The organism is Ralstonia sp. ASV6 (assembly GCF_016429285.1).
GTDB lineage: Bacteria > Pseudomonadota > Gammaproteobacteria > Burkholderiales > Burkholderiaceae > Ralstonia > Ralstonia flaminis.
This window is the reverse complement of record NZ_JAELUI010000025.1, coordinates 1-48,509: the sequence shown is the minus strand read 5'-3', so window position 1 is coordinate 48,509 and position 48,509 is coordinate 1. Positions and strand designations below refer to the sequence as shown.

Here is a 48,509-nt window from a genome sequence, read left to right as displayed (position 1 = left end):
ACTCGACCTGCCCGGCTCGAAGTGGGTGGTGGGCGAAGGCCCCGCGCTGGCCGGTCTGAAGGCGAAGTACCCGAACGCCAACTACCTGGGTGTGCTCAAGCAGCCGGAACTGGCCAAGGTGTACGCCTCGGCTGACGTGTTCGTCTTCCCGAGCCGCACGGATACGTTTGGCCTGGTGTTGCTCGAAGCGCTCGCCAGCGGGTTGCCGGTGGCGGCTTATCCGGTGACGGGCCCGATCGACGTGCTGGGCGATTCGCCGGCCGGTGCGCTGCGCGAAGACCTGCGCGAAGCTTGCCTGGAAGCGCTGCGCATTGATCGCGTCACAGCGCGTGCGCATGCCGAGAAGTTCTCGTGGCGCGCAGCCTCCGAGCAGTTCCTGGCGCACCTGCGCCCGATGCCGGCCGTACAATCCGGCGATGCCAAGACCGCTCAACCCTCGACTGCCACAGGCGCTTAAGCCTTGCGTTCAATGAAGCCGACAACGCCGCCTGAGCGTCCAGCTCCGCCACCCGCGGCGGGCGCCTACTCGCCGGCCGACAACCCGCACAAGGGCAACCGGGGCATCACGCGGGCCTGGTTCGCGCTCAAGAACTCAATCAGCGGCATCCGCTTCGCCATCGACGAGGAAAGCGCATTCCGCCAGGAGTTGACGCTGTGCGCGATCCTGCTGCCGTGCGCGTTCGTCATCCCCGCCACCGTGGTGGAACGCATCCTGATGCTCGGCACGCTGGTGCTGGTGCTGATCGTCGAGTTGCTCAATTCAAGCGTGGAAGCGGCTGTCGATCGCATCTCGCTGGAGCAGCACGGGCTATCCAAACGCGCCAAGGATTTCGGCAGCGCAGCGGTCATGCTGGCCCTGCTGCTCTGCGTGGGGACGTGGGTGGCGATTGCCTGGCCGTGGGTGGCGTCGCTGGTGCACTAGGGGGATAGGGGCTTACCCGCGCACACGCCACGTCAACGTTTGGCAGCATCTAGTCCCGCTTTATGTGGGGAGTCGTTGCTGCAGCACGATCTTTTATAATCCGGGCACACACACGCCACGGAGACAGGGCCACCGGCCTTGGCAGTTCAATGGAAACCAAGCAGCATTCCACCGGCCCACGCCGCACGCGCGATCGCATCCTCGAAGTATCGCTGCGCCTGTTCAATGAGCTGGGCGAACCCAACGTCACCACCACGACGATTGCCGAAGAGCTGGAGATCAGCCCCGGCAACCTGTACTACCACTTCCGCAACAAAGACGACATCATCAACTCGATCTTCGTGCAGTTCGAGCAGGAGATCGCGCGTCGCCTGAAGCTGCCAGATGACCACAAGGCTACGCTGGACGAGACCTGGGGCTATCTGCAGTACATGTCGGAGTTTCTGTGGAACTACCGCTTCCTGTACCGCGATATCAACGATCTGCTGGCACGCAACCGCATGCTGGAGCTGAACTTCAAGCGCATCGTTGAGCAGAAGCGCCATTTTGCGATGGACATCTGCCACCAGTTCATTGAAGACGGCGAAATGGAAGCCACGGCAGAACAAGTCGACGCGATCTGCACCAACATCGTGGTGATCGCCACCTACTGGCTGTCGTTCCAGTTCGTGCAGCACCCGCGCCAGTACAACGACCAGAACGCAATCCGTGACCACCTCCACGGCGCGAGTTACCACATCCTGTCGATCCTCGCGCCTTACCTGCGCGGCAAGCCGCGGCGGGCCTTCGATCTGCTCGCGGTCAGCCGCAGCAACGACCCGCCCGTCGGTACACTAGGCGCCCCCGGCACCACCACCCCTGCAAAATGAAATCGATCTGCGTCTATTGCGGTTCCAGCCCGGGCGAGCGCCCGGAGTACAAGACCGGCGCCATTGCGCTGGGCAACGAGATGGTCAAGCGCGGCCTCACGCTCGTCTACGGCGGCGGCAACGTCGGCCTGATGGGTATCGTGGCGGATGCGGTGCTGCACGGCGGCAACCCCGTGGTGGGCATCATCCCCAAGTCGCTGGTGCGCAAGGAGGTCGGCCATAAGGAACTGACCGAGCTGCACATCGTCGACAGCATGCACCAGCGCAAGCAGATGATGGCCGACCGTGCGGATGCCTTCATCGCCATGCCCGGCGGTGTGGGCACCTACGAAGAATTGTTCGAGACCTTCACGTGGCTGCAGCTCGGCTATCACAACAAGCCGATCGGCCTGCTGAACGTAGCGGGCTTCTATGACAAGCTGCTGGCCTTCATCGACCACGCCGTGCAAGAAGGCTTCCTCAAGCGCCACCACGCTGACCTGCTGCACGTAAGCGACAATCCGGCCGAACTGATCGACATGCTCTCGCGTGCACCGCGCGAGACAGTCGACAAATGGTCGGAACGCCGCGAGCGCACCTAAGCAGCAAGCGGCCTAGAAAGACGACCCGGGCTGGGCCAGAAACTGCAACTCCTCGGGCGTGGACACGCGCCCGAGAACCGCATTGCGATGCGGAAAGCGCCCGAAGCGAACAACAATGTCCCGATGCTTCTCTGCCCAGATGAGCGACGCTGCGTCGCCCTCTTGGTCCCGCAGGCGGGTGTAGAGGCGGATCGATTCGTCCTGCGCAGCCTGCGTCTCGCTGTGTTCGAACGGCAGGTAGCAAAACACGCGGTGATAGCGTGTTGGGAGCTGGGTATCCCAACCGGCGGCCACGACGATCTGCGCGGTGTGCAGTGCCGCCGCGTCGCTGGAGAAGGCACGCGGGCTGTTGCGGAACATGTTGCGAGAGAACTGATCCAGCACCACGATGCGCGCAATCGCGTCCAGCGGCGTGTCCATCCACGTGTCGGCTTCGCCGGTTGACAGCGCTTCCCACAACGGCAGGAAACGCGCACGGATCTCGGCATCGAAGGCGTCGGACTTGGTGAACCACTCAGGCCGATCGGCGGTGAGCGGCGTGGTGCCAAACCAGAACGCGAGCACATCGTCAGCAGTAGGCAAACCGATCATGCGGCTGTCTCCTCAGGTTGTTCTTGTGTTGTGACGTGCGCTTAGCGCGACACCTTACGGTGACACCTCAGCGCGGCACATTGCGCATCCAGTCGGCGGTCTGCCAAAAGGCTTGCATGAGGCGCATCTGCAGCGCTTCGTCCAGGCCAACGTCCTGCATCGCGAGCGCCATGCAGCGCATCCATTGGTCACGCTCCTGCGTGCCGATCTCGAACGGCAAATGGCGCGCACGCAAGCGCGGGTGGCCGAAACGTTCGATGTAGTGGTTCGGGCCGCCGAGCCAGCCGCACAGGAACCAAAACAGCTTGTCGCGCGCACTATCAAGGCTGGGGGGATGTACTCCGCGCAGCACGGCAAACGCCGGCTCGAGGTCCATCAGGTCATAGAAGCGATCAACGAGTTCGCGCACACGCGCCTCGCCACCAATCAGATCGAAGGCCAGGGTTTCCTGGCCGGAAGTTGCTTCAGTCATACAGCGTCAATCACATCAAAAAAACGATCAGGCATCGCGCAGCGTTGCCATGGCTGGGCGTCGCAGCACATCGCGCAAACCCAGCCAGCCACCGACAAAGGCGCACAGCATGCCGCCCACGATGCCCACCGGCAAGATCGCCGGGTTGAATCGGTATGGGAAGTCGAACACATGCGCCGACAACACCCAGCCAATGGCGATGGCACCCACACCCGCCATCAACCCGGCCAGGCCGCCCACGATCAGCACCTCGGCATACTGCGTCTGTCGCACAATGCCGGAACTCGCACCCAGCGCGCGCAACACGCCAGCATCGCGCAAGCGCTCGTCGCGAGAACCGGATAGCGCGGCATACAGCACCAGCACACCCGCCGCCAGCGTGAAGACAAAGAGGAACTCCACCGCCACCGTCACCTGATCCAACACGCCTTGCACCTGTTGCAGGATCAGCTCGGTATCCACCACCGTCAGGTTCGGGAACTCGCGCACCAGCTTGGCCGGCAGATCAGCCTGTCCTGCCGGAATGCGGAACGCCGTCACGTAGGTCTGCGGCATGTCGTGCAGCGCCACGGGCGGCAGGATCACAAAGAAATTCACGCGCATCGAGCTCCAGTCGAGCTTGCGCAATGACGTGATGGGCGCATCCACCGTCTGCCCGGCGACATCGAAACGCAGTACGTCGCCCAGGTGCAGATTCAACGTCTTGGCGATGCCCTCCTCCACCGACGCCTCGGGCTTCTGCCCGCCAAACCACTGGCCGGCGATGATGCGGTTCTCAGGCGGTTGCTCGGTCGCGTAGGACAGATTGAACTCGCGCTCGACCAGGTTACGCGCACGGGATTCCGCATACGTCTCTCGGCCGATGGTCTGACCATTCACCTGCGTCAGGCGACCGCGCACCATCGGGTAAAGCTTGGGATCGGCCACTCCCGCACGGGCCAGCACCTGCGACACCGCCTCCATCTGGTCAGGCTGGATATTGATGATGAAGCGGTTGGGCGCATCGGCCGGCGTGGCGTTGTGCCAAGAGCGGATCAGGTCATTGCGCGTCATGGCAAGCAGCAGCAGTGCCATCAGCCCGACAGCCAGCGCCACGGTTTGCAGCACGCTCACGCCGCGGCGGCGCTCCAGCACAGCCAGCGCAAAACGCCAGCCGACGCCCAGCGCACGACCGCGCCCGAGGGACGCCGCCAACGCGCGCAGCCCGCCGGCCGCCAGCAACGCAAAGACAAGGATGGCGCCAGCAAACCCGCCCGCCGTCAGCACCCCCAGCTTCACATCACGCGCCGACACCACCAGCAACGCGAAGAATGCGGCCGCCCCCAGCGCATAGCCCACCCACGCAGCGATAGCACGCTCATCCACGTCACGTCGCAGTACGCGCAGCGGTGGCACGCGCACCAGGCTTAGCAACGGCGGCACGGCAAAGCCGACCAGCAGCACCAGACCCGCCGCCACCCCCACCGCTGCCGGCCACACAGACGGCGCCGGCAACGAGACCGTCACCAGATCGCCCAGCGAGGCCAGCAGCAGCCAGTGCGCGCCATAGCCCAGCGCCACACCCACCAGCGAACCCAACACGCCGATGCACAGGAACTCCAGCGCAAACGTCCCGAGAATCTGCCCCTGCCGCAGCCCGAGGCACTTGATGATGGCCACCGCATCGGTATGCCGTGCGGTGTAGCGGCGCGCCGCCATGGTGATCGCCACGGCCGCGATCATCGCGGCGAGCAAGGCGACGAGCGAGAGGAAGCGCTCGGCACGATCCAGTGTTTCGCGCATCTGCGGCTGGCCGTTCTGCAAAGACTCGATGCGCACGCCGCGTACTTGGCGTGTCTTCAGTTCCCTTTCGGTCCAGTTGCGGAAGGCGATGGTAGCGGCATCAGGCCCGGCCACCAGCAGACGATACGTGACGCGGCTGCCGTAAGTGACAAGGCCGGTGGAAGCCAGATCGGCCATCGGCAGCATCACGCGTGGAGCAAAGTTCATGAAGCCGGCACCGCGGTCCAGCTCCTGCGTGATGACGTGGGCGATCTGGAAGGTGCGCGTGCCCAGGCGGATGGCATCGCCCACGCGCAAGCCCAGGGCTTCAAGCAATGGCGCGTCAACCCACACCGTGCCCGCAGAAGGAATGGCGCGGATAGGCGCACCAACGGTATCGCGCCCGTCGCCGCTTACCTTGAGCGTGCCACGCAGCGGGTATCCTGCATCCACCGCCTTGATGGCCGCCAGTTGCGATGCTGGCTCGCCGGAAGCACCGTTGGTGAGCGTGCTGGCCATGCTGGGGAAGGTGGCGGTATGCGTCACCTCCAGGCCACTGGCGCGCGCATGCGCCTCGATGTCGGCTGGCAGCGGCTGATCAGACACCACAAGCACATCTGCGCCGATCAATTGACGCGCATCGCGCTCCAGACCAGCGTGCATGCGGTCAGCCAGAAAACTGACAGAGGCCAGCGCGGCCACGGCCAACACCAGCGCAACAAGCAGCAGGTTCAGCTCGCCGGCGCGCCAGTCGCGGCGCAGCATGCGCAGGGCTTGAGTCCAGACGGAAAAACGTGACATGGGCAGAACATGGATGGGGCGCATATCGTCATTGATCGCGCAAACCACGCCATGTTCGCACGACTTCAATGGGCCAGCGCGCGGGCGTCCTCAGCGTGCCAAGGGAGCGCCTGGTCGGCTGTCAGCAACGAAACGTGTTCCGTCGCACGATATCCCGCCAGATGGCTCAGGCCTTCACGGAACGTCGGCTGACCGATGCGCTCGATCAGCTCGCGCACCCACGAGGCAAGCGCGTCATTGCGGCGCACCGCCAGGTAGTACGTCTCACGCGTGAGCGGCACGAAATGCAGGCCGTGGGCCTGCGCACCGGGGCGCAGGCCAAACCCGACATCCGCCCGCCCTTCCTGCACGGCCACGGCGATCTTGTCGCTGGAGAACTCCTGCTCGTCGTAACCGTTGATCTGATCGGGGTACAACCCGGCCGCCACCAGCAGTTGATCGAACAGCAAGCGCGTGCCCGAACTGCGCTGACGGTTGATGAAACGTGCCTGGGTCCGGGCCAGATCCTGCAGCGACTGCACGCGCCCCGCCCACTCCGGCGACATCATCAACCCCTGCTCCCGATCGGCCAGGGCGATCAGGCGCACGGCGGTCGGACGCAGCCACTTGCGCAGCGTCTGATGGGCAAGTGAGCCAGCGCCCTGTTGCGGCGCCACATAGAAGCCAGCCACCTCGCACTGTTTCTCCTGCAGGCAGATCAGTCCTTCCACGGCGCTGCAGAACACGGTATCGAGCTGCGAAGCCTGGCTTTCATGCGCAAAGGTCTCGGCCAGCACTTCCACCGCCGGATCATGACTGCCCGAGAAGCGAATGCGCGTTTGCGATTGCGAGGCGTCTTCCAGCTCCGCCATGAACTGGCCCATGGCCTGGCGCACGGCCGGGTCCAGCTGCTCGCGCAGGCGCATCTCCGCACGCAGCATCCGCTCGCCAAACAGCGTGAGCGATGCCCCACGACCGCGTTCCATATCCAGCAGCGCCCGCCCGAGCATCTCTTCCCATGAGCGCATCACGCCCCATGCGTGCCGGTACGACAACCCCACCTGCTTGGCTGCCCGGTGCAGCGACCCCGTTTCACGCACCGCCCGCAGCAACTGAAAGACCTTGCCGTTGGCGCGCGGATTGTCGTCCGCGCCAACCACCGGGAACACCTCAAACTGGAACGTCATTATGTTTGTGATTTCCTATTTACTTCGCTCATGCTCCCGGAGAACAATTCCCGTCATTTCCCGGGGCGGGCGCATCGTGGCTGCCGACCGCCTCAATGTTGCCGCCATCATGCAACATCCGACATAAAGCGTCCACGCCTCTTACATCCTGCTCACCACATGCCCGGATTGCTCCAAACCCTTCGGCTGTCAGCCATTGCGTGCCTGGCCCTCACTTTTGCCAGCGCTGCATATGCAGGCGATCTCCGCATGGCTACCACCACCAGCACGGAAAACTCCGGTTTGCTCAAGGTGCTGCTGCCCAAGTTTGAGGCGGCCACCGGCATCCATGTGCAGGTGATTGCCGTTGGCACCGGCAAGGCGGTCAAACTGGGGGAATCGGGGGACGTGGACGTGGTGCTGGTTCACGCCCGCCAACTGGAAGACGCCTTCGTGGCCTCGGGCGGCGGCATCGACCGGCGTGACGTGATGTACAACGACTTCATCCTCGTCGGCCCGACGGCGGACCCGGCGGGCATCCGCGGCCAGAAGAACGTGATTCAGGGCATGGAGACCATCGCCAGCGCCGGCGAGAAGGCTGGCACCAAGTTCATCTCGCGTGGCGACAACTCCGGCACCGATGTGATGGAAAAAGCCTACTGGAAGACCGCCAACATTGAGCCGAAGGGCAAGCCCTGGTACGTGAGCGCAGGCCTGGGCATGGGTGAAGTGCTGAACATGGCCGCGCAGATGAACGCGTACACGCTATCCGACCGCGCCACCTACGGTGCCTACCGCGCCAAGACGGGCCTGGACATCGTGCTGGCCGGCGACCCGCGTATGTTCAACCCGTACGGCATCATCGCCGTGAACCCGAAGAAATACCCCAGCACGAACTATGTGGATGCGACCAAGCTGATCGAATGGATCACCTCGCCCGCCGGCCAGCAGGCCATTGCCGATTTCAAGGTGAACGGGGAGCAGGTGTTCTTCCCGAACTACGGGAAGGCGTTGGCGAGCGGGAAATAATCGCGCTGCGTGCGGAACGTCTTTCTGGGACAGGACGGCAGCTCAGGCTGCCGTTTCCAATTGCGGATGCTGCGGCAGCTCAGCAGCCACTTCGCCGATCATCCGGCGCAGCCACATCACATCGGGCGCGGCATGGCTGCGCTCGTGCCAGAGCTGGTAGAAGCGCATCTTCGGGAACGCCATGGGCGTCGGCAAAATGCGGATCGGCAGGTACTGCGCACAATGCGCGGCAAACTGGCGGCCGGTTGTGAAGACCAGATCCGTACGCATCAATACGTACGGCACCAGCCCGAAGTACGGCAGCGACACCTGGATCTGGCGCTTAAGCCCTTGCTCTGCAAGTGCCTGATCGATCATGCTGCGCTGCATGACAGCGTACGGCGCGGGTGCCAGGTGCGGCATCTCCACGTAGTGCTTGAGCGAGATCCCCTTGCGCGCCAGCGGGTGCTGCGCACCCAGCATGCAGACGACTTCATCGTCGAACAGCGGCGAAATGTGCAGATGCTCGGGCGGCGAAAGCCAGTTGCCGATCACCAGATCCATACCGCCCTGCTCCAGCGCCGCCAAATAGTCGACACCGGCATTGAGCGGGTGCACCACCAGCTTGGCCTGCGGTGCTTGCTTGCGCAGGCGCTCCACGATGTTCGGCAGGAAAAAGGCGTCGAGGTAATCCGGTGCGCCCAGGTGGAAGGTGCGTGTTGTGTTGGCCGGATCGAACTCCTGTGACGGGCGCGCAATACGCTCCATCGCCTCCAGGCTCTGCTGGGCCAGTGCAAGCAGGTCGTGGCCGCGCTCGGTCGGCACCATGCCGTTCTTGCCACGCACGAGGATGGCGTCGCCGGTAATCTCGCGCAGGCGCTTGAGCGTGTTGCTGATGGCCGGTTGCGACTGGCCAAGCTTGACGGCCGTACGCGTCACGCTCTGCTCGGTGAGCAGCGTGTACAGGACGCGCAGGAGGTAGGTATCGAGGTGATCTTTGCCGTGCATCTGGAGGCGAGAATGGGTGGCGAAGGGGGCAGCGCCGTACCGTCTATAAAACGTGCGAGGGGGACGCTGTCAGTGTATGTCACTTGTACATCGCGCCGCCAGACCACTACCGGCGGGTATACCCCGGATTTTGGCTTTCCGATGCGGGTTATCACATGGGCCAAATATTGCATTCCTGGCCCGGTGCTATGGTTCCGTTACACACACAAACAGGCGTAAAACCCCATGGAGACTCAGCCCATCCGCTTCTTTCACCGCGGCCAGGTGCGCACCGTCACGGATGCCCCGATCACCCGCACGGTGCTTCAATACCTGCGTGAAGACGCACACTGCACAGGCACCAAGGAAGGGTGTGCTGAGGGCGATTGCGGTGCATGTACCGTGGTGCTCGGTGAGCTGCAGGAAGATGGCAGCGTCGGCCTGAAGGCTGTCAACGCGTGCATCCAGTTCCTGCCCACGCTCGACGGCAAGGCACTGTTCACTGTGGAAGACGTGCGCGGCAAGGACGGCACGCTGCACCCCGTGCAAGAAGCCCTGGTGGAGTGCCACGGCTCGCAGTGCGGCTTCTGCACGCCGGGCTTTGTGATGTCGCTCTACGCGCTGTATGAGAACACCGGCAACGAGGCGCCCATCCCCTCGCGCCAGGCCATCTGCGATTCGCTGACTGGCAACCTGTGCCGCTGCACCGGCTACCGCCCCATCATCGACGCGGGCGAGCGCATGTTCGAGCTGCCCTCCCCGGCTGGCATCGACCGCACGCAACTGGCCGAGACGCTGCGCAACATCCAGCGCAAGGACACCTTCAGCTACGCCCCTGTCGGCACCGAGAATGCGCCGCGCTTCTACGCCCCGCGCACCGCCTCAGCCTTCGCCGCCATCAAGGCCGCGCACCCGAACATCCGCATCCTGGCCGGCAGCACCGACGTAGGGCTGTGGGTCACCAAGCAGTTCCGTGAGCTGGGCGACATCCTCTACATCGGTCAGGTGGCCGACCTGTACGCACTGGAAAAGCGCAACGGCTGGATCGAAATCGGCGCTGCCGTTTCGCTGGAAAAGGCCTACGACTTCCTCGCCGCGGACTACCCCGAGCTGACCGAGCTGTGGAAGCGCTTTGCTTCACTGCCGATCCGCAACGCCGGCACGCTGGGTGGCAACATCGCCAACGGCTCGCCGATTGGTGACTCGGCACCGGCCCTCATCGCTATCGGCACGCGCGTCGTGCTGCAGCGTGGCGAAGTGCGTCGCGAACTGCCGCTCGAAGACCTCTACCTCGCCTACCAGAAGAACGCGATGGAAGAAGGCGAATTCGTGGCCGGCCTGCGCATTCCGGTGCGCGAAGGTCGCGATGCCATGCGCTTCCGCACGTACAAGCTGTCCAAGCGCTTTGACGAAGACATCTCGGCCGTGTGCGCAGCACTCGCCATCGAGCTAGACGGCGACATTGTGCGCAGCGCACGCATCGCTTACGGCGGCATGGCAGCAACGTCCAAGCGCGCCACCGAAACCGAAGCCGCCATCACCGGCCAGCCGTGGAACGAAGCGACCGTGCGTGCTGCCATGGCAGCCATGTCGCGTGATTACACGCCGCTGACCGATATGCGTGCCACCGACAACTACCGCCGCATCTCGGCGGCCAACACGGTGTACCGCTTCTGGCTGGAAACCCGTACCGACGCGCCGCTCACGCCCGAACAGATCAATGTGCGTGCGGTCGAACTGAATACCCTCACCGCTGCAGGTAGCGTCAACTAAGTCCGACTGCAAAGAGACATCGTATGAACAAGCAAACCGAGGCCTTCCTGCTGGCGGAAGCCGATATTGCGGCGGCCATTCCTGATCAGCGCGGTGCTGTAGTCGGCATCTCGCGCCCGCACGAGTCCGCCCACCTGCACGTTGCCGGCACCGCCACCTACACCGACGACATCCCCGAGCTGGCCGGCACGCTGCACGCTGCACTCGGCATGAGCACGCAAGCGCATGCGCGCATCGTCAACATGGATCTGGACCGCGTGAAGGCAGCGCCGGGTGTGGTGGCCGTGTTCACGTCGGCGGACATTCCGGGCACCAATGATTGCGGCCCGATCATCCACGACGATCCGATTCTGGCGACCGACACGGTGCACTTCATCGGCCAGCCGATGTTCATCGTGGTGGCCACGTCGCACGATGCGGCGCGCCGTGCAGCACGCCTGGGTAACATCGAATACGAAGTCCTGCCCGCGCTGCTGACGCCGGAAGACGCCCGCGCCGCCGGCAAATCCGTGCTGCCGCCGATGCATCTGAAACGCGGTGAACCGGCAGAGCGCATTGCCGCTGCGCCGCATTCGGAAGCCGGCCAGATGTCGCTGGGTGGCCAGGAACAGTTCTACCTGGAAAGCCAGATCTCGTACGCGGTGCCGAAGGAAGACAACGGCATGCACGTGTGGTGCTCGACGCAGCACCCGACCGAGATGCAGCACATGGTCTCGCACATGCTGGGGTGGCACGCCAACCAGGTGCTGGTGGAATGCCGGCGCATGGGCGGCGGCTTCGGCGGCAAGGAATCGCAATCGGGCCTGTTTGCCTGCTGCGCGTCGCTGGCCGCGTGGAAGCTCGCCTGCCCGGTCAAGCTGCGTCCGGACCGCGACGACGACATGATGATCACCGGCAAGCGTCACGACTTCCGCTTCGGTTACGAAGCCGGTTATGACGACACCGGCCGCATCCTCGGCATCACGTGCGACATGACCTCGCGTGCCGGTTTCTCGGCCGACTTGTCCGGCCCGGTGATGACGCGTGCCATCTGCCACTTCGACAACGCCTACTGGCTGTCGGACGTGGAGATCGACGGCTTCTGCGCGCGCACCAACACGCAGTCGAACACCGCGTTCCGCGGCTTCGGCGGCCCGCAGGGCGCGTTTGCCATCGAGTACATCATAGACAACATCGCGCGCTCGGTCGGCAAGGATGCGCTCGACGTGCGCCGCGCCAACCTGTACGGCAAGGACAAGAACAACGTCACGCCCTATGGCCAGACCGTGGAAGACAACGTCATCCACGAACTGCTCGACGAACTGGAAGCGACGTCCGATTACCGCGCCCGCCGCGAAGAGATTCGCGCATTCAACGCAACGAGCCCGGTACTCAAGCGCGGCTTGGCGCTGACGCCCGTGAAGTTCGGCATCTCGTTCAACGTGAAGCACTTCAACCAGGCCGGCGCGCTTGTGCACGTGTACAACGACGGCTCCATCCTCGTGAACCACGGCGGCACCGAAATGGGCCAGGGCCTGAACACGAAGGTCGCGCAAGTGGTCGCACACGAACTGGGTGTGGCCTTCACCCGCATTCGCGTGACGGCAACGGACACCAGCAAGGTGGCCAACACGTCAGCCACGGCGGCATCGACCGGCAGCGACTTGAACGGCAAGGCCGCGCAGGACGCCGCACGCCAGATCCGCGCACGCCTGATCGCGTTTGCCGCAGAACACTACGAAGTGCCCGTCGAGACCGTCGCCATCGTGGGCGATCAGTTGGAGATTGGCGCACGCCGCGTACCGTTCAACGAGCTGATCAACAAAGCCTATGTTGCCCGCGTGCAATTGTGGTCTGACGGTTTCTACGCCACGCCCAAGCTGCATTGGGATCAGTCCAAGCTGAACGGTCGTCCGTTCTACTACTACGCGTACGGCGCCGCCGTGTCGGAAGTAGTGGTGGACACGCTCACCGGCGAATGGCGTCTGCTGCGCGCTGACGTGCTGCACGACGCCGGCCGCTCCATCAACCCAGCGCTGGATATCGGCCAGGTGGAAGGCGCGTTCATCCAGGGCATGGGCTGGCTGACCACGGAAGAACTGTGGTGGAACAAGAACGGCAAGCTGATGACGCACGCGCCGTCCACCTACAAGATCCCGACCGTGAACGACTGCCCGCCGGACTTCCGCGTGCGCCTGTTCAACAACGCCAACGTGGAAGACAGCATCCACCGCTCCAAGGCGCTGGGCGAGCCGCCGCTGCTGCTGCCGTTCTCGGTGTTCTTTGCTATCCGCGATGCAGTGGCCGCCGTGGGTGATGGCCGCACCAACCCGCCGCTGAACGCCCCGGCGACCAGCGAGGAAATCCTCAAGGCCGTCGACGCCATCCGCAGCGCCCCGCTGTCCGCTTGAGCCGAAGTACGGAGACCGTCATGGACCACACGCAACTGCGCCCGTTCCGTTTTGCCGACGTGCTTGCCACCGTGCAAGCGGGGCAGCCGTGCGTGCTGGTCACGGTGACGGACGTGCAAGGCTCCGCCCCACGCGAGCCGGGCACGCTCATGCTGGTGTGCACCGACGGGTTCTTCGGCACCATCGGCGGTGGCCATCTCGAATGGCGTGCCATGGAAATCGCGCAAGCGATGATGGATGCACCCCAAGCCATTGGCGACGCCCGCCGCCAGTTCGTTCGCATTCCACTCGGCCCGGCATTGGGCCAGTGCTGTGGCGGCGTAGTACGCCTGTCGCTGGAGCACCTCGACGCACGTGACGCGGAGTGGATCGCCCTGGCCGACGACGCCATGCGCCAGCGCCGCAGCCTGCGCCGTTTTGTCTCCGCAGACGCGGCTATGCATGTTGAAGCAACGATCGGTGATGCGGCAGCAGCAGGCGTTACGCTCGACGCCAGCGGCTTCACCCAAACGGTGTTGCCACCCGACATGTCGATCGTGCTGTGCGGTGCCGGCCATGTCGGCCACGCCATCGTGCGCGCACTCGCGCACCTGCCCTGCCGCGTGACGTGGGTGGACGAACGCGATGCGATGTTCCCGTTCCCGACGGAAGTGCCGCCGAACGTCGTCATCGAATCCACCGATACGCCGGAAGCCGTGATCGACAACGCGCCTGCCGGCAGCTACTTCCTGGTCATGACGCACAACCATGCGTTGGACCTCGCTCTGTGCGAACGCATCATGCGCCGCACGGACTTTGCCTACTTCGGCCTGATCGGCTCCAAGACCAAGCGCGCCCGCTTCGAGCACCGCATGGTGGAGCACGGTGTGGACCCGGCACGCTTGCCGGAAATGGTGTGCCCGATTGGCGTGGCAGGCATCGTGGATAAGGCGCCGGATATCATTGCAGTATCCGTCGTCGCCCAACTCCTGCAGGTGCGTGAGCTTCAGCAGCACGCGCTCACCACAGCCAGCGGTGGAGCGGCGGTCCCTTACCGCGTCCCCACACCCGTCTGATTATGCCGCTCTCGCCCACCCTTGCAGAACGCATCGCCACCAGCCCGAAAGCCGAACTGCACATCCACATCGAAGGCTCGCTCGAACCCGAACTGATGTTCGCGCTGGCCGAGCGCAACGGCGTCAAGCTGCCGTATGCCTCCGTTGAAGAAGTGCGCGCGGCTTACGCCTTCGACGATCTGCAATCGTTTCTCGACCTCTACTACGCCGGCGCCAGCGTGCTGCTCACCGAGCAGGACTTCTACGACATGACCGCCGCCTACGTGGCGCGTGCGCTTGCCGACAACGTCCGTCACGCCGAAATCTTTTTCGACCCGCAGACGCATACCGCGCGCAACGTGCCGATGCACGTGGTCATCAACGGCATCGTCCGCGCGCTGGATGACGCGGAGCGCGAGCATGGGTTCTCCAGCCTGCTGATCCTCTGCTTCCTGCGCCACCTAAGCGAGGAAGAAGCATTCGCCACGCTGGAAGCCGCCCTGCCCTACATCCAGGACCCGGCCAACCGGATCATCGGTGTGGGGTTGGATTCGTCCGAGCGCGGCAACCCGCCGGAGAAGTTCGCGCGCGTGTTTGCCGAGTGCAAGAAGCTCGGCCTGCGCCTGGTCGCCCACGCGGGTGAAGAAGGCCCGGCGCAATACGTGATCGACGCGCTCGACATCCTGAACGTGGAGCGCATCGACCACGGCGTACGGGCCATCGACGATGCCGCACTCGTCAAGCGCCTCGCCGCCGAGCGCATCGCGCTGACGGTCTGCCCGCTGTCGAACGAGAAACTGAAGGTCTACCCCGACTTGCGCGATCACTCGCTCAAGCAATTGCTGGACGCAGGATGCGCAGTGACCCTGCACTCCGACGATCCAGCCTACTTTGGCGGCTACATGAACACCAACTGGCTCGCCACCTTCAACGCCCTGAACCTGTCCGCCGCCGACGCCCATGCGCTCGCGCGCAACAGCTTCGAGGCGTCCTTCCTGCCCGAGCAGGACAAAACGATGTGGCTTGCCAAGGTCGACGACCACTGGAAGCACACGCACTAAATCACACACCGCGCCCACGAAACAAAGATGACCACCATGCCTCCGACTTCCAACACCGTTCACGCGTACCGCGGCCGTGTGCTGCATTTCCTGCACGATCCGCAGTATCGCGAGCGCGATGCCTATGAGTATTGGGAAGACGGCCTGCTCGTGGTCATGGGGGGCAAAGTCGTGCAAGCTGGCGACTACGCCGCTCTGCGCGAGAACCTCCCCGCTGGTACCCAACTGCACGACTACAGCGGCAAGCTGATCGTGCCGGGCTTTATCGATACGCACGTGCACTTCCCGCAGACGGACATGATCGCCTCCCCGTCGCCTGGGCTGCTGCATTGGCTGGAGACGTACACCTTCCCGGAAGAACGCCGCTTCGAGAGCGAGCAGTACGCCGCGGGCGTCGCCTCGTTCTTCCTCGATGAGTTGCTGCGCAACGGCACGACCAGCGCGATGGTGTGGAGCACCGTGCATCGCGGCTCCGCCGAGACGCTGTTCAGCCAAGCGCAGCAGCGCGGCATGCGCCTCATTACCGGCAAGGTGATGATGGACCGCAACTGCCCGGAATACCTGCAAGACACGGCGGAATCCGGCGCACGTGATTCGGCGGATCTGATCTCGCGCTGGCACGGCAAGGATCGCCTGGCCTACGCCATCACGCCGCGCTTCGCGCCCACCTCGAGCGAAGCACAGCTGGCGGCCACCGGCGAGTTGGCCAGGCAGTACCCGGACGTCTTCATCCAGACCCACGTTGCCGAAAACCCGGACGAAGTGAAGTGGGTGGCCGAGCTGTTCCCGAACGCACGCAGCTACCTGGACGTGTACGACCGCTACGGCCTGCTGCGCAAGGGTGCCTTCTACGGCCACGCCATCTGGCTGGACGACAGTGATCGCCAACGCATGGCGGAATCCGGCGCTGCCGTGGCGCACTGCCCCACGTCCAACCTGTTCCTGGGCAGCGGCCTGTATAACTTCCACAAGAATGATGCACACCGCCTGGCGCTGACGCTCGCCACCGACGTGGGCGGTGGCAGCTCGTTCTCGATGCTGCGCACGATGGGTACGGCGCACAAGGTTGCGCGCATGGGTGGCTATCACCTGACCGCACTGCGCATGTTCTACCTGGCCACGCGCGGCGCCGCCGAGGCACTGGGCTGGGAAGACCGCATCGGCAGCTTCGTCCCGGGAGCGGAAGCCGATTTCATCGTGCTGGACCCAGCCGCCACGCCGTTGCTGGCACGCCGCAACGCGCGCTCGGAAACGCTGGAAGAACTGCTGTTCTCGCTCGCGCTGCTGGGCGAAGATCGTGCCGTATCCGCCACGTACATCCAAGGCGAGCCGGCCAAGTTTGCGGTTGGCGCCAACGCCTGATCCACTTATAATCCACGCTTCCATTGGGGAGTAGCCGCCCGGGGTCGATACCCTGGGGGCCACGTCAACAGACTTGACCGTCGTCGCAATGACTGACGGTTATGGCGTGGTCAGCCGCACCCGAATCTGCTCACGATCCGTAGCGAGCAGCCCGAGGTTGGACCGAGAAACGCAACCGTACATGGGTACGGTGAGCATCGCAGGTTCAAGATCGGGTTGCGCAGTAGGATCGGGTGTGGATTCGACGGTGACGCGCCTGGCGAGACCGATGACACACCTCTGCGGATAGGGCCGGCAGCGGTGCGTCATTGGTTCGCATACGGCCCGGACACCACCACAACATGGAAGCCTTCCTCGTCTCCACCGGCATCGTCGCGCTCGCTGAAATCGGCGACAAAACCCAACTGCTGTCGATCCTGCTGGCTGCGCGCTTTCGCAAGCCGGTCCCGATCATCATCGGCATCTTCGTCTCCACGCTAGTCAACCACGCGCTCGCCGGCGCCGTCGGCGGCTGGATTACGCATGTGCTCGGTGAAAACGTGCTGCGCTGGATTCTTGGCGCCGCCTTTATCGCCATGGCCGGCTGGATGCTTGTCCCGGACAAGCTCGACGACGAAGAGGCACCGAAAGACACGCGCGGCCTGGGCATCATCGGCACCACCATCGTTGCGTTCTTCTTTGCGGAAATGGGGGATAAGACGCAGATCGCCACCGTGGCACTGGCAGCGCGCTTTAACGACGTGGTTTCTGTGGTGGCTGGCACGACCATCGGCATGCTGCTGGCCAATGTGCCGGCAGTGTTGATGGGCAACAAGTTCGCGTCACGCATGCCGATCAAGCTGGTGCACCGGATTGCAGCGTTGATCTTTTGGGTGCTGGGGGTGTTGGCGTTGTTGGGCGTTGGCAAGTAAGGCAATAAATAGCCTTCATGCCATACAACAACGCTTGAGCCATACAGCCACTCCGGATCTTCTGATCTTTTCGCTGATTTGGCATCCAAGATTAGAAAGGCATGGCGGCGGTCAGAAACGATGCGTGCAGGATAGGCGCACGCATCGTGGTTTCTTGAGCACAGGTTGCGTTGTTACGCTTCTCGCTTGGAGCTCCTCTCTACTATCGACGCTTAAGAGCATCTTCGATGCTCTTAGCACTGCCGATGTCACCCTCCACTCTTAGCTGTTTGGCAATCGCTTGATAAGCGCTCTGGTTGTTTTTGCTCGGCGGGTCGCAAGCTAGCGTGTTGACAGCCCCGAGGTTCGCAAATACTGCTTCCTTCAGCGTCAACTTCAGAGCTCTTACCTTATTGAAGTCACTCCACATTTGGTTGGCCGAGACTGGAAAATCCTTATTTCTAAGCATAATTTCATTGTCATTCTCATCACTGTCGGCGCCCGAACTCCAAACATCCTTGCTTGCATTCCACGCACCTCCACATAGCCCACCGGTGTTCATACTTACTATGCAGCCCGTGTTTGTCTCCAGCGCTGGGCAGTATTGCCGGCTATCGATTGTTGACTCTTGATCTGAGGCCACCTGTAGCCTACCAACTCTAAGAACATCCAAAACAGCATAATTTCCAGACGGTGATATACGCATGTTATGCACGTTCTGATAAACGACACCACCAACCGGAGATAGAGACTCTTTTTCAAAGAGGACAATTTTATTTCCTGAACTCATCGAAAAGGTAGCAGTCGCCCACCCTGATTCAAAATCATTTGTCCTTGGATTCTTTCGAGCAGGAGAAGAAAACTCCAAGGATGATCCATTTTTAAATTTCACAATTTCATCAGAAGCACTAGCTTGACAGAAAATCAATAGTGTTGCGCATGAAATAGAAATAAATGCTCGCGTAATTTCCATATCTTCTTACCAACTAGGAGAGTTTTGCCTTCAGAGCTGCATATCGCGCAGGAGAAACAGAAGTTCCGCTAACCACAGCCATGACTCGAATATGAGCGTATCGCTCAATTAACTCTCGCTCGTATTCCGTGCGATTTTCCAGCCAGTCTTCTGGGTTTCGAGGCGCGGATGGGTGCGCTGCGAAAAGCCCGTCAAGTGCCCTACCGATGTCGCGCAGCACGAATGCGGGCCTGTTTACATGTTGATCGAGCGCTGTTGCTCGGCCAAGATCCGATGAAAAATAGGACGCAACCGTGTACTGATAGTTGACTGGCCTCTTTGGAAGAATCTGTTTTCTAAGTCGATCAATAAAATCCATAACTTGCTTGGACTCGAAAGATGGATCCGTAATCGCATTCGCTATCACAGCCAAAGGAGTATTCCCAACCGACTGACCAAAGTTTTGCTGCGAGCAATCTTGTCTAATAATTTGCTTTAGCTGCCTCCCGATTAGCTTCTGGCCAAGCGTCAAATGGGGATGCTCGTAGAACATCTTTGCGGCCTGACCACTGCCCTCCACTGTCCATCCGCACCTCTCAAAGAGTCGCGCGTACTCCTCCTTGTTTTGTTCTTTGAACTCAGAAACCTGTATAGAAAATTCACCACGCCCCTCGGGGTTGATGGCTTTTTTCATAGCCCCAGCCGTTAGAACCTCGCTGTCATAAGACTGGACCGCATCCAGATTACCTTCGTTTCTGGACATCGCAATTAATATTCGATGTTCGCTTTCACTGATAACTTCATCAGCCAACATCTTCGAAATCACTTCCGATTTTCCCAAAGGTCGATTCCCCCAGAAAACAGGGCTATACTGTGAGCCAAGTCGAGTGACTTTAAATTTATTCTCAAAGCAACACCCGCACTCACAATCGTCTTGTCTCAACAAGAAATTCCCCACCAACGCCACCGGGTGAATGTGGAACACGGCTGGCCCAGGTAGATTCGGTACGCCTTTCTTCACCTCCTCCCACCACGCCAGCGTCTCAATGCGCTTGAGTTCCGCTTCATGATGCGACAGGGACTGCGTGCGCGCTTCCATTGCCTCAACCAACTGCCTCCACTTGCCCGGATTTGCCCACTCGCTCTCGTGCTTAACAATCAACCGCGACATCCGCTCCATGTCCCACGGATAGTGGCCAGGCATGCTTCGCCCCCCGAGGCACAGTTGGTCCGCCGCGTACTTGCCGTCTCCAGTAGAGAACACTGCGCGGTAGACCTTCGCCATCAGTGGGCCAAGCTTGCCTAGCGAGGGCCGACTAGGTACGTCGGCCTCGATCGCGTAGTCGATATATGCCTCGGTGGTAGCAAACACCGTATGCGTGTGGTCGTGCATATCTTCGATGGTCTCGAAATCGATCCACGACTGCGCGAACTCACGCGTTGCACGGCCACCTGCAAAGCACTGCTCGCGCACCCACCCACTGATGTCTTGGCCCTGCATATTTGCGCCGTTCACTTTCCACCAGTTCAGTTTGCGGCCGTCGCCGGGGCCAGGTGTGGTTTCCATATATCGGTTCTCGGGATGCTTTGCTAGTGCGGCAAAGGTCCGAACCAAGGTGACGTCTGTGCGAGGTGCGTCCTGGCCCTCCTGAAGGGGCGCCTTGTACAGCTTCGTGCCTTTTCCCACCCGCAGGATCGTGGGTTCGCTGGACATTCCAAGCTGTTTCCAAGCGTTGGGCTGGAATGAATGGTTGTTGATCCAGTCGCGCCCTTGCTGAAGGAACGGCTTGATGTCGTCCCCACAGAACACCTCGATGTGCACCATGCGATCAGAGGTTCGCTGGTTAAGTGAATCGTGGCGGCCAAGATGGCCAATTAGATCGCCTGCACTAACCCTGTGAGGCTCAGGCATCACCACGACCTGATCGAATGCGGCATCGGGCAGTATCTTCCGGGCCTCCAGTTGTCCTAATGTGTTCTTGCCAAGGTAAATCCATTTGCCAATCAGATCGGCCGTGAACACGTATCCGCCGGCCTTGGGTGGATAGGGCTGGACACCTTCCGCCTCTACGATTTGCCCCCACTTTTTTTCTCGCTTGCCGATGCGGACTTGCGCGCTTCGCGGCAGGATTGCCACCGGTGCACTGTTGGCGGCAGCGCCTGTCCGCACGCGCAACCCAATGTGTTCGGGCGGCGAGGCTTGACCGGCGGGTCCATTATGGGGACGGTCACTGGCGTGCGCAGTGACTTCAAAACGGATCGGCCAGTTAGAGGCTGTAGAAAGTCAACCGACTGTCCCTAGGGAACTCCATGACATGCCGTACGAGCACGAAGCTGGTGCTGTACGCCGAGTCAATGATGGGCTCACCACCGGATACCTGTACCTGACTGACGGGATAGTTCCGATCGAGCCGGTAAGCGATGACGTGCCCATCGGCGATGCAGCGAATGCCACTCCGCAAATCAAGCTTACGACCCGCTCCCGCTTCGGTTATATGGATGCCGCCGTGCCACATCCCCTTGTTGCTAACCAAATAGGCGCCCGCCTCGTGTTCAGCCAGCAGACGGTAGAGTTCGCGTTCGTCGGTGAATTCGGCAGCCTTGCCGCCGTTGTCTTGCGTCTTCTGGCGCAGCGGGAAGGTGAAGCGCAAGCGCTTAAGTGGCGGCGCGCTTGGCGGACTGGTCGGAGTGCTACTTGCCATGGCTTACCTCCAATTCTCATGAACCCATATGTGCGATGAAGGCTGACCATAGTTGGGTTCAGCGAGAACGAGAAGGCGCAGGCAGCTCGTGGCACCAAATTTTGCGAATGACGGTGAGTCGGTAACGGCTGTTGCAACTCGATTTCGTCCAGACGAAAAAAAACGGGGCCTTAGCCCCGTTCAACCCTCACCGGTCATGTCACCCGCTAGGGAACGAATGACATGCTCCGATAAACCGTTTCTGTTGTTGCTCTTGCTCTGGCAAGCGCCTCAGTTGGTCTTGGCGCCGCCTTCAAACCACTTGGCGATGATCGTGCGCTCGTCGTCGGTGATGTTCGTGACGTTGCCCAGCGGCATCAGCTTCTGTTGCACCACCTGCTGGTAGACGAGCTGTGCGTGCGCAGACAACTGGTCCGGCGTATCGAGCAACACGCCCTTAGCCGGAGAAGGCATCAGAGTAGGATGCGCCGAGTGACATTGGTAGCACCGCGCGGTAACGACTGCCTGTACTTTGGCGAAGTCCGAACCGCCAGCGGCTGCCGGAGCGGCTGCAGCAGGTGCAGAAGCACCACCTTCTGCCGCTGCTGCGGGCACTACCGCTGCCGGTGCTTCTGCCACAGGGGCTGCCGGACGCTGCACCGGCGCCAGCCACACCGCCACGCCCAGCAGCACTGCAACGCCGGCTGCCGGATAGGCCCAGTTCACCACGCCCTTGTGCTTCAGGATGAAGAACTGACGGATCAGCACGCCAGCCACCATGATCAGAATCAGCACAGCCCAGTTGTACTTGAACGCGTACGTCATGCTGTAGTGGTTCGACAGCATCGCGAACAGCACCGGCAGCGTGAAGTACGTGTTGTGCACGCTGCGCTGCTTGCCGCGCTTGCCGTGGATCGGGTCCGGCTTCTCGCCAGCCTTGAGCGAGGCCACCACCTTGCGTTGCCCCGGGATGATCCAGAAGAACACGTTGGCGCTCATGATGGTCGCGATCATCGCGCCGATCAGCAGGAATGCTGCGCGGCCCGAGAACAGGTGGCATGCCGCAAACGCAGCCAGCGCCACATAGATCGCCACCAGAATGCCCACCACGCGGTCGTTCTTGCCGAACACGCGGCAGATGGTGTCGTACACCAGCCAGCCAACCACTAGGAAGCCCAGCGCCAGCAGCACCGCCGTCGCCGCCGACATGTCGAACACGTTGCGGTCGATCATGTAGACGTTGGCGTTGAACAGGTACACCACCGTCAGCAGCGCAAAGCCCGACATCCAGGTGGAGTACGACTCCCAGTAGAACCAGTGCAGATGATCCGGCAGTTGCTTTGGTGCCAGCAGGTACTTCTGCGGGTTGTAGAACCCGCCGCCGTGCACGGCCCACAGCTCGCCGTCGACGCCCTTGTCCTTCAGGTCCGGTGCGGTCGGCTTGGTCAGGCTGTTATCCAACCAGACGAAGTAGAACGACGAACCGATCCACGCGATCGCGACGATCACGTGCAGCCAACGCAAGAGCAAGTTGGCCCAGTCGAGGATATAGCCTTCCATGATGACTCCCTGCCCTGTTAGCTACCGCGATAGGTCGAATACGACCACGGCGACACCAGCAGCGGCACGTGGTAGTGCGCGCTGGTATCGGCCACGCCAAAGCGCAGCGTCACCACGTCCAGGAACGCGGGCTCGGGGAGTTTGACGCCGGCTGCGCGGTAGTAGTCGCCCACCGCGAAGTCCAGCTCATAGACGCCGGTCTGCAGCGCGTCGCCTTCCAGCAGCGGCGCATCGCAACGGCCATCGTGATTGGTGCGAACCGATTTCACCGGTTGGCGTTGATTGTCGACAATCTTGAACAGAGCGATCGCCAGGTTTTGACCCGGCGTGCCTGCAGCGGTGTCGAGCACATGGGTAGTCAAGCGTCCCATTTGTCTTCCTCTGTAGTTCGAATTTTCAGAAGCGCCGCTGCCTCCACTTGCACCTCGCGCCAAACCCTTGCGTGACAAGGGCTGGCGTCGGGGCCCGCTCGGTACGTGCTGAGCACGCATCCCGGCGCGCGTCCAGCCGGTTTACGCTTGCCGCCCATGCCTGTTACCCAGACTGGAGGGGACATGCCAAACCGGCAAAGCCGTCGCTCGTTCGGGGTCCGACTCCGTGCTTCCGCCGTGTCCCTAGACCGGACTCGAAACAGGGATTTCCCTAGTTTGTCGGATTCCTGAACGCATTTTGTTGACAATATTGAAGGCGCCCACGAATAATTGTCAACAGATTTTCGCAGCAGCTTATGCGGCGCTGCACTACTGAAAGACAGGTCTGCCATGTCCAAGAATCTCAAGCTGGTCTCCACAGAAACGACGTCCAAGCCTGGCGCCAAAGCATCGGGAGCAACGCGCATGTCGGTTGAAGAGCGGATGTACCACGAGATCTACGATGCGATCATGGAGCACCGTCTGCCTCCGCGCACCAAGCTGACGGAGCATGCGCTTTGCGAAATCTATGCCACCGCACGCCACACGGTGCGCAAGGTCTTCTCCCAACTGGCCGCCGATGGCCTGGTTGATCTGGAACCGAACCGCGGCGCCTTCATTGCCGCCCCTTCCATCGACGAAGCGCACGCCATGTTCGAGCTGCGCCAGATCCTCGAGCGCGCGGTGCTTGACAAGGTTGGCAACAGTGCCAACCCCAAGGCCACCGTCGCGCCCCTGATGGAACTCGTCAAGCAGGAGCGCCAGGCCTTCGTGACGCACGATCGCCCACGCTGGATCCGCCTCTCGGCCGAGTTCCACGTTGCGCTGGCCGAGCAGTCGGGCAACCCGCTGGTGGTCGAAATGATGCGGCGACTGGTGTCGCGCACCACGCTGATGATCGCCAGCGTCGAAGCCCCGGGCAACAACGCTTGCTCGTTCGACGAGCACCTCGACATCCTCAACGCACTGGAGCGCGGTGACGCCAGTGCTGCCCAGGCCCACATGGCCCAGCACTTGCAATGCTGCGCGGACCGCGTGCGCCCGGAGGCGCCCGCTGATTTCGATCTGCGTTCGGTATTGGGCCCGCGCGGCAGCGGCGAGAAAGGCTAAGTCTAGGACCGGTTTTGCTGTATTGGGCGAGCTGGCACGACAGAGGCCGGCCGCCACAAGCCGGACGCCCGTCCGGCTCACCACCCAAAGGAGACGTATATGGCAAGCAGCACCCTCGCCGCCCCCACGGCGGATCTGACCAATGAGCGCGTGGCCTATGGCCGCCTGCTCGCATTGGGCCTGCAACATGTATTGGTGATGTATGCAGGCACCGTGGCAGTGCCGCTCATCGTCGGCGGTGCACTGCATCTGCCCAAAGAGCAGATGGCCTTCCTGATCAACGCCGACCTGTTTGCTGCCGGTCTTGCCACGCTCATCCAGGCGTTCGGCATCTGGAAGTTTGGTATTCGCATGCCAGTCATGATGGGGGTGACCTTCGCCTCCGTCGGCCCGATGATCGCCATTGGTACCGACCCCACCATCGGCCTGCTGGGTATCTACGGCGCGGTGATCGCGGCGGGGATATTCGGCATCATCGTTGCGCCGCTCATGGGGCGTGTGCTGGGGCTCTTCCCACCGGTCGTAACAGGCACCGTCATCACGCTGATCGGCATGTCGCTGATGGGCGTGGGCATCAACTGGGCTGCTGGCGGCCAACCGACCAAGAAAGCGGTGGTCGACGGCGTACTGCAAACCGTACCGAACCTCGAGTACGGCAACCTGGGTAACCTCGGCATCGCGGCGGCGGTGCTGGTCATCATTCTGCTGCTGACCAAGTACGGTAAAGGCCTGATCGGCAACATCGCCGTGCTGCTGGGCATCGTGATCGGCACATTCATCGCCATGGCTTTCGGCAAGGTGAACTTCAGCGGCATGGGCGATGCCGACTGGGTGGCCGTCATCACGCCGCTGCACTTCGGCATGCCGACCTTCCACTTTGGCGCCATCGCTTCGATGTGCATCGTGATGATGATCACGCTGGTGGAATCGACCGGCATGTTCTTGGCCCTGGCCGAGATCACCGGCAAGAAGCTGTCCACCGATGACCTGACCCGCGGCCTGCGCGCTGACGGCCTGGGCACCGTGATCGGCGGCCTGTTCAACACCTTCCCGTACACCTCGTTCTCGCAGAACGTGGGGCTGGTGACCGTCACGGGCGTGCGTTCGCGCTTCGTGGCAGCCATGGGCGGCATCATCCTGATCGTGCTGGGCCTGTTCCCGAAGATGGCGCACATCGTGGCTTCGGTGCCTTCCTTCGTGCTGGGCGGCGCGGGCATCGTGATGTTCGGCATGGTGGCGGCAACGGGCGTGCGCATCCTCGGCTCGATCGATTTCAACAAGTACCGCCACAACCTGTTCATCGTGGCCATCTCGATTGGCTTCGGCATGATCCCGACGCTGGCACCGACCTTCTTCCAGTACCTGCCGCATTGGCTGGAGCCAGTCACGCACAGCGGCATCGTGCTGGGCACGCTGGTCGCCGTCACGCTGAACCTCTACTACAACGGCATGCAGTCGGCCGAGCACGCCATGCGCGACGCTGCTGCCAACACTCACGGCACGGAGTAACTGCATGAACAACGCCACTGTCGCGCACAACGACCCGCTCCTGATTGCCCGTCATGCCGACGTGCTGGTCACGATGGATGCGCAACGCCGCGAGATCCCCGACGGCGCCCTGGTGGCGCGCGGTGGCGTGATCGAATGGGTGGGCGCCACGGCCGATCTGCCCGCGCAGTATCGCGATGCCATCGGCCAGCCCAACGTGCGTGTGATGGAACTGCGTGACCACGTGGTCACGCCCGGCTTCGTCAACACGCACCACCATATGTATCAAAGCCTGACGCGCGCGCTGCCCGCTGCGCAGGATGCCGAGCTGTTCGGCTGGCTCACGAATCTGTATCCGGTGTGGGCGGGCCTCACGCCCGAGATGGTGCGTGTATCCACGCTCACGGCAATGGCGGAACTGCTGCTCTCGGGCTGCACAACCTCCAGCGACCACCTGTACCTGTACCCCAACGGCAGCCGGCTCGATGATTCGATTGAAGCCGCGCAGCAGATCGGCATGCGCTTTCACGCCGCACGGGGCAGCATGAGTGTCGGCCGCAGCCAGGGCGGCCTGCCGCCGGACCGCGTGGTCGAAGGCGAAGAAGCCATCCTCAAGGAAACGCAGCGCCTGATCGAAACCTGGCACGACGCCGATCGCCACTCCATGCTGCGCTTGGTGGTGGCGCCGTGCTCGCCCTTCTCGGTCTCGCGCGATCTCATGCGCGAATCGGCCAAGCTCGCGCGCAGCTACGGCGTGTCGATGCACACCCACCTGGCCGAGAACGATAACGACATCGCCTACTCGCGCGAGAAGTTCGGCATGACGCCAGCCGAGTATGCGGAAGACCTCGGTTGGGTCGGCCGCGATGTCTGGCATGCGCACTGCGTCAAGCTCGACGCGCATGGCATCGACGTGTTCGCACGCACCGGTACGGGCGTAGCGCACTGCCCATGCTCGAACATGCGTCTGGCCTCAGGCATTGCGCCGATCCGCACCATGCGGGACGCCGGCGTACCCGTCGGCCTGGGCGTGGATGGCAGCGCCTCGAACGACGGCGCACACATGCTCGGCGAAACGCGCCAGGCGATGCTGCTCGCCCGCGTCGGCTTTGGTCCTGCAGCAATGAGCGCACGTGAGGCGCTGGAAATCGCCACGCTCGGCGGTGCCCGCGTGCTCAACCGCGACGATATCGGCGCGCTTGCACCCGGCATGTCTGCTGACTTTGTCAGCTTCGATCGCCATCAAGTCAGCTTTGCTGGTGCCGACCACGACCCGGTTGCCGCATTGGTGTTCTGTGCCCCGTCCAACGTGGCGCACAGCGTGATCAACGGGCGCGTGGTCGTCGAAGATGGCCGCCTGACCACGCTGGAACTCGATGCCCATCTCACGGTTCACCGGAGGCTTGCGCTGGAACTGGCGCAGGCTGCCCGGGCAGTTCCGGCCTGACGTGATGGAGCCTTGCCTGTTTCACGACGTTGCCCGCAGCTCTGCGGCGTTCCCGCAACGGCACGAGCCCAGCAACTTTCAAGCGGCAGGGCCATGCAATCACGGGAACAACATCTATTCGTGATGTCGTGAATTTGGAAAGTCTCATTCCACTGCCTGACCGGTGTTGTATGAAGTCTCCTCGACATGAAAAAACCATGACAAACAATAACTATCCGCGCGATCTGATCGGTTACGGCAAGAACCCGCCCAATGCAAAGTGGCCGGGTGGCGCGCGCGTAGCACTGCAATTCGTCCTCAACTACGAAGAAGGCGGTGAAAACTGCGTGCTGCACGGCGATGCGGGCTCGGAGCAGTTCCTCTCCGAGATCATCGGTGCGGCCGCTTACCCTGCTCGCCACATGAGCATGGAAGGCATCTATGAATACGGCTCGCGTGCGGGCGTGTGGCGCATCCTGCGCGAGTTCGAGAAACGTGGCCTGCCGATGACGATCTTCGGCGTGTCGATGGCCTTGCAGCGCCATCCGGACGTGACACAAGCCTTCGTCGACCTCGGTCACGAAATCGCCTGCCACGGCTGGCGCTGGATCCACTACCAGAACGTTGACGAAGCCACCGAGCGCGAACACATGCGCATTGGCGTCGAGATCATCCGCCAGCTGACCGGCAACGCGCCGCTGGGCTGGTACACCGGCCGCGACAGCCCCAACACGCGCCGCCTGGTGGTCGAGCACGGCGGTTTTGCCTACGACGCCGACTACTACGGCGACGACCTGCCTTTCTGGACCGAAGTCGAAGTCTCGGGTGGCGAGCGCAAGCCGCACTTGGTGGTGCCGTATACGCTCGACACCAATGACATGCGCTTCGCCAGCCCGCAAGGCTTCAACACCGGCGACCACTTCTACCAGTACCTGAAGGATGCCTTCGACGTGCTGTACGAAGAGGGTGACCCCAACGGCCTGGCGCAGCCGAAGATGCTGTCGATCGGCATGCACTGCCGCCTGCTGGGCCGCCCGGCGCGTTTCCGCGCGCTGCAGCGCTTCCTGGATTACGTGCAATCGCACGACAAGGTGTGGATCTGCCGGCGCATCGACATCGCGCAGCACTGGATGCAGAACCACCCATACGGCCAACAACCGGCCAAGCAACCCGTTTTGAGCACCACAGCATGAGCCAGACCACCTACACCCTCTCCCAACTCAACGGCATGGACGCATCGCAGTTCGTGCAAGTCCTGGGCGGCATCTACGAGCACTCGCCATGGGTGGCTGAACAGACCGCAACGCAACGCCCGTTCGCCTCGGCCGACGCGCTGATCGCTGCCATGCGGCATGCCGTGGATGCGGCCGGTGAAGCACCGCAGCTCAAGCTCGTCCGTGCTCACCCGGAACTGGCGGGCAAGGCTGCCGTGCGCGGTGAGCTGACGGCGGAGTCGACGCGCGAACAGAGCGGCGCGGGTCTGAACCAGTGCACGCCAGAGGAGTTCGCACGCCTGCAGGCACTCAACGCCCAGTACAACGAGAAGTTCGGCTTCCCGTTCATCCTGGCAGTGCGCGGCTACGACCGCCACGGAATCATCGACAACTTCAGCAAGCGAGTTGAGAACGACCGCGACACCGAGCTGCGTACGTCGCTGGAACAGATTCATCGCATCGCCGGTTTCCGTCTGAACGATTTGATTTCAGGTTAACCAATACAACCACGCTGTGGGTGCGGTGTCATGGGGCATGGGACACCGCCCGGCATGGAGCCTGACCGGCCGGCCTGCGATCGCATCAAAGAATGCGGCGCAACCTGCAGTGATCCTCAACAACAAAGGAGGTAGCAATGCAGTCGAAATTCAAGCGTGGTGCTGCCGCGCTCGCAGTGGCATCCGCGCTGGGGGCGTTGAGCGCCGGCGCACAAGCGCAATCGTCCGTCACGCTGTACGGGCAGGTCGACAACTGGGTGGGGGCGACCAAGAGCCTGGGCGCATCCGACCGGGCCTGGGTGGTCAACGCCGGCGGTATGTCCACATCGTATTGGGGCATGAAGGGTAGCGAAGACCTGGGTAACGGTCTGAAGGCCATCTTCACGTTGGAAGCGTTCTTCCGCCCGGACACCGGCAAATCCGGCCGCTTTGATGGCGACACGTTCTTCGCCCGCAATTCGTTCGTCGGCCTGCAGTCGAGCACCTGGGGCTCGATCAAGCTCGGCCGCGTGACGCCGCCGTACTTCGTCTCGACGATCCTGTTCAACCCGTTTGTTGATTCGTACACCTTCTCGCCGATGGTGTTCCACACCTACCTGGGCAACGGTCTGAGCGGCCCCGGCGGCATTTCGGGTCTGGTGGGCGATTCGGGTTGGAACAACTCGATCCTGTACTCCACGCCGGACTTCAACGGCCTGACCGGTAACTTCATCTACGGCGCAGGCGAGCAAGCTGGCCACAATGGCCAGAACAAGTGGGGCGGCAACTTCCTCTACTTCCACGGCAACTTCGCAGCCACGGCAGCCTTCCAGCAAGTGCGCTTCGATTCGAACCCGGGTGACCTGAACAGCCTGGTGGCGGGCTTCCAGCGTCAGTCGGCAGCACAACTGGGTGCAACGTATGACTTCGGTGTGGTCAAGCTGTACGGTCAGTACCAGTACATCAAGAACACGATCGCTTCGGGCGACGCCAAGAGCAACGGCGGCCAACTGGGCGTGTCGATTCCGGTCGGTCCAGGCAGTGTGCTGGCGTCGTACGCGTACACGAAAACCTCGGGTGCAGCTGACGTGAAGCGCAACACTTGGGCAGTCGGCTACGATTATTCGCTGTCCAAGCGTACCGACGTGTACGCCGCTTACTTCCGCGACAAGGTCTCGACCCTGTCGTCCGCCGACACCTTCGGCGTGGGCATCCGCGCAAAGTTCTAAGCGATTGCTTTCCTTGTCACCGCCCGCGTATCGACAGCGCGGGCGGATCCTTCAAACGGCGTTCCGGGGCTCGGGCGCCGTTTTTTTACGCCTGCAGACCCTGATCACCCTGATCCCGAACCCACCATGAAAGACGGCGCCTGAATCGCTTCAGGCGCCGTTTCTCATGCTTCATTCGGGCCGCCACATGCTGGCGGCCCTGGTTTGGTGATCAACCGATCAACGTGCCGCCGACACGTCTGCCACCGCCAATGCCGTCATGTTGACGATACGGCGCGATGTGGCCGACGGGTTCAGGATGTGCACCGGCTTGGCTGCGCCCAGCAGGATCGGGCCCACCGTCACGCCCTGCCCGCCCGTCATCTTGAGCACGTTGAACGTGATGTTGGCCGCGTCCAGCGTCGGCATCACCAGCAGGTTGGCGCTGCCGGCAAACGCGCTCTTGGGCAGGAAGTGGTGGCGGATGTCTTCCGACAACGCAGCGTCGCCCTGGATCTCGCCTTCCACTTGCAGCTCGGGCACCTCCGCCTTCAGCAGGTCATACGCCGCACGCACCTTGCGCGCCGACGCGCTCTTCGACGAGCCGAACATCGAGTGTGACAACATCGCCACCTTCGGCTCCTGGCCGAAGCGGCGCACTTCCTCTGCCGCCAGCTTGGTGATGTCGGCCAGCTCTTCAGCGGTCGGGTTCTCGTTGACGAACGTATCCGTGATGAACAGCGTGTGCTTCTCCAGCATCAGGCCGTTCATGGCGGCGAACACCTTGGCATTCGGGGCCAGGCCGATCACGTCACGCACGTGCTCCAGGTGCGCATCGAAGCGGCCGACCGTGCCGCACAGCATCGCGTCGGCATCGCCCAGGCGCACCAGCAGCGCGCCGATCAGCGTGTTCGAGCGGCGCAGCGCCGACTTGGCCATGTCCGGCGTCACACCGTTGCGCCCCATCAGTTCGTGATACGCGGTGTGGTACTGGTGGTAGCGCGCGTCATCTTCCGGGTTCACCAGCTCGAAATGCACACCGGCCTTCAGGCGCAGACCGGCCTTCTGGATGCGCATTTCGATTACGTGCGGGCGGCCGATCAGGATCGGCTTGGCCAGGCCTTCGTCCACCACCGTCTGCACGGCGCGCAGCACGCGTTCTTCTTCGCCTTCGGTGTAGACAACGCGTTTCGGATTGGCCTTGGCGGCCGAGAACACCGGGCGCATGGTCAGACCGGTGTGGTACACGAAGTCGCTCAGTTGGGCGCGATAGGCGTCCAGATCCTTGATCGGGCGCGTGGCCACGCCGGACTCTTCTGCGGCCTTGGCAACTGCCGGTGCGATCTTCTCGATCAAGCGCGAATCGAACGGCTTCGGAATGATGTAGTCCGGACCAAAGTTCAGGTCCTGACCGGCGTACGCCTGAGCCACAGCGTCGTTCGTTTCCGCCTCTGCCAGTTCAGCAATGGCCTTCACGCACGCCAGCTTCATCGCTTCCGTGATCTTGGTAGCGCCGCAATCGAGCGCGCCGCGGAAGATGTACGGGAAACACAGCACGTTGTTGACCTGGTTCGGGTAGTCCGAACGGCCCGTGGCGATGATGCAGTCCGGGCGCGCGGCCTTGGCCACTTCCGGGCGGATTTCCGGCTCGGGGTTGGCCAGCGCCAGGATGATCGGCTTCGGCGCCATGGTCTTGACCATGTCGGCCGTCACCACGCCGGCCGCCGAGCAGCCGAGGAACACATCGGCATCGCGCATGATGTCGGCCAACGTACGGGCCGACGTGTCTTGCGCATAGCGCGCCTTGTTCGCTTCCATCTTGGCGTCACGGCCGACGTAGATCACGCCCTTCGAGTCGACCACGTAGATGTTCTCGCGCTTGACGCCCAGGCCCACCATCACATCCAGGCAGGCAATCGCCGCGGCGCCCGCGCCCGACACCGCCACCTTCACCTTGGCGATGTCCTTGCCAACAACCTTCAGGCCGTTGAGCAGTGCCGCCGACGAGATGATCGCCGTACCGTGCTGGTCGTCGTGGAAGACGGGAATGTTCAGGCGGTCACGCAGCTTCTGCTCGATGTAGAAGCACTCCGGCGCCTTGATGTCTTCGAGGTTGATACCGCCCAGTGTCGGCTCCAGCGAGGCGATGATGTCGACCAGCTTGTCCGGATCGCGCTCGGCCAGTTCGATGTCGAACACGTCGATGCCGGCAAACTTCTTGAACAGGCAGCCCTTGCCTTCCATCACCGGCTTGCTGGCCAGCGGGCCGATATCGCCCAGGCCCAGCACGGCGGTGCCGTTGGTGATTACGCCAACGAGGTTGCCGCGCGAGGTGTACTCAGCCGCTAGCGCCGGATCTTGCTCGATCGCCAGACACGGATACGCCACGCCCGGCGAGTACGCCAGCGACAGATCGCGCTGGTTGATCAGCGCCTTGGTCGGGCGCACTTCAATCTTGCCGCGCGTCGGGGCGCGGTGGTATTCAAACGCGGCGCGGCGCAATTCGGCCTCGGCGCCCTGGTCTTGGGAATCGGGCGAGGCGTCGTGAAGCTTGTCGTTCATATCGATGAATCCTGATGGAGCCTGATGAGGAGTTCCGCAGATGAGACGCACGTGCGCTCAGGCAGAAACTCCCCGAGACGATGTGGCAAAAAACAGTGGGGACAGAGAGAAACCGGGAGCAAGGCCGCAGGCGTTGCGGTACACCGTCAGGAGGGTGGCGACGGCGCGCAGGCTGCGCCGGCCAGGGGTGGCGGTCGGCGCGAGATGGGATGGAGTGACAACGCTCAAGCGAGGGTACGGCTGGCGGCCCGCAAATTAGGTCATACATTCTAACGTAGACCGCCTGCCAAAACCCACTCGGGCGCACTACTTAGCCGCCGGTTTCACTGATGGATCAACGGGCAGCTCCACGACGATGGGCTGCGCGTTCGGCGCCGGGAAATTGGCAAAGGCGCTGCGAATCAGGTAGGGCATCACTGCGGTCAGGGAACCGTCCCCACCCTGGGTCTGCGCCGTTACCTGGTAGACGCGTTTGCCCGATGCAGCCTCTTCAATGTCAACGTGATAGGCATAGAACGGCACCTGCACGTTGGTGTCGACATACTGCGGACCCCACGGGCCCCAGGGTCCCCACGGACCACGCCACGGCCCCCATGGGCCAGGGCCCCAGTACGGATCCGGGTAGACCGGCTGGCGCACCTGCACAAGGCGCGTGGCGGTCGAGTAATTCAGACGGACAAGATAGCGTGCACTGGCACGCGGCGCACTGGTAAAGCCGCGAGCGGCCAGTTGATCGGATGTCCAAGCCTCGTAGGTCTGGTGCTCCAGATCATTTTGCTGCGCTGCAGTGTGCTCAAACGCATACGTGCGCGGCGGCGCGTCTTCCCAGCCGGGCTGCTTGAACGCGGTGACCTGGCTGGTGACGGTGCTCGCGCAACCCGCCAGCAGGCTGGCTGCCATCAGCGCGCCGGCTATCGGCCAGATGCCGGATGGTTTGATCCTCTTGGCCCAATTCCACATAGAAAATCCCCCTACTCTTCAATCAGACAGGTTCCGACGCGCCCGCAAAGCGTTGCGCCCGGCCTTTTCCTCAGAGTCACGCTTTGCGCTGAAGATTCCCGCCAAGCGCCTGAGTACAATGGTCTTTTGCGTTCCGCTACGAGGATGTTACCGATGTTGCGCACCGATACTGCCGTGACGATTTACCGCAAGGATTACGCCGCCCCCGCGTTCCGCATTGATGAAGTGGCCCTGGAAATCGACCTGGTGCCCGAGCGTACCCGCGTCGTCAACCGCCTGCGCATGACGCGCACGGCCGCCGGCAAGCCGCTCGTGCTGATGGGCGAAGGGCTGGAACTGGCGGGCGCAACCGTCGACGGCCAGGCGCTGCCCGGCCTGCAAGCCAACGGCGACACGCTCACCATCGATGCCGTACCAGCGGAGGTCGGTGCCAGCTTCACGCTGGAGCTCACCACCTACTGCAACCCGGCTGCCAATTCATCGCTCATGGGGCTGTACGTCTCCAACGGCAACTTCTTCACGCAGTGCGAGGCCGAGGGCTTCCGCAAGATCACCTACTTCCTCGACCGGCCGGATGTGATGACGGTCTACACCGTCACGTTGCGTGCATTGAAAGCCGACTACCCGGTGCTGCTGTCCAACGGCAACCTCGTCTCCGAGAGCGATCTGCCGGACGGCCGCCACGAAGCCGTGTGGCACGACCCGTTCAAGAAGCCGTCGTACCTGTTCGCGCTGGTGGCAGGCAAGCTCGAATGCATTGAAGAACGCATCCAGTCCGCCTCGGGCAAGGAAAAGCTGCTGCAGGTGTGGGTGGAAGCGCAAGACCTGGGCAAGACGCGTCATGCGATGGATTCGCTCATCCACTCGATCCATTGGGATGAGCGCCGCTTCGGCCTGGAACTGGATCTGGACCGTTTCATGATCGTCGCCGTGGGCGACTTCAACATGGGCGCGATGGAGAACAAGGGCCTGAACATCTTCAACACGAAGTACGTTCTGGCCAATGCGGAGACCGCCACCGACGTGGACTTCGCCAACATCGAATCGGTGGTCGGCCACGAGTACTTCCACAACTGGACGGGCAACCGTGTCACCTGCCGCGACTGGTTCCAGTTGAGCCTGAAGGAAGGCCTGACGGTGTTCCGCGATCAGGAGTTCTCGGCGGACATGGCAGCACTTGCTGGCAACGAAGCCGCCGCCGCAAGCGCCCGCGCCGTCAAGCGCATTGAAGACGTGCGCCTGCTGCGCCAGGCACAATTCCCAGAAGACGCGGGCCCAATGGCCCACCCGGTGCGCCCTGACAGCTACGAAGAGATCAACAACTTCTACACCGTCACGGTGTACGAAAAAGGCGCCGAGGTTGTGCGCATGTACCAGACCCTGCTCGGCCGCGACGGCTTCCGCAAAGGGATGGACCTGTACTTCCAGCGCCACGACGGCCACGCCGTCACGTGCGATGATTTCCGCGCCGCCATGGCCGATGCCAATGGCCGCGACCTCACACAGTTTGGCCGCTGGTACAGCCAGGCCGGCACGCCGGTGGTTGCCGTGGAGGGCCACCATGATGCCGCCACGCACACCTACACGCTCACGCTGCGCCAACGCTGCGAGCCGGTCGGTATCGAGATCAACAGCGGCATCCAGAAGCAGCCGTTCCACATTCCGTTTGCTGTCGGCCTGATCGACAGCCAGGGCCGTGATCTGCCGCTGCGCTTGCGTGGCGAAACCGCGTCGCCTTCGTCCGTCACCACGCGCGTGCTCGACTTTACCGAGACCAAGCAAACCTTCGTCTTCGAAGACGTGACCGAGGCGCCGCTGCCCTCGCTGCTGCGTAATTTCTCAGCGCCGGTGATCGTCGAATACGACTACATCACCGAGCAGCTCACCTTCCAGCTCGCGCACGATTCCGACCCGTTCAACCGCTGGGAAGCCGGCCAGCGGCTGGCCACCGATACACTACTGCGCATGGTGACGGACATCCAGCACGGCCGCACCCCTGTGGTCGACCCCGCACTGGTGGAAGCACTGCGCGCCGTAGTGGCCGATGCCTCGCTCGACCCTGCCTTCCGCGAGCAGATGCTCATCCTGCCCGCCGAAAGCTACCTAGCCGAGCGCATGGACGTGGCCGACCCGGCCGCCATTCACACCGCACGCCGCACGCTGCGCCGCACGCTGGCGGAAAAGCTCAACGCCGAACTGCTGCGCGCCTACCAAGACAACCAGACCGAAGGCGCCTACTCGTCCGATGCCGTGTCCGCCGGCAAGCGCGCGCTGAAGAACATCGCCCTGGGTTACCTGGTGGAAACCGAAGCCCCCGAAGCGTTGGCCCTGGCCGAACAGCAATACGCCCGCGCCACCAACATGACCGACCGCATGGGCGCGCTGTCCGCCCTGGTCACAAGCTACGCGCCGGGTCGCGAAGCTGCGCTGGCGGACTTCTACACGCGCTTTGCCGACGACGCGCTCGTGATCGACAAGTGGTTCTCGCTGCAGGCCATGCAACCCGGCGCTGTCGGCAAGCCAACGTTGGAGACCGTGCGCGCGCTGATGGCACATCCGGCCTTCACGCTGCGTAATCCGAATCGAGCACGCTCGCTGATCTTCAGCTTCTGCTCGGGCAACCCGGCACAGTTTCACGCGGCCGACGGTTCAGGCTATGCCTTTTGGGCCGAGCAGGTGCTGGCGCTCGATGCCATCAACCCGCAGGTGTCCGCCCGCCTGGCACGTTCGCTGGACCGCTGGCGCAAGTATGTGCCCACGCTGCGCGACGCCATGCAGGCTGCGCTTAAGCGCGTGGCCTCGCACCCGAGCCTGTCGCGTGACGTGCGCGAGATCGTCGGCAAGGCACTGGCGTGAACATTGCGTCAGGTAAAATCGCGCCCGTCTCAGGAGAACCCATGAAGCGCATCAACCTCACCCGCTACCTGATCGAAGAGCAGCGCGAGCACAACACCATCCCCGCCGAGTTGCGTCTGCTGCTCGAAGTCGTGGCACGCGCCTGCAAGGCGATCTCGCACAGCGTCAACAAGGGCGCCCTTGCTGGTGTGCTCGGCTCGGCCGGCACCGGCAACGTGCAAGGCGAAACCCAGCAGAAGCTGGACGTGATCGCCAACGAAGTCCTGCTCGAAGCCAACGAATACGGCGGCAACCTGGCCGCCATGGCCTCGGAAGAGATGGAGTCGTTCTACGAGATTCCCCATCGTTATCCGAAGGGCGAATACCTGTTGCTGTTTGATCCGCTCGATGGCTCGTCCAACATCGACGTGAACGTGTCGATTGGCACGATCTTCTCGGTGCTGCACATGCCCAAGGCCGGCGAGGCCGTGACCGAAGCCGACTTCATGCAACCCGGTGCCAAGCAAGTCGCCGCCGGCTATGCCGTGTACGGCCCGCAGACCACGCTGGTGCTGACCGTCGGCAACGGCGTGCACATGTTCACGCTCGACCGCGAAATCGGCAGCTTCGTGCTGACCAGCCGTGACGTGAAGATTCCTGCCGACACGAAGGAATTCGCCATCAACATGTCGAACATGCGCCACTGGGCCCCGCCCGTGCGCCGCTATATCGACGAATGCCTGGCCGGCACCGAAGGCCCGCGCGGCAAGGATTTCAACATGCGCTGGATCGCCTCGATGGTGGCCGATGTGCATCGCATCCTCACGCGCGGCGGCATCTTCATGTACCCCTGGGACAAGCGTGAACCAGGCAAAGCCGGCAAGCTGCGCCTGATGTACGAGGCCAACCCGATGGCATTCCTGGTGGAGCAGGCTGGCGGTGCCGCCACCAATGGCCAGCAGCGCATTCTGGACATCCAGCCCGAAAAGCTGCACCAGCGCGTGGCGGTGGTCCTGGGCTCGAAGAACGAGGTGGACCGCGTCACGCAATACCACCTCGAGGCCGAAAAAACGGCGTAACAACGCCACTTGAGGCCGTCATTACAGCGACGCTTGCAGGGCGACAAAAAGTTCTGTTAGAATCGCTGTTTCCGACGCCGCTGTAGCTCAGTCGGTAGAGCAGCGCATTCGTAATGCGAAGGTCACCAGTTCGATTCCGGTCAGCGGCACCAGAATTCAAAAAGCCCAGTCTTCATCGACTGGGCTTTTTGCTTGGCTCTTGCTGCGCCATGCAGGCACGAAACAGCCGATAGAAGTGCTCGCACGATTTAGCACTGACCGACGCATCAAAGCGCTGCCGATAAGCCCCGCGCTCGGCACAAACAACTCCAGCAGCGAGGCTCCCGCAGCTGCTCGGTCGCACAGACTCCCACACAGACTTTTAGCCAAAGCGCCTGCCGCAGACGCAGTACTTGAGCCGTCTATCGACAGCTTGTAGCGCCTACCGCAATCCACTCTGGACCGCGTTTCGTCAGCGAACCAAGACAACGCTGGTCCGGTCTGGGCGGGGATTACAAAGAAAAATGGGCGCGCCGTGTGGCGCGCCCATCCGTGATTCCTTCCGGGTTCCTGCACGCGCTATCGGTAGCGTGCTGGAACCTGGGTCGGAACGTATTTCACACTTAAGCTCAGTTGTACGTGTACACCGCGCTCTTGAGGCTGTTGTCCAGCATGCGATAGTTGAACAGGATCGAACGCGTGCCGGAAGTCGTCAGCGCCGGCACCTGCTGTGAGTTCGGCAGGCCAATCACCACCGAAGTCGCACCCCTGGCCACATTGGTTGACGTGCCATAGGTGCCCTTCAAGTCCACCGTGACGGCGGCACTGCCGATCTGCTGGGCCGATGGGTTCTGCGCCCAATCCACCGTCAGCGAGGACAGCACGCCGTTGGTAGCACTGTTGGACGGGTTCAGATCCGCCTGCGTCTGGTTGCCCGCCGTATTCCACGGCAGGTTCACTGCCTGCGTTGCCTGCACCAGATCCGTCAGCAGCGTCTTGTAGTAGACGCGGTCAGGCGTGGTCTGCGAACCATAGAACAACTCAACCTTGTATCGCGCACCCTTCGTAACCGGAGTCGAATCCAGGGTATCCGACGCCTGCGCCCATACCGGATTGCTGAAATCGCTGCGCGGGGCAGCCAACGTGGTCGCATCACTCCCCGTCAGGCCGACCGTGCGGGCGAACCAAAAGTTGGGGCAGTTGTATGTGGCCGTGCCGCCGTTGCTGCAACGGGTGGTAGCCGGGACCACACCAAACTTGTTGCTCACATCCATGTATTGCTGAGTCGGCTCGTTGCTGTCGCCGGTGGGCGCGATATAGACGAGGCCACTGGTCGGCAGGCCCGGCCCGGTCACGCGCGCAAAATTCAGGTTGCCGTTGCTGTTGACACTGCCCGGGCCCTTGGCGTTGATCCAGAACTGGATGCCGGTCTGGAAGTGGCTATAGCTGTTGCTGTTGGCGCTCGTGCCGGCGAAGCTCGGATTGACCTGCTCGACCCGGCGAACCTGCAGTCGGTCGATCACCTCCACCGGCTGTTGATTGCCGACGACCCACCAGTTGGACGGGTGCGCGCTCGACGCGCCAGAGGCGATGTAGCGCGCCAGCACGATGATGTTGCCCGGGTTGCCGTTGATGTCTAGGTACTTGATGTTCAGCACGGCCTGATCGTACGTGGGCGACGACGGGGAGCCAGCCGGATAGAACGCCATGACTTCCGGCACGCTGAACTTGGCACCGGTCATAGCGTCGCTGGTCAGCGTGCCAAAGAGCCATTGCCCGAAGGCGTAGCCGTTGTGCAGGAAGGCGATGCCGCCGGCATTGCTCGTGTCCGATGCAATGTTCTGGCAGGCAGGCGCCAGCGACGTCACCTTTGGGCCACCTTGCGTAGCGGGCAGCGTGAAGTCCGTACCCAGCACGCGCTGCGAGGTCGGCAACGCGAAGCAAGCGGTCAACGCATTCGCCAACGCCTGCGCGCCCTGCGGCAGGCTGGAAACGTTTTTGGCCGGCGCAGGCAGCGCCGACCCACCGCCGGTGGCGGTGGCCAGCGGTACGGGCGTACCGTCGACCGTAGCCAGCTGCAGTTGGCCTGTGGCCGGATTCTTCGATACCGTTACCACATCCAGAATTTGGTCAGCCGTATTGCCAACGCCGGATGACGTCGCAGCGGTAATGCTGGTGGCAAACGGGTCATAGTTGGTCGGCGCACCGATGGCACTCAGCACCGACGCCAATTGCGCCACCACATTGGCGGTGACTGCCTTGAGCGCGCTTGCATTCACCGTCTTTGCGTTGACCAGCGTCAGCGGGTTCCCATCCGGTGAAAGCTGCGCCAGGATCGCGGTGGTCAGCGGGGTGGCGTTGAGCGTAAGCGGCGTGCCAGCCGGTGGCGTGGTTGTCGTCACGCTGGCCAGCGGCGCGGTATTGCCGGTCGGATCGGTCACGACCACGAAGAACGGTGCCGTCTCGCCAGATTTCAGCGTGCAGGTGTAAGTCCCCAAGGCCGTGGTCGTGATGCTGGTTTCCACGCACGGCGAATTACCCGTGCTGTCAGTCACGGCAACGTTGGCATTCGCCAACGCACTGCCGGTTGCAGCCGTACCGGTCAGGCTGGCCGACGCCGGCGTCGCGGTGCCGCCCGTGCTGCCACTGCCACCGCTGTCCGACCCGCCACCACAACCGGCAACCAACGTGGCGGTTGCCAATGCGATGGCCGTAGCGGCCAAACCCACGCGCCAGGTGCGGTTGACGTGCCCTGCTTCCATAAATCCCCCTGTTCTCGTTCGACGAGGCTTGTCGTGCTTCGTCGATATTGGAAACGCCGGGCACCGCCCTCCCTGGGTATGCGCCAGCCACGCATTCCACCGAATTTCTTCACAATGTGAATGCACCCCGGATAGTAAGAAAAGCATCTCCAGAGGCACATCCCCAGTTCGGAGGATGTCTCTCCAGAGACAGAGCTCCGCCCCAGAGTGAGGAGGTTGGTCTAGAGATGAAAAAAGCCCAGTCTTCATCGACTGGGCTTTTTGCTTTTGGGCCTTAGGAAGCGCCTGAACTACCTCGATCAGGCCGCCGGAATACGCAACTTCTGCCCCGGATAGATCTTGTTCGGGTCCGACAGCATCGGCTTGTTCGCCTCGAAAATCACCGGGTACTTGTTGGCATCGTCGTAGAACTTCTTGGCGATGGCTGACAGCGTATCGCCGCGCTCCACCGTGTGCCATTGCGACTCTTCCGACTCGGTGTTGACCGACATTTGGTCGTCGACTGACTTGATACCGTCAACGTTGCCGCAGCACAGGATGATCTTCTCGCGCGTGGGCTGATCTGGCGCCACGCCGAATACCTTGGCCGCATCGCCTTCCACCTGCACTGACAGTGCCGTGGCGCTCAGGCCCTGCTGGGCGATGTAGTCCTGGATAGCTTGGCCCTTGGCATCGTCGGCGGCCTTGGCAGCATCAGCGTCTGCAGATGCGTCGGCCGGCGCGGCTGCGGCGCTGCCATGGAACAGTTTCTCACCAGCCTCTTTGATGAAGTCAAAAAAACCCATAACGACCTCCATAAGTACACAACGGGGAAAGGGAAAGCATCAGGCGCGGGGCATCCGGGGCGCGCCCGTCGCCGCAGTGTAGCCGCTCGCGTGCGGTGTCTCCATGACAGGCAGGAAGCAAATGCAAACTTTGCAGCACGCGGAACACGCGGTTACATCGGTTACCCCGCATTGCTGCAGCGCAGCAAGATCACTGGCACAATGGTTCTCCATCCGAACCTACAATGCGCCGGAGGGAGCGCATACCGCAGCTCCCCGTCCGAGCCACCCGCCGCCATGCACCGCACGTGGATGAAGTCCATCACCCGGCTGGTTGACGCGTTGACCACGCCGGATTTCGGCCGCCAATCGTGGCCACCCAAGCCGGTCAAGCCGCCCAAGCCCGGCACTCGCCGCGACGGCACACGCCGCGTGCGTGTACCCGCCGTGCCGACACCCACGGCCGGCACATTTGTACGAGAGCAATTCATCTACGAGCCTGAATCACCCGCTGTGGTGGCTCGCCGCCCGGAATATTGGCTGTACACACCGCCCACGCGTGGCAGCAAGCCCCCCGCGCTGATGGTGATGCTGCACGGCTGCAAGCAATCGGCTGAGGTGCTGGCGCACGGCACGCGCATGAATGCACTGGCGGATCGTGAAGGCTTCATCGTGCTGTATCCGGAGCAGCCGCGCCGCGCGCATCCGCAATGCTGCTGGCACTGGTACGACCCCGAACACGCCGGTGCCCGCGAGGCAGACGGCATCTGTCGGCTGATCGAACAAACGCTGGAGCGGACCGGCGCCGATCCGGCACGCGTGTATCTGGCAGGGTTGTCGGCGGGTGCGGGATTGGCCGGCCTGATGGCGCTGCGTCATCCAAAGCTGTTTGCCGCGCTGGCACTGCACTCCGGCCCGGCGCTGGGTATCGCGCGTACGCCCGCCTCGGCGCTGAACCTGATGCGGCGCGGTGCGCGCGTGGATCCGCTCGATGCGCTATCGGCGGTGGTGGACGTTGCCACCTACCCCGGCATGCCGACGATGATCCTGCACGGCCTGCGCGATGACGCCGTCAACCCGGCCAATCAGGCACAGCTGGCCTCGCAGTTCCGTGCGCTGAACCACCTGGGCGACACCACCGGCGTGTCTCGCGAAACCGCACGCGGCGATGGGTTCGTCCTGCGCAACGACATGCGTCATGGCGAATGCATCGTCAGCCTGTGCCAGCTCACGGCAGCCGGTCACGCCTGGAGCGGTGGCGACCCCCGCTACGCCTTCCACGCACCCGGGCCGGATGCGACCTGGCTGTGGTGGCAATTCGCACGACGCCACGTGCGCGAAGCCGCACTGGCAGCGTAGAAAACGCGTCAGAGTCAGAGATCGATCGACTGCTGAACGCCGCCGCGCCCCAGCAACTCGTCGATCAGGCCGTAACCACGCGCGAGACCGGCATCCTCAGCTGCCTCGCGCGTCGGCAACGGACGCTCGTCATGTGAATGCGCGACCAGAGTTTCAACGGCCGTCGGGTCTGCACCCGATTCGCAGATGCGCACAACGAAGTCCCACAACCTCAGCGCTGATGCCGCTTCCTGGTCCGACTTGCGCGCTGCGCGCGGAATGGCCAGCACGTAGACGTCGAAATCCTTGTAAACCTCGGTGCGCCAGTTCGATTCCACGGTCATGTGACCTCCTTGAGAACGCCTGCCTGACAGACACATCGTGTCGACACTGCAAACGCATCCCGAAAAAAACACAGGCCGGTACATGACCGGCCCGTCTTCACAGCATCAGCATTCACCCTTCCTGGCGTGGCCCGGAGGGCAGTGGTAGCGATCATCACGATCACGGCGATCGTGGTCCCAGTCTCGGCCCCGATCACGACCGCGCCAACGGCCATCATCGCCGCGATCCCAACCGCCCTCACGCATCTGCCAACCGCGCGGGCCTTGCTCCCAACGCGGCTCGCGCCAGTGGTAGCCCGGTCGACCGTGCTCACGATAGCCACGACGCCAGACATAGCGACCATCGCGCCATTGCCAGTACCCAGGCACCCATACGTAGCCCGGTTGCATGGCCGGCACAGGCTCATACTGGGGCGGCGGCGGCGCGTACGTCGGGCCAATCTGCACACCGATGGACACCTGCGCCTGCGCAGGCAATGCAATCGACGCCGTCACACCAGCCGCAGCCAGGCACGTGGCGAGAATCCATGCGTTCTTTTTCATCCGGGACTCCTTCTTCTGCAATCGAGCTTGATTCGATCCTAGCATCGGCCTGCGCCGCCTTCCCTAGGGTGTTACGCGGCGTTACCTTCGTTACCGGATGCCGAAATTGTGCTCACGATTGCGTGACGCGGCCCTCGCGCCTCTTCCAGCCATGCACAAAACGCCTGCACCACCTCGTCACCGAGATTGCGTGCTGGGCAGTACCAGTAGTAGCTGCGTGCGGCAAGCGCCAACTCCGGAAATGGCGCGACCAACCGCCCCTCCTCCAAGTCTTCAGTGATGAGTGCCGACGGCCCCATCGCCACCCCAAGCCCATCGATGGCTGCCTGGATCGATAAGTAGAAATGCTCGAACGTGAGCGCGTGCGCGGGCCGCAGATTGGGCACGCCCGCCAGTACAAGCCAGCTTGGCCAGATCGAGGGCAGCGTGTCTGAATGCAGCAGCGTGTGTCGCCGCAAATCCGACGGCGCAACCAGCGGCGTGCGCTTGAGCAATGCCGGGCTGCATACGGGAAAGCGACTTTCATCCAGAAAGCGCCCCGACCGGAACCCCGCGTGGATCTCCGGCCCACCGCGAATGATCACGTCAAAGTTGTCCGGAAGATCTTCGATCTCTTCGATGGATGTGGTGAGCCGCACCTCCACACGCGGAAACCGCATCTGAAATGTCGACAGGCGCGGAATCAACCAGCGCATCGTGAACGTCGGGATGCTGTTCACGCGCAGGATGCGCGCCGCATCGCGATCGCGCACCGACTGGCTGGCCACGCTGATGCGGTCAAGCGCCACACCAATCTCAGAGAGGTAGCGCTGCCCCGCGTCGGTCAACTCAACACGCCGGTTCAAGCGCCGGAACAGCGGCACGCCCAGCCACGCTTCCAGCATTTGAATCTGCCGACTGATGGCGCCATGCGTGACGTTCAACTCCTCGCCCGCACGCGTAAAGCTCAGATGGCGCGCGGCTGATTCAAAGGCACGCACAGCATTCAGTGGAGGCAGCTTGCGCATATCGCGTGAGTTTTTTGCACAGATCGAGTCAGTATATATCGATTGTTGATCAAAATCTGCGGCGATACGCTGTCGACTTCCCACTCAAGCCGCTGCGCTGTCGAGTGAGAAAAATCGACTCGACCTCACCCTCTCCCCCTGCCCATCGTGACTCCCATCGTCATCGCCCTGGTTCTGTGCGCTGCCCTGCTCCACGCCTCGTGGAATGCGCTACTGAAAAGCGGCTCCGACCGCCTGCGCGCGATCACGCTCATGACACTGGCATCCGGCGTTGCCGCTATCCCGATGGCGATCGCACTTCCGTTGCCGGCCCCAGCTGCGTGGCCGTACGTAGCGTTGTCCGCTGTGCTGCACGTCGGCTACAACGTGTTTCTCGCGCGGGCCTATCGGTTCGGGGAGTTCGGACAGGTGTACCCGATCGCGCGCGGCTCATCGCCGCTGCTGGTGACCATGGGTGCTGCGCTGTTCGCAGGTGAAATGCCCGGCGTCATTGCGCTCGCGGGCGTGGTGCTGGTGAGCGGTGGCATTCTCAGCCTGGCGCGAGGCCGCAAGGCGGACCTCGGCTCCACGCTCGCCGCACTGACCACCGGTGTATTCATCGCGTGCTACACGGTGTGTGATGGCATTGGCGCGCGCGTGGCCGGCAACGCGAATGCATATTCCGCATGGCTGTTCATGCTCGATGGCCTGCCGATGGTGCTGCTCTATCGCGCATGGAAAGGCCCACTGAACATCGATCTGCGCGACACCAACACGCTCAAGACATTTGGCGGCGGCGTGGTCTCGCTCGTCGCGTATGGCATCGTCATCTGGGCCGTGACACTCGCGCCAATGGGGCCGGTGTCGGCCCTGCGTGAAACGTCGGTGGTGTTTGCCGCACTGCTCGGCCGCTTCTTCCTGAAGGAATCGCTCACGGCGCGACGCCTGTCGGCCTGCTCGGTCATTGCCTTCGGTGCTTACTGCCTCGGGCACCCGGCGTGAGCACAGCGCTCATGCAGCGCGCGGCGGGTATTTGACTTCCAGGATGTCGATCTGCTCGACGCCCGCGGGCGTGCGCAGCGGCACCGTATCCCCCTCACGCGCCTTGATGAGCGCGCGCGCAATCGGCGAGATCCAACTCACATAGCCCTTATCGAGATCGACCTCGTCCATGCCGACGATGGTGACGGTGGTCTCCTCTCCGGCCTGGTTGGCATAGGAGACGGTCGCGCCGAAGAAAATCTGATCGTTGTCGCCCTGTAGGCTGGCATCGACCACTTCCGCCTTTTCGATACGGCGCGTGAGGAAGCGGATGCGCCGGTCGATCTCACGCAAGCGCTTCTTGCCGTAGAGGTAATCGCCATTCTCGGAGCGATCACCATTGGATGCAGCCCACGACACGATGCCGACCACCTCGGGCCGCTCCGTGTCGATCAGATGCATCAACTCCGAGCACAGGCGTTCATAGCCGGCGGGCGTGATGTAGTTCTTGGAGCCCGGCGGCAGCGGCGCTGCGCCCTCGGGCAGATCGTCTTCGTCGTCGCCGGAGTCTTCCCGGACGAAAGCCTTGTTCATGGTAGAAGCAACGTGGGTTCAGAGCCCCATTATAGAAAGCTGGCCCCTTCCAGAAGAAAAAGTGAAGAAGGGGGTTCACAAGGTCGGAAAACTCTGTATAATCTCATTTCTCGGTTGCGGCTGTAGCTCAGTTGGATAGAGTACTTGGCTACGAACCAAGGGGTCGTGGGTTCGAATCCTGCCAGCCGCACCAACCTAATAAAGGCAAAAAGGGCTTCCAGAAATGGAAGCCCTTTTTGTTTGCCCTCTCGCTCATCGCCTCTCGTTGGCAAGCTGCGCACGCGCCACAAGCGCAAGGCGCCGACAGGAAAAGCAGGCCAAAAAAAAAGGGATCAATAAGCCGGGTTTACAGGCCTCACCCCCTTCTCGGCATTACGCACATCGCAATGCGTGAATCGCCACTAGACTCCCTGCAGATCACATGTATAATCGCGCCCTTCGGTTGCGGCTGTAGCTCAGTTGGATAGAGTACTTGGCTACGAACCAAGGGGTCGTGGGTTCGAATCCTGCCAGCCGCACCAACCTGATAAAGACGAAAAGGGCTTCCATTTCTGGAAGCCCTTTTCTTTTGCCGGCGCCTCCTCCATCAGGGTGCTGCGCGCACGGGCCACAAACAAAAAAGGCGAAGCCAGCCGGCCTCGCCTATTCGCGCATCATTGCCTCTCGCCGGCTAATCGCCGCGGTCCCGCGCAATACGAATCACATCGGGGTTACGCCGCAGCGCGCGCATCACGTCGGCCAGATGCACACGGTCGTGCACCTGAATCAGGAACGTCATGTACGTCGCCTCCTGATTGCCCTCTTGCTCCATCGACACATGCGCCACGTTGGCATCGGCCGAGGTCAGGTCTGCTGCCACGCGCGCAAGGATACCCTTCGTATTGCGCACGAGCACCTTGATCGACACGTCGAACGCACGCGTGGTGTGCTCGGCCCACATGACATCGATCCAGTGCTCCGGATCCTTGCTGTGCAGGCGCTTGGCCACACGACATTCCTGCGCATGGATCTGCAACCCCTCGCCCTTGCCGATGTAGCCCACGATGGAATCACCGGGGATCGGCCGGCAGCACGACGAAAACACCATCGCCATGCCCTCATCACCGCTAACGGTGACCGCAGGTGCCTCTTCGTTGGCGAAAGTATGCACGGCGGCCATCAGGGCTTCGTCGCCTTCGTGCCCGCCCTCTTGCAGCACGATCTCAATGCGGCGTGCAATCACGGCCGGCACACGGCGGCCGAGCGCAAGGTCTGCAAAGATATCTTCGCGGGCCTTGTTGCCCGTCCATTGCACGATGCGTTCCCACACCGGCGCGGGCACGGCCTTCATGTCGATGCCGATCTGGCGCAGCGCCTGCTCCAGCAAGCGCTCGCCAAGCTGGATGGCTTCATCAAGCTTGGCCGTCTTGAGGAAATGTCGGATCGCCGCACGCGCCTTGCCGGTGCGTACGAATGTGAGCCACGCCGGATTGGGCTTCGAGTACGGCGCCGTCACCACTTCGACGATGTCGCCGTTCTTCAGCTCCGTACGCAGCGGTAGAAGTTCGTTGTTGATCTTGACTGCCACGCACTGGTTGCCCAGGTCGCTGTGCACCGCGTAGGCGAAGTCCAGCGCCGTCGCGCCACGCGGCAACGCGCGGATCTCGCCCTTGGGGGTGAACACGTACACGGCATCCGGGAACAGGTCGATCTTGACGTGCTCCAGAAACTCCTGCGAATCCCCGGTCTGACTCTGGATGTCGAGCAGCGACTGCAACCACTGGTGGGCCTGCTGCTGGGCGCGGTCAGGCTCGTCCTGATGTTGCTTGTACATCCAGTGCGCGGCCACGCCGGCTTCCGCAATCTGGTTCATCTCGCGCGTGCGGATCTGGAACTCGACTGGCGTGCCAAACGGCCCCACCAGCGTCGTGTGCAGCGACTGATAACCGTTGATCTTGGGGATCGCGATGTAGTCCTTGAACTTGCCGGGCATCGGCTTGTACAAGCTATGCAGCGCGCCCACGGTCATGTAGCACTGCATCTGCGTGTCCACCACCACGCGAAAGCCATACACATCCAGCACCTGCGAGAACGACAATTGCTTGTCGTGCATCTTGCGGTAAATGCTGTAGAGCGTCTTCTCGCGCCCCGTGAGTTCTGCCAGGATGCCCGCATCGGCCAGCGCGCGCTGCGCCGTCTCAAGAATGCGCGTCACCACCTCGCGACGGTTGCCGCGAGCCGCCTTCACGGCCTTTTCGAGCGTCGCGTAACGGAATGGCGAACCGATACGGAAGCTCAGTTCCTGCAGTTCGCGATATGTGGTGTTCAGGCCGAGTCGGTGTGCGATCGGCGCGTAAATCTCCATCGTCTCGCCCGCGATGCGGCGGCGCTTTTCGGGCGGCACGTGGTCGAGCGTACGCATGTTGTGCGTACGATCGGCCAGCTTGACGAGAATCACGCGCACATCGCGCGCCATCGCAAGCAACATCTTGCGGAAGCTCTCAGCCTGCGCCTGCTCGCGGCTTTGGAATTCCAGCTTGTCCAGCTTGGTCAGGCCGTCGACCAGTTCCGCGACCTTGGGGCCGAATTTCTCAGCCAGCTCGCTCTTGGTAACCCCCTGATCTTCGATCA

The 48,509-nt window shown here is 62.6% G+C and carries 40 protein-coding genes, 3 tRNA genes and 1 riboswitch; of the genes, 24 read left to right on the top strand and 19 right to left on the bottom strand.

The annotated features are described in order from the left end of the window. From JHD73_RS07070 to JHD73_RS07055, 4 genes are all read left to right on the top strand, one after another. Positions 1–457, top strand: a 457-nt coding sequence (locus JHD73_RS07070; RefSeq protein WP_199029173.1) for a glycosyltransferase, incomplete at its 5' end; no start/stop codon positions are given. A 12-nt stretch (positions 458–469) separates the two neighbouring features. Continuing rightward, positions 470–922: a diacylglycerol kinase gene (locus tag JHD73_RS07065; RefSeq protein WP_199029171.1), complete on the top strand. Its 453-nt coding sequence runs from the start codon at positions 470–472 to the stop codon at positions 920–922. 149 nt (positions 923–1,071) lie between these two features. Beyond that, on the top strand, positions 1,072–1,791 hold the full coding sequence (locus JHD73_RS07060) for a TetR/AcrR family transcriptional regulator (protein ID WP_199029169.1): 720 nt from the start codon (positions 1,072–1,074) through the stop codon (positions 1,789–1,791). After that, on the top strand, positions 1,788–2,372 hold the full coding sequence (locus JHD73_RS07055) for a TIGR00730 family Rossman fold protein (RefSeq protein WP_199029167.1): 585 nt from the start codon (positions 1,788–1,790) through the stop codon (positions 2,370–2,372). The genes JHD73_RS07060 and JHD73_RS07055 overlap by 4 nt, the downstream gene beginning before the upstream one ends. 12 nt (positions 2,373–2,384) lie before the next feature. Here the strand turns inward: JHD73_RS07055 and JHD73_RS07050 are convergent, their stop codons facing one another. The 4 genes from JHD73_RS07050 to JHD73_RS07035 all read right to left on the bottom strand — a co-directional run bounded on the left by JHD73_RS07050 (position 2,385) and on the right by JHD73_RS07035 (position 7,163). After that, the gene (locus tag JHD73_RS07050) at positions 2,385–2,963 is read right to left on the bottom strand and encodes a DUF924 family protein (protein ID WP_199029165.1); all 579 of its coding nucleotides are present in this window, start codon (positions 2,961–2,963) and stop codon (positions 2,385–2,387) included. 67 nt (positions 2,964–3,030) lie between these two features. Next, a complete protein-coding gene (locus JHD73_RS07045) occupies positions 3,031–3,435 on the bottom strand; it encodes a group II truncated hemoglobin (protein ID WP_199029162.1) in 405 nt (134 codons plus the stop codon). 27 nt (positions 3,436–3,462) lie between these two features. Continuing rightward, positions 3,463–5,997, bottom strand: a complete 2,535-nt coding sequence (locus tag JHD73_RS07040) for an ABC transporter permease (RefSeq protein WP_199029160.1) — start codon at positions 5,995–5,997, stop codon at positions 3,463–3,465. Positions 5,998–6,062: 65 nt separating this feature from the next. Beyond that, positions 6,063–7,163: a substrate-binding domain-containing protein gene (locus JHD73_RS07035; RefSeq protein WP_199029158.1), complete on the bottom strand. Its 1,101-nt coding sequence runs from the start codon at positions 7,161–7,163 to the stop codon at positions 6,063–6,065. 249 nt (positions 7,164–7,412) lie between these two features. Here JHD73_RS07035 and JHD73_RS07030 point away from each other — a divergent pair, with 249 nt between their 5' ends. After that, the gene (locus JHD73_RS07030) at positions 7,413–8,171 is read left to right on the top strand and encodes a substrate-binding domain-containing protein (RefSeq protein WP_233176818.1); all 759 of its coding nucleotides are present in this window, start codon (positions 7,413–7,415) and stop codon (positions 8,169–8,171) included. A gap of 42 nt (positions 8,172–8,213) precedes the next feature. Here the strand turns inward: JHD73_RS07030 and JHD73_RS07025 are convergent, their stop codons facing one another. After that, positions 8,214–9,158, bottom strand: a complete 945-nt coding sequence (locus JHD73_RS07025; RefSeq protein WP_021195021.1) for a LysR substrate-binding domain-containing protein — start codon at positions 9,156–9,158, stop codon at positions 8,214–8,216. 225 nt (positions 9,159–9,383) lie between these two features. Here JHD73_RS07025 and xdhA point away from each other — a divergent pair, with 225 nt between their 5' ends. From xdhA to JHD73_RS06995, 6 genes are all read left to right on the top strand, one after another. Continuing rightward, entirely contained in the window at positions 9,384–10,910 is a 1,527-nt protein-coding gene (xdhA, locus tag JHD73_RS07020) for a xanthine dehydrogenase small subunit (RefSeq protein WP_199029154.1), read from the top strand. Between the two features lie 23 nt (positions 10,911–10,933). Beyond that, a complete protein-coding gene (gene xdhB / locus JHD73_RS07015; RefSeq protein WP_199029152.1) occupies positions 10,934–13,300 on the top strand; it encodes a xanthine dehydrogenase molybdopterin binding subunit in 2,367 nt (788 codons plus the stop codon). 20 nt (positions 13,301–13,320) lie between these two features. Continuing rightward, positions 13,321–14,355, top strand: a complete 1,035-nt coding sequence (gene xdhC, locus JHD73_RS07010) for a xanthine dehydrogenase accessory protein XdhC (protein ID WP_199029150.1) — start codon at positions 13,321–13,323, stop codon at positions 14,353–14,355. Positions 14,356–14,357: 2 nt separating this feature from the next. Further along, complete coding sequence (locus JHD73_RS07005; protein WP_199029148.1) at positions 14,358–15,395, top strand: adenosine deaminase; 1,038 nt, start codon at positions 14,358–14,360, stop codon at positions 15,393–15,395. Between the two features lie 27 nt (positions 15,396–15,422). Further along, the gene (gene guaD, locus JHD73_RS07000) at positions 15,423–16,757 is read left to right on the top strand and encodes a guanine deaminase (RefSeq protein ID WP_199029146.1); all 1,335 of its coding nucleotides are present in this window, start codon (positions 15,423–15,425) and stop codon (positions 16,755–16,757) included. A 13-nt stretch (positions 16,758–16,770) separates the two neighbouring features. Continuing rightward, a riboswitch (yybP-ykoY riboswitch) is annotated at positions 16,771–16,998 on the top strand. 100 nt (positions 16,999–17,098) lie between these two features. Then, a complete protein-coding gene (locus JHD73_RS06995) occupies positions 17,099–17,668 on the top strand; it encodes a TMEM165/GDT1 family protein (RefSeq protein ID WP_199029144.1) in 570 nt (189 codons plus the stop codon). 202 nt (positions 17,669–17,870) lie between these two features. Here JHD73_RS06995 and JHD73_RS06990 read toward each other — a convergent pair whose 3' ends face one another. From JHD73_RS06990 to uraH, 5 genes are all read right to left on the bottom strand, one after another. Continuing rightward, the gene (locus tag JHD73_RS06990) at positions 17,871–18,620 is read right to left on the bottom strand and encodes a hypothetical protein (protein ID WP_199029142.1); all 750 of its coding nucleotides are present in this window, start codon (positions 18,618–18,620) and stop codon (positions 17,871–17,873) included. A gap of 13 nt (positions 18,621–18,633) precedes the next feature. Then, entirely contained in the window at positions 18,634–20,736 is a 2,103-nt protein-coding gene (locus JHD73_RS06985; protein WP_199029140.1) for a hypothetical protein, read from the bottom strand. A 130-nt stretch (positions 20,737–20,866) separates the two neighbouring features. Further along, the gene (locus tag JHD73_RS06980) at positions 20,867–21,301 is read right to left on the bottom strand and encodes a hypothetical protein (protein WP_199029138.1); all 435 of its coding nucleotides are present in this window, start codon (positions 21,299–21,301) and stop codon (positions 20,867–20,869) included. Between the two features lie 270 nt (positions 21,302–21,571). Continuing rightward, positions 21,572–22,840 (bottom strand): urate hydroxylase PuuD, encoded by a 1,269-nt coding sequence (locus tag JHD73_RS06975; protein ID WP_199029136.1) that lies wholly within the window; start codon positions 22,838–22,840, stop codon positions 21,572–21,574. 17 nt (positions 22,841–22,857) lie between these two features. Next, positions 22,858–23,211, bottom strand: coding sequence for a hydroxyisourate hydrolase (gene uraH / locus JHD73_RS06970; protein ID WP_199029134.1), 354 nt, complete (start codon positions 23,209–23,211; stop codon positions 22,858–22,860). A gap of 390 nt (positions 23,212–23,601) precedes the next feature. Here uraH and JHD73_RS06965 point away from each other — a divergent pair, with 390 nt between their 5' ends. From JHD73_RS06965 to JHD73_RS06940, 6 genes are all read left to right on the top strand, one after another. Next, positions 23,602–24,360, top strand: coding sequence for a GntR family transcriptional regulator (locus JHD73_RS06965; RefSeq protein ID WP_199029131.1), 759 nt, complete (start codon positions 23,602–23,604; stop codon positions 24,358–24,360). A 99-nt stretch (positions 24,361–24,459) separates the two neighbouring features. Further along, positions 24,460–25,869, top strand: a complete 1,410-nt coding sequence (locus JHD73_RS06960) for a nucleobase:cation symporter-2 family protein (protein WP_199029129.1) — start codon at positions 24,460–24,462, stop codon at positions 25,867–25,869. A 4-nt stretch (positions 25,870–25,873) separates the two neighbouring features. Beyond that, positions 25,874–27,295 carry an 8-oxoguanine deaminase gene (locus JHD73_RS06955; RefSeq protein ID WP_199029127.1) on the top strand — a complete coding sequence of 474 codons (1,422 nt, stop codon included), beginning with the start codon at positions 25,874–25,876 and terminating at the stop codon, positions 27,293–27,295. A gap of 197 nt (positions 27,296–27,492) precedes the next feature. Then, positions 27,493–28,467 carry an allantoinase PuuE gene (gene puuE / locus JHD73_RS06950; RefSeq protein WP_199029125.1) on the top strand — a complete coding sequence of 325 codons (975 nt, stop codon included), beginning with the start codon at positions 27,493–27,495 and terminating at the stop codon, positions 28,465–28,467. Continuing rightward, positions 28,464–28,985 (top strand): 2-oxo-4-hydroxy-4-carboxy-5-ureidoimidazoline decarboxylase, encoded by a 522-nt coding sequence (gene uraD, locus JHD73_RS06945; RefSeq protein WP_199029123.1) that lies wholly within the window; start codon positions 28,464–28,466, stop codon positions 28,983–28,985. The genes puuE and uraD overlap by 4 nt, the downstream gene beginning before the upstream one ends. A 137-nt stretch (positions 28,986–29,122) precedes the next feature. Beyond that, positions 29,123–30,193, top strand: a complete 1,071-nt coding sequence (locus tag JHD73_RS06940; protein WP_199029121.1) for a porin — start codon at positions 29,123–29,125, stop codon at positions 30,191–30,193. A gap of 219 nt (positions 30,194–30,412) precedes the next feature. On the opposite strand, the gene JHD73_RS06935 is transcribed toward JHD73_RS06940, so the two are convergent. Together JHD73_RS06935 and JHD73_RS06930 are read right to left on the bottom strand one after the other, a co-directional pair. Then, positions 30,413–32,734 (bottom strand): NADP-dependent malic enzyme, encoded by a 2,322-nt coding sequence (locus JHD73_RS06935; protein WP_199029119.1) that lies wholly within the window; start codon positions 32,732–32,734, stop codon positions 30,413–30,415. A 306-nt stretch (positions 32,735–33,040) separates the two neighbouring features. Further along, the gene (locus JHD73_RS06930; protein ID WP_199029117.1) at positions 33,041–33,694 is read right to left on the bottom strand and encodes a DUF4136 domain-containing protein; all 654 of its coding nucleotides are present in this window, start codon (positions 33,692–33,694) and stop codon (positions 33,041–33,043) included. 153 nt (positions 33,695–33,847) lie between these two features. Here JHD73_RS06930 and pepN point away from each other — a divergent pair, with 153 nt between their 5' ends. The 3 genes from pepN (at position 33,848) to JHD73_RS06915 (ending at position 37,760) form a co-directional block, all read left to right on the top strand. Further along, positions 33,848–36,550 carry an aminopeptidase N gene (gene pepN / locus JHD73_RS06925; RefSeq protein ID WP_199029115.1) on the top strand — a complete coding sequence of 901 codons (2,703 nt, stop codon included), beginning with the start codon at positions 33,848–33,850 and terminating at the stop codon, positions 36,548–36,550. A 41-nt stretch (positions 36,551–36,591) separates the two neighbouring features. Next, on the top strand, positions 36,592–37,608 hold the full coding sequence (locus tag JHD73_RS06920; protein WP_199029113.1) for a class 1 fructose-bisphosphatase: 1,017 nt from the start codon (positions 36,592–36,594) through the stop codon (positions 37,606–37,608). 76 nt (positions 37,609–37,684) lie between these two features. Continuing rightward, positions 37,685–37,760, top strand: a tRNA-Thr gene (locus tag JHD73_RS06915). Positions 37,761–38,216: 456 nt separating this feature from the next. Here the strand turns inward: JHD73_RS06915 and JHD73_RS06910 are convergent. Together JHD73_RS06910 and lysM are read right to left on the bottom strand one after the other, a co-directional pair. Beyond that, complete coding sequence (locus JHD73_RS06910; protein ID WP_199029111.1) at positions 38,217–40,349, bottom strand: hypothetical protein; 2,133 nt, start codon at positions 40,347–40,349, stop codon at positions 38,217–38,219. 299 nt (positions 40,350–40,648) lie between these two features. Then, positions 40,649–41,134, bottom strand: a complete 486-nt coding sequence (gene lysM, locus JHD73_RS06905; RefSeq protein WP_199029109.1) for a peptidoglycan-binding protein LysM — start codon at positions 41,132–41,134, stop codon at positions 40,649–40,651. Between the two features lie 291 nt (positions 41,135–41,425). Here lysM and JHD73_RS06900 point away from each other — a divergent pair, with 291 nt between their 5' ends. Continuing rightward, on the top strand, positions 41,426–42,472 hold the full coding sequence (locus JHD73_RS06900) for a PHB depolymerase family esterase (RefSeq protein WP_199029107.1): 1,047 nt from the start codon (positions 41,426–41,428) through the stop codon (positions 42,470–42,472). Positions 42,473–42,486: 14 nt separating this feature from the next. Here JHD73_RS06900 and JHD73_RS06895 read toward each other — a convergent pair whose 3' ends face one another. From JHD73_RS06895 to JHD73_RS06885, 3 genes are all read right to left on the bottom strand, one after another. Further along, positions 42,487–42,795: a hypothetical protein gene (locus tag JHD73_RS06895; RefSeq protein ID WP_199029105.1), complete on the bottom strand. Its 309-nt coding sequence runs from the start codon at positions 42,793–42,795 to the stop codon at positions 42,487–42,489. 105 nt (positions 42,796–42,900) lie between these two features. Continuing rightward, entirely contained in the window at positions 42,901–43,338 is a 438-nt protein-coding gene (locus JHD73_RS06890) for a YXWGXW repeat-containing protein (RefSeq protein WP_199029103.1), read from the bottom strand. A gap of 71 nt (positions 43,339–43,409) precedes the next feature. Then, entirely contained in the window at positions 43,410–44,345 is a 936-nt protein-coding gene (locus JHD73_RS06885; protein WP_199029101.1) for a transcriptional regulator GcvA, read from the bottom strand. A 147-nt stretch (positions 44,346–44,492) separates the two neighbouring features. Here JHD73_RS06885 and JHD73_RS06880 point away from each other — a divergent pair, with 147 nt between their 5' ends. Then, the gene (locus JHD73_RS06880; RefSeq protein WP_199029099.1) at positions 44,493–45,326 is read left to right on the top strand and encodes a DMT family transporter; all 834 of its coding nucleotides are present in this window, start codon (positions 44,493–44,495) and stop codon (positions 45,324–45,326) included. Between the two features lie 9 nt (positions 45,327–45,335). On the opposite strand, the gene greB is transcribed toward JHD73_RS06880, so the two are convergent. Then, positions 45,336–45,899 carry a transcription elongation factor GreB gene (gene greB, locus JHD73_RS06875; RefSeq protein WP_199029097.1) on the bottom strand — a complete coding sequence of 188 codons (564 nt, stop codon included), beginning with the start codon at positions 45,897–45,899 and terminating at the stop codon, positions 45,336–45,338. 116 nt (positions 45,900–46,015) lie between these two features. On the opposite strand from greB, the gene JHD73_RS06870 reads away from it, so the two are divergent. After that, positions 46,016–46,092, top strand: a tRNA-Arg gene (locus JHD73_RS06870). Between the two features lie 251 nt (positions 46,093–46,343). After that, positions 46,344–46,420, top strand: a tRNA-Arg gene (locus tag JHD73_RS06865). A 149-nt stretch (positions 46,421–46,569) separates the two neighbouring features. Here the strand turns inward: JHD73_RS06865 and JHD73_RS06860 are convergent. Next, positions 46,570–48,509: bifunctional (p)ppGpp synthetase/guanosine-3',5'-bis(diphosphate) 3'-pyrophosphohydrolase (locus JHD73_RS06860; RefSeq protein ID WP_199029095.1), on the bottom strand; the 1,940-nt coding region annotated here is incomplete at its 5' end.

Bases quoted from the DNA above. Each gene is read 5' to 3' on its own strand.
- JHD73_RS06980 (WP_199029138.1), bottom strand. From the start codon at position 21,301: ATGGCAAGTAGCACTCCGACCAGTCCGCCAAGCGCGCCGCCACTTAAG.
- JHD73_RS06920 (WP_199029113.1), top strand. From the start codon at position 36,592: ATGAAGCGCATCAACCTCACCCGCTACCTGATCGAAGAGCAGCGCGAG.
- JHD73_RS06960 (WP_199029129.1), top strand. From the start codon at position 24,460: ATGGCAAGCAGCACCCTCGCCGCCCCCACGGCGGATCTGACCAATGAG.
- xdhC (WP_199029150.1), top strand. From the start codon at position 13,321: ATGGACCACACGCAACTGCGCCCGTTCCGTTTTGCCGACGTGCTTGCC.
- JHD73_RS06885 (WP_199029101.1), bottom strand. From the start codon at position 44,345: ATGCGCAAGCTGCCTCCACTGAATGCTGTGCGTGCCTTTGAATCAGCC.
- JHD73_RS07065 (WP_199029171.1), top strand. From the start codon at position 470: ATGAAGCCGACAACGCCGCCTGAGCGTCCAGCTCCGCCACCCGCGGCG.
- JHD73_RS07030 (WP_233176818.1), top strand. From the start codon at position 7,413: ATGGCTACCACCACCAGCACGGAAAACTCCGGTTTGCTCAAGGTGCTG.
- JHD73_RS06895 (WP_199029105.1), bottom strand. From the start codon at position 42,795: ATGACCGTGGAATCGAACTGGCGCACCGAGGTTTACAAGGATTTCGAC.
- JHD73_RS07025 (WP_021195021.1), bottom strand. From the start codon at position 9,158: ATGCACGGCAAAGATCACCTCGATACCTACCTCCTGCGCGTCCTGTAC.
- JHD73_RS06965 (WP_199029131.1), top strand. From the start codon at position 23,602: ATGTCCAAGAATCTCAAGCTGGTCTCCACAGAAACGACGTCCAAGCCT.
- puuE (WP_199029125.1), top strand. From the start codon at position 27,493: ATGACAAACAATAACTATCCGCGCGATCTGATCGGTTACGGCAAGAAC.
- greB (WP_199029097.1), bottom strand. From the start codon at position 45,899: ATGAACAAGGCTTTCGTCCGGGAAGACTCCGGCGACGACGAAGACGAT.
- JHD73_RS07005 (WP_199029148.1), top strand. From the start codon at position 14,358: ATGCCGCTCTCGCCCACCCTTGCAGAACGCATCGCCACCAGCCCGAAA.
- JHD73_RS06900 (WP_199029107.1), top strand. From the start codon at position 41,426: ATGAAGTCCATCACCCGGCTGGTTGACGCGTTGACCACGCCGGATTTC.
- JHD73_RS06935 (WP_199029119.1), bottom strand. From the start codon at position 32,734: ATGAACGACAAGCTTCACGACGCCTCGCCCGATTCCCAAGACCAGGGC.
- JHD73_RS06975 (WP_199029136.1), bottom strand. From the start codon at position 22,840: ATGGAAGGCTATATCCTCGACTGGGCCAACTTGCTCTTGCGTTGGCTG.
- JHD73_RS07050 (WP_199029165.1), bottom strand. From the start codon at position 2,963: ATGATCGGTTTGCCTACTGCTGACGATGTGCTCGCGTTCTGGTTTGGC.
- JHD73_RS06995 (WP_199029144.1), top strand. From the start codon at position 17,099: ATGGAAGCCTTCCTCGTCTCCACCGGCATCGTCGCGCTCGCTGAAATC.
- lysM (WP_199029109.1), bottom strand. From the start codon at position 41,134: ATGGGTTTTTTTGACTTCATCAAAGAGGCTGGTGAGAAACTGTTCCAT.
- JHD73_RS07055 (WP_199029167.1), top strand. From the start codon at position 1,788: ATGAAATCGATCTGCGTCTATTGCGGTTCCAGCCCGGGCGAGCGCCCG.
- JHD73_RS06955 (WP_199029127.1), top strand. From the start codon at position 25,874: ATGAACAACGCCACTGTCGCGCACAACGACCCGCTCCTGATTGCCCGT.
- pepN (WP_199029115.1), top strand. From the start codon at position 33,848: ATGTTGCGCACCGATACTGCCGTGACGATTTACCGCAAGGATTACGCC.
- xdhB (WP_199029152.1), top strand. From the start codon at position 10,934: ATGAACAAGCAAACCGAGGCCTTCCTGCTGGCGGAAGCCGATATTGCG.
- JHD73_RS07060 (WP_199029169.1), top strand. From the start codon at position 1,072: ATGGAAACCAAGCAGCATTCCACCGGCCCACGCCGCACGCGCGATCGC.
- uraH (WP_199029134.1), bottom strand. From the start codon at position 23,211: ATGGGACGCTTGACTACCCATGTGCTCGACACCGCTGCAGGCACGCCG.
- JHD73_RS06930 (WP_199029117.1), bottom strand. From the start codon at position 33,694: ATGTGGAATTGGGCCAAGAGGATCAAACCATCCGGCATCTGGCCGATA.
- JHD73_RS07040 (WP_199029160.1), bottom strand. From the start codon at position 5,997: ATGTCACGTTTTTCCGTCTGGACTCAAGCCCTGCGCATGCTGCGCCGC.
- JHD73_RS06940 (WP_199029121.1), top strand. From the start codon at position 29,123: ATGCAGTCGAAATTCAAGCGTGGTGCTGCCGCGCTCGCAGTGGCATCC.
- xdhA (WP_199029154.1), top strand. From the start codon at position 9,384: ATGGAGACTCAGCCCATCCGCTTCTTTCACCGCGGCCAGGTGCGCACC.
- JHD73_RS07045 (WP_199029162.1), bottom strand. From the start codon at position 3,435: ATGACTGAAGCAACTTCCGGCCAGGAAACCCTGGCCTTCGATCTGATT.
- JHD73_RS06890 (WP_199029103.1), bottom strand. From the start codon at position 43,338: ATGAAAAAGAACGCATGGATTCTCGCCACGTGCCTGGCTGCGGCTGGT.
- JHD73_RS07035 (WP_199029158.1), bottom strand. From the start codon at position 7,163: ATGACGTTCCAGTTTGAGGTGTTCCCGGTGGTTGGCGCGGACGACAAT.
- JHD73_RS06990 (WP_199029142.1), bottom strand. From the start codon at position 18,620: ATGGAAATTACGCGAGCATTTATTTCTATTTCATGCGCAACACTATTG.
- guaD (WP_199029146.1), top strand. From the start codon at position 15,423: ATGACCACCATGCCTCCGACTTCCAACACCGTTCACGCGTACCGCGGC.
- JHD73_RS06910 (WP_199029111.1), bottom strand. From the start codon at position 40,349: ATGGAAGCAGGGCACGTCAACCGCACCTGGCGCGTGGGTTTGGCCGCT.
- uraD (WP_199029123.1), top strand. From the start codon at position 28,464: ATGAGCCAGACCACCTACACCCTCTCCCAACTCAACGGCATGGACGCA.